This is a genomic window from Rhizobium sp. CECT 9324 (assembly GCF_918741265.1).
Lineage (GTDB): Bacteria > Pseudomonadota > Alphaproteobacteria > Rhizobiales > Rhizobiaceae > Allorhizobium.
Genome location: NZ_CAKKMZ010000001.1, coordinates 1557694 through 1612403, shown reverse-complemented (window position 1 = coordinate 1612403; position 54710 = coordinate 1557694). Strand labels below are relative to the sequence as shown.

The following is a 54710-nucleotide window of genomic DNA, read 5'->3' as shown; positions in this document are numbered from 1 at the left end:
CGCGCCCGCCGCTGCCTGCCTCTCAGGTCGCCGGCCACCCGAGCGACCCCATCAAACAACGATGACCGATACCGTGGATGCCTGAAGCTTCAGGCCCATACCGTGGAGGAAGGACGGATATGACAGCGACCAAGGACAAATTTTTCAAGCCTGAGAAGGTTGCCGCCCAGGACAAGGCGACGACGACTGACAGCGCCGCGCGCGCGATCATCGAGCAGGAAGTCAAGCAGCGCGATCGCAAGACCGAAGCGCTGAGGGCCCTGCGCATGCAGCGCGAAGCCGAGCAGACCGTGACACCGCCGGCACCGAAGAAGACACGCGCGCCGCGCAAGACCGCCGCCACAAAAGCATAATACCGACCGGCCCATTTGCGGTCCTGCCGTCGGACTGCGCCTTTCGCATCGGGCGCGTTTTCCAGATACCCGATCGTGTTCGATCCCGCCAACAGCTGCGTCTCGCCTGTCGGGCAAGCCGTTGTTTGCGCCTTGTTCCTTGCCGCTGTGCCCCTCGTCCGAACGTTGCGCCTTGCCTCTCATCAGGCTGTCTGCGCGGCTGCCCCTCATCCGGCTGCCGCCACCTTCTCCCCGCAGCCGGGGAGAAGGACGGGCTTGGCCGGCGTACCGGCACAAACGTATCTTTCCCCTCTCCCCGCCTGCGGGAAGACGGTCAGGGAGAGGGTCAGGGTGAGGGGCCAAGGCGCGGCGCGCGCGTCAATGTGGCACGAGCGACAAGCTGCCCGGCAAAAGCCGTTAGCGCTTGGGCGCGACGAGGGCGAAATAGGCACCCTGGGGGTCGATGGCCTGGATGATCCAGGCAGGACCGGGGACTTCCATCGGCTCTTGGATCACCGTGCCGCCGGCGTTCGTCACGCGCGCGACGGCCGCGTCGATCGCATCGACATTGATGTAATAACCCCAGCAGGGAAGCGGCACCTCGGCCGGCTTGGTCATCATGCCGCCGATCACCTGATCGTCCTTGCGAAACAGCTGGTAGACGCCCATCGGGCCCATGTCGACGCTGGTATCCTTCTGCCAGCCGAAGATGCCGGCATAAAAATCGAAGGCTTCCGCGCCGTTGCGGGCCAGCAATTCGCGCCAGCCAAAGGTGCCGGGCGTATCGGGGGCCGGTTCGGGGGGCACGCCGCCGGCCGGAATGATCGGTGTCATCACGGCAAGGACGGCACCCTGGGGATCGGCAAGCACGGCAAAGCGGCCGACACCATGGATGTCGATCGGGCCATGCATCACCTTGCCGCCATCGCTGACGAAGTGATCAGCCACCCGGTCGACATTGTCGACGGCGACATAGCCGGTCCAATTCGAGGGAACGCCGCGCGCCTTGACCTCGTCGGTCAGGGCCAGCATGCCGGCGACACCCATTTCGGAACCGGCAATGGACAGGATGGTGTAGTCCATATCCGGCATGCCGCTGTCCTTGGCGGTCCAGCCGGCAACCTCGCCATAGAATTTCGCCGCCCCAGCGGTATCGCTGGTCATCAATTCATACCAGATAAACTTGCCGTGCATGCTGTGCATGGTGTTCTCCCTGTTGGCCGCTTCAGGCGCGGCGCTTGCTTTCGCTGGTCATGAAAACATGGAAACTGCCATCCGGCTTGCGGACGCTGCCGGAGAACGACCGGTGATCGTCATCGTGGAAATGAATGACATCCCGGTAGACCTCCGTCCGTGACGGATCTTCGAACGACGGGCCCTCCGCTTCCAGCACGAGCGTCTGACCATCGTCCTCGACCCAGCCCTTGTAGACCCAGAGCTTGTCCATCATAGACCCGATCCAGGTTCCAACATAGTGCCCGAGACGTGGATCATAGCCAAGTGTCATGATCATCGAAGACCGGCTGCCATCACCCATGCCGCCCTCGCCTTCCGAGAGCACCCAGAGGCCGCCGATCGAGCGTACGGTCTCGGTCCACACCTTGTCCGGATCGTTAACGTCATAATCCTTGTGGCCGGTGGAACTGGTGTAGATCCAGTCGCCAAGCAGCCTGTCGAGAAAGCGATGTTCTTCGCGGGGCTTTGCAAACTCCATGATGATTTCCTCCCATTGCGGAAAGTGCATCACCAATGAAACGCGTTCATCGGTGATGCACTTTGCGTTTGCGGTTGATGGCGGTCGAGATGCAGATGCAGTTTGCAGCCCTACCAGGACGCGTCAGTGGCAGCTGGCAGCGGCGAGCGGTTTCTGTTCGTATTCGTCCTTGCGCTTGACGAAGCTCAGCGTCGAGGTCTCGTTGCGGCCGAGCGGCGCGTGGTCGAGCATCATCAGCGCGCCGAGCGCTTCCTCGCCACCGCGCGCATATTGCGAATAGGTGTGGAAGATCTCGCCCTTTTCATTGCGGTAGAAGCTCGACAGGCCGGGAAGTTCGTCATGGGCATTTTCGCGCGGCGTCTCGCGGAAATTGTAATAGACGCTGCCGGATTCCAGCTGTTGCGGTGTGAACGAGACATGGAAGTCGAAATTGAAATCGCTGCCGAAGGACGAGACCCAGGGGAACTGCCAGTTCATCCGGCGTTTGTAGGCCTCGATCTTGTCGAGCGGCGCGCGCGATACGCAGATCAGCGTGACGTCGTGATTGTTGAGATGCGGCAGCATGCCATCGATATGGTCGGCATAAAACGAGCAGCCGGGGCAGCCGGCATCCCAGTCCGGGCCGAACATGAAGTGATAGACCTCCAGCTGGCTGCGACCGTCAAACAGGTCCGCGAGGCTCTTGCGGCCGGTCGGCGTGTCGAAGACATAATCCTTGTCGACCTTGACCCAGGGCAAAGCGAGGCGCTCGGCATTCACCTTGTCGCGCAGGCGGGTCAGTTCCTTCTCGCTAGCCAACAGCGCCTTTCGTGCCTCGAGCCACTCGTCATGCGATACGATCGAATGTTCCATTTCCTCGTCCTCCTCTTGACTTTTACGTTGATATCAACATATATGACTTATGTCAAATGCCCCCGTGATTCCCTATTCGACCACGCTGCATATTCGTGACGCCTGCCTGTGCCTGCACGCACAGCGCGCCGCCCGGGCGCTGGCGCGGCGATTCGATACCGCGCTGAAGGCACTCGGGCTGACCAACCAGCAGTTTTCCCTGATGATGGCACTGAACCGGCCGGAACCACCGCCGATGGGGCCCGTCGCGCGGCTACTCGCCATGGACCGGACGACGCTGACGGCGGCGCTCAAGCCGCTGGAGCGGCGCGGCTGGATCACGGTCGAGCCGGATCCGAAGGACAAGCGCGGACGGCGGCTGAAGCTGACACCGGACGGCACCGCCGTTCTGTCGGCGGCCGTGCCCATCTGGCGTGCGGTGCATGCCGATATCGAGGCGGCGATGACGGTCGATGCGGATGTGCTGCGGCTGGGCATGCTGGAGGTGAGCGGGTGAAATCAACCGACACGGTTGATTACCGTCGCAGACCGCGTGCATGCTCTACAACAGAAGAGGCCGAACGATGGCAGACCTGATATTGACAACTTACGACTGGGTGCCGGAGTTGCCGCGTGGCTATGTGCGAGACCTCAGAGTTCGCTGGGCCCTGGAAGAGGCCGGCCTTGGCTACCGCGTCGAAAGCACCCCTTTTCGCAGCAGGGAAGCCCGGCACATCGCGCATCAACCCTTCGGACAAGTGCCCTGGCTCACTGACGGCGAGACTTCGATCTTCGAGAGCGGGGCGATTCTTCTCTATATCGGAGAACGGAGCGACCTGCTGCTTGCCTCGGACAGTGCCGGGCGAGCAAAAACACAGGAATGGCTGTTCGCGGCACTCAATTCGGTAGAGATGGCCAGCCTGCCGTGGTCGATCTTCCGCTTTTCCGACCCGGCGAACAGCGTCCCTACGGCAATCAGCAATTTTCTCACGGCACGCCTTGATCGCATGGAAGCGGTTCTGGACAGCCAGGATTGGCTGGCAGGGCGTTTTTCCATCGCCGACATTGCCATGGCAGACGTGTTGCGCCTCGTCCAACGGCTGGATGGATTGACGAATTATCCCGCCTGCAAGGCATATGTGACGCGGTCGACCGATCGCCCCGCCTTTCGCAAGGCGCATGCGGACCAACTTGCCCATTTCGCTGTAGAAAATTGACAGTCTTGCCGCGGCGCGTCGCCGCCCCTCCCCGACACGCAAAAAGGCCGGCAAAGTACCGGCCTTTCGCGGTGGATCGTCGTCTTTGTGTCGAAGGTCAGCGGACTGAGGCCTGCACTTCGGTGGACGTGCGCATGGCATGGCTATAGGGGCAGACGATGTGGGCTGCAGCGACCAGCTTTTCAGCCAGTTCGCGCTCGACGCCGGGGATCTCGGCCGAGATCTTCACCTCGATTTCGAAACCACCGCCGTCGGCGCGCGGACCGATGCCGACTTCCGCATAGACCTTGGTGTCTTCCGAGAGCTTCAGCTTTTCCTTGCCGGCGACGAATTTCAGCGCGCCGAGAAAGCAGGCGGAATAACCGGCGGCAAACAGCTGTTCGGGATTGGTGCCAGTGGCGCCGTCGCCGCCCAGTTCCTTCGGCGTGGTCAGAGCGACATCGAGAACGCCATTGTCGCTGACGGCGTGGCCGGTGCGGCCACCGGTGGCGGATGCATGTGCGGTGTAGAGAATAGCCATGGTGTATGTCCTTGTCCGGGGTTGTCTTGTGAGGCGATAGGCACTATGTACCGTACAATTGATTTGTGCGCAATTGTTTTTTGCGCATTGCATAGAAATAATTATTCCGACAGAATCAGAAATCAGATCCGCAGCGCAGGAGGTTCGATCACACCATGGACGACGAGACATTGGAAAAAGAGCTGACGCTCGACAAGCAGCTCTGCTTTGCACTCTACGGCGCGGCGCACGCGTTCACCCGTGCCTACAAGCCGCTGCTGGCGCCGCTTGGACTGACCTATCCGCAGTATCTGGTGATGATGGCGCTGTGGGAAAAGGATGATGTGCCGGTGAAGGGGCTCGGCGAGATGGTCGGGCTGGATTCCGGCACGCTGTCGCCGCTGTTGAAGCGCCTCGAGCAGGCCGGCTATGTCGGCCGCCGACGCGACGCAGCCGACGAGCGGCAGGTGTTCATCACGGTCACCGACCAGGGTCGGGCGCTGAAGAAACAGGCCGTCGGCGTGTTCCGAGCCATCGGCGAGCAGACCGGCTGTTCGCTCGCCGAAGTCGAGACCCTGCGCGACAGCCTCAAGCGGCTGCAGGCGCAATTGGGAGATGGGTAAAGCTGCCCCTCCCCCTCAAGGGGAGGGTGGTTGCGCTTACTGCCAGACCTGGATCTTCGCCTTGTTGGGCACGCGCTCGTAGAGGTCGATGATGTCCTGGTTCATCAGGCGCACGCAGCCGGACGAGACGGCCTTGCCGATGGAGCTCCAGTCGGGGTTTCCGTGCAGGCGGTAGAGCGTGTCTTCGCCGTTTTGGAAAATGTAGAGCGCGCGGGCACCGAGCGGGTTCTTCAGGCCGGGCGGCATGCCGCCATTGGCGATCGAATACTGGACCAGTTCCGGCTGGCGGGCGACCATTTCATCCGGCGGGGTCCATTTCGGCCATTTCTGCCGCCACTGGATGACGCCGGTGCCCTGCCAGGCAAAACCCTCGCGGCCAATGCCGACACCGTAGCGCATGGCGGTGCCACCCGGTTCAACGAGATAGAGGAAGCGGTTGGGCGTATCGACGACGATCGAGCCGGCCGGCTGGCCGGTCGGGTCGATGACCTGCTGCCGATAGAAGCGCTCGGGGATCTTCCAGTACGGCACGGCCGGGATGACATAACCGCCATCGAAGATTTCGCCATACATGGCATCGAGTTCCGGCGAGCGGCCGGTTGGCGGCGCAGCGACCATCGGCCGCGCGACGGGACCGTCAAGCCGCAGGCTCGGCGAAATGGGGCGGGAAGAGGCGCAACTGGCGAGCAGGCTCGCGGCGCCAAGACCTGTCAGCGACAGAAGGGAGCGTCGGGTCAGGTTATTCGAAGATGACATTGAGATACTGATTTCCTGTAGAATGCAGCGAGACATCTCAAGACGTCTCAGCCGGCGCTTTGTTCCGCCCCAGGGCGATGCAAACAGGAAAGCGGTCACAAAGGCAACCGCGCAGGCCTTTCAACTTTGCGAGAGGGGCCCTCGCGGTCCGAGCCTGTCTCTAAATGACAACAATCGGTGTCTTGTTCGGCACGCGGTCGAAGAGATCGATGACGTCCTGGTTGAACATGCGCACGCAGCCCGACGACGTCGCCTTGCCGACGGATTGCCAGTCGGGCGTGCCGTGGACGCGGTAAAGCGTGTCCTTGCCGTCCTGGTAGATATAGAGCGCCCGGGCGCCGAGCGGGTTCTTCAGGCCGGCGACCATGCCACCCTCGGATGCAGACACGGGCCGGAGATTAGGCTGGCGTGCGACCATTTCGTCTGACGGGGTCCAGTGTGGCCACTTGGCCTTGCGCTCGATCACGCCCCTGCCCGACCAGGCGAAACCGTCACGACCAAGGCCGACGCCGTAGCGCACAGCCTTGCCGCCAGCTTGCACGTGATAGAGATAATGCGCCTTGGTATCGACGACGATGGTGCCGGGCGCCTCGGTGGTCTGGTACTCAACCTCCTGGCGCAGCATGTCACGGTTGACCCGGTCGAGCGGTATGGCCGGCAGCGTGTGATCATTGTCGCGGATCACGCCATACATCGCCCGGTGCAGCGGATTGGTGACCGGCAGGCCATAGGTCTGGTGGAACTGGGTCTGGTAGAGTTCGCGGCGCTGCGGCACCGGCTGGGTGGCCGCGGGCGGTGTGCGGGCCGGATCATGCCAGACGGGCGCGACCTCGTCCTGAAAGACATCGATGTTCATCCGGCTGGTATCGGTGACCAGAATGCAGCTCGAAAGGGCCGGCAGCATCAGACCGGTTGCGGCCAGGCCAAAAACACGGGTGACCATGGACTGGCGCTGGGGCATGCCGGAGAAGAAGACCTTAGATACCATTTTCCACCGATTCAGACTGAGCTCGACGGCGGCACCATGGCAGTCGCGGCTGGCGCGAGGCTGGTGGTTTGGACAGTTTCACAGCGTGCCGGCGTAGATGGTCCCGCCGTCTTCTGCTGCGGTGCGTGCCAGGTCACCCCCCCCGGACCTTCGGTCCGACCCTCCCCCTCAATGGGAGGGTAGACGGCGAGCGGCAACCAGCGACCTCCCCGAGGGGGAGGAGGTCTAAGCACCGCGGTGGGTGGGGGTGACCTCGGCCTGCGCCGACATGATGCGTCGGCTGCACGCCGGTCAGGCGTCCTTGCCCTTGGCAACCGGCAGGCGGACATTGGGCAGCATCACAGCGGCGACAAGGCCGAGCGCCATCATGCCGGATGCGGTGAGGAACAGCGGCAGGAAGGCGTCGGAATAGGCGTTGGCGATGGTGGTCTGGACCGTCTGCGGCAGGTGCGACAGCATCTGCGGCGTCAGATTGCGGAAATCGCCGCCGTCCGGCAGTGCGATCGAGACACGGGCAAGACCGGCGCTGATGATCGCGCCGTAGATCGAGATGGCGATCGCGGCGCCGCCCATGCGGGTCAGCGTCACCGTGCCGGTGGCGGCACCGACATCAGCGCCGGACGCGGCGTTCTGCACGCCGATCACCGGCACCTGCTGGCCGATGCCGATGCCGATGCCCTGCAGCAGCATGACGAGACCGAGCAGGACGATCGGGGTCCCTGCATGCATCTGGCTGAACACGGCAAGGCTCACGATGCCGGTGGCCGTCGAGGCGATGGCGAAGGGCTTGTAGCGGCCATGCTTGGAAATGATCCGGCCGGCAGACAGGGAGCCGATCGCGATGCCGCCGGTGGTGGCGATGAACAGCAGGCCGGCCATCGACGGCGACAGGCCGGTGGTGGTCTGCAGGAAGAGCGCGACATAGTTGACCGAGCCGATGCCGATCGCGCCGGAGACGGCCGAGATGCAGAGCAGCAGATTGACGGTGCGGCTGGAAAACAGCGACAGCGGCACGACCGGTTCGGGCACGCGACGTTCGACGAAGATCCAGCCGGCGAGGCACAGCACACCGAAGGCTACGACGCCGAGGCTCTCGGGCGCAATCAGCGAGCCGAAGATCTGGCCGCTGTCGGCCCAGAACACAATGCTCGCCACCGCACCGGCGAGCAGCACCGCACCGGCATAGTCGATCTTCGGCCGGCGCTGCGGCTTGCGATAGGGCAGCAGAAGGGCAAGACCAGCCAGCACGAGGATGCCGATCGGCAGATTGACCAGGAAGATCGAACGCCAGCCGAAAAGATCGCTGAGCGTGCCACCGAGGACCGGGCCCGTGGCGCCGGACGCCATCAGCACGAGACTGGTATAGCTCTGGTAGCGGGCGCGTTCGCGCGGCTCGAAGAGATCGGCATTGATGGCGAAGATCGACACCATGATGCCGCCGCCGCCGAGCGCCTGCAGCACCCGCGCGGCGATCAGCGTGTTCATCGAGACGGCCAGGCCGCAAACCAGCGAGCCTAGGGTGAAGATGGTGACGGCGGCGATGATGACATATTTGCGGCCGAACAGATCACCGAGCTTGCCATAGAGCGGCATGACCGCGCTGGTGGTCAGGAGATAGGCCGAGCCGACCCAGCCGAAGCGCTCCAGTTCGCCGAACTCGCCGACGATGGTCGGCAGCGCCGTCGAGACGATCTGATTGTCCAGCGTCGCCATGAACATGGCGGTGAGCAGCAGCAGATAGACAACGAGGCGCAGTTTGGGATCGGTGACGAGTGGCGGAAGGGCAACAGGGGAAGGCGGTCCCGGGGAAAGCGATGGCGAAATGGAGACCGGCGGCGGAACCTGTGTTGCACCGGCGGCCGGCACGGGGCGGTTTGAGGCATTCGAAACGGAATTGTCCATGATGGGGCTCCTGTTGCCTCCAAAATGTGCCTCAAGCATTTATATGTCAACAGCATATAAATGCGAAAGTCACTTATTTTGCTTTCGCGGTCCGAATGAAGCTGCTATTCTGCCACGATGACAGAGACACGGAACAAGACCGACACGCGGCCGCAAGCGAGCACCGCAACACCGGAACAGGGCGGTGATCCCGCCCTTGCCGGCATCGGCCAGGCGATGACGCGCATGCGCCTGCTGATCGGCAGGCGGTTCATCGGCCGCATGGCGCTGAAACGCATCGGCACCGGGCTGGAATTGTCCGATATCGATGCAATCGGCGTGATCAAGCGCGTGGCGCCGCATCAGGAGGTGACGGTCGGAGCGATTGCAGAGCAGATGCGGATCGATCCGTCGCGCGGCAGCCGGATCGTGGCCGACCTAGTCCGGCAGGGACTGCTCGAACGGGCAGCCTCGCAGGAGGACGGACGGCGCAGCATCGTGCGCATGACGGCGGCCGGCAAGCAGGTGCTGGAGCAGATCGAGGAGATCAAGCGGGAACTGATCATCGAGGCCACGGCGGGATGGCCGCAGGACGACATCGTGAAATTCGCAACGCTTTACGACCGGTTCACGGCCGGCCTCGAAGCGCAGCTCGACCAGTTCGAGCAAGCCGAATAGGGGCTTGACGGGAGCGGAAAACAGCCCGGCCGGCATTCCCTCCCCCGAGACAATGCCGGCCGGTCGACGCGGGCTGTTCCACCGCGAGTGTCGTGGCTCCGCCAAAAACCGTTGACACCCCCTTCGTCCACGCGTCGAAAGAAAATTCAGATCGCTTTCGGCCCCTGGAGCGCATTGTAGATCCTGCGGCCGAGCAGGATCGCAACCGGCAGCGCAACCAGACAGCCACCCAGGAAGGCACCGGCGATATGCCATCCCTGGACCAGATCCAGCGACAGCACGGTAATCACCGCAGCGCCGCCGAGGGCACTGGCGACGAGGATGTAGAGGACTGCAGTCAGACCAAGCATGTTCGCCCCTCAGGATTGTTGCTTGCGGCCAAACTACGACAGGCCCGAACGAAGTCATTGATCTGGCGCAAACGGTTTCCACCATTCGCAGCGATCAAAACCGCCGGATGAAACGCCACATCTTCACCTGAAATCAACGCCAGGGCAGTCTGATCGGTCGCGGGATTCACCATGATCGCAGCCGATCGCGTGCATGCCTTGCTCCGCCCTTGCCCTGCCCTGGCGCTTCAGCCAGATTTGAAGCGATCCGGCGAAGGCTTGCCGGACGCCGCCGACGCCCGGAAAACCCATGCAGACCAGACGCAGCATCCTATCCGGCCTTGGCGGCCTTGTTGTAACCGGCGCGACCGGGGGCTTTGCCGGCCTGCGCGCACCCGATGCGGCGGCACAATCGCTGAGCCAAATCGAATTGCGCGGCGGATTCGATGCCGCAGAGGCTGGCGTCATGCCGGGGGCAGACGACGACCAGAGCCGCAAGCTGCAGGCGCTGATCAACGCAGCCGCCAAGGTCGGGCAGCCGGTTTTCCTGCCGGCGGGCACCTACGAGGTCTCCAACCTCGACCTTCCGGAGGGGACGCGCCTGTCCGGTGTTGCCGGTGCAACCCGGCTCGCCTATCGCGGCGACGGCCATCTGATCGCGGCGCGCGACGTGCGCCAAATCAGCCTGTCCGGCATCACCTTCGACGGCGCCAATCGCTGGCTTGCCGACTATACGGAAGGGCTCCTCGCCTTCCGCAGCGTCGAGGACGTGGTCATCGACAATTGCGAGATCACCGGCAGCCGCAAATACGGCGTGCAGATGGAACGCTGTGGTGGGCGCATTGCGACAAGCCGGATCACCGGTGCGGCGAAGGCGGCGATCTGGTCGGTCGAAGGCCGGGCGATGAGCATCCGCGACAACGAGATCAGCGACTGCGGCAATGGCGGCATCCTGGTGCATCGCTGGACCAAGGGCGCTGACAACACGATGATTACCGGCAATAGGATCAGCCGGATCGCCGCAACCGATGGCGGCACCGGCCAGCACGGCAACGGCATCAACCTGTTTCGCACCGATGGCGTGATGATCGAAGGCAACCATGTGTCGGACTGCGCCTTTTCCGCGATCCGGGCGAATTCGGCCTCCAATGTCATCATCAGCGGCAACCAGGCTTTGCGCTCCGGCGAAACGGCGATCTATGCCGAATTTGACTTCGAGGGCGCCTTGATCGACGGCAATCTGGTCGACGGGGCCGCCAACGGCATTTCGGTGGTCAATTTCGACCAGGGCGGCCGGCTGTCATCGGTCAGCGGCAATATCGTGCGCAACATCACTGCCAAGGCCCCCTACGTGCATGACGGCGCAGGCTTCGGCTATGGCATCGCCGTCGAAGCCGAGACCACCGTGACCGGCAATGTGATCGAGCAAGCCGCCAAGGCCGGCCTGATGCTGGGTTGGGGCCCCTATCTGCGCAATGTCGTGGTTTCCGACAACATCATCCGCAAGGCGCCTGTCGGCGTGATGATCAGTGTCGTCGAAGGCACCGGCAGTGTCGTGGTCAGCCACAATCTGTTTTCGGAGACACCGACGGGTGCCGTCCTCGGCTATCGATGGGCCGAGAAGGTCACGCAGGATCTCGTCGATGGTGCACATGACACGGAAACACTGACCGTCGAGGGCAACCGGCGGGGCTGAGCCTGGCCCCGTCTCACTGCGTGAACTGGTCAGCCTGTGCGTGCGCTGCTCCATCGCCGGCAATTTCATCAAGTATTAGCAATAGACTTAAGTTTACAGTCACTAATATTAGCGCAAGCGCAAAATCGTAATCCCTGTTTAAGCCCTGCAATGCTTAAGTTGCCGAACGCCTCATTCCAGTGAAGTCGACCATGCTGCTCAAGCTACAGAATATCATTCTCGAAAAGATCGCCACGGGCCTGCCGCTGGCGGAAACCGTCGATTTTCTGTGCCGGGAAGCGGAAAAGACAGCGCCCGACATCGTCTGTTCGGTGCTTCTGCTCGACGAAGAGAACCGCATACGCCATCTCGCCGGTCCCTCCCTGCCAAAGGCCTATGCGGCGGCAATCGACGGAGTATCGATAGGAGCCGGCATCGGCTCCTGCGGCAGCGCCGCCTATACCGGCAAACCCGTCGTCGTCGAGGATATCGAGACCCATCCCTACTGGCAGGACTTCAAGCACCTTGCGCTCGTGCACGGGCTGATGGCGTGCTGGTCGACGCCGATGCTCGTCTCGGGTGAGGTGGTCGGTACCTTCGCCTTCTATTACCGCACGCCACGCGGGCCATCCGCACTGGAGCGCGACCTGGTTGCGGCTTGCGTGCACCTGTGTGCCATTGCGATCGAGCGCGACCGGCGCATTGCCGAACGGCGTCGGCTGGGTGAAACGGACGCCCTGACGCAATTGCCGAACCGCGCCCGCTTCAACGACGTGGTGCAGATCCAGGCAGGCAGCGGTCGCCAATGGGGACTGCTGCTGACGGATGTCGACAACCTCAAGATGGTCAATGACACATTCGGCCATCAGGCCGGCGACGACCTGATCCGCATGGTGGCGCGGCGCCTGACGGAGCACGTCGAGCCGGGCATGGCGTTTCGTCTTGGCGGCGACGAGTTTGCCATCATCATTCCCTGCCTTGAAGACCTTGACCCGAAGACGCTCGCCGCCGACCTGCTTGCCTCGATCAAGATGCCCTGCGAATGCGATGGCCACCTGCTCTATCCGTCGATCACGATCGGCGGCGCGCGCGCGGCCGCCGGAGAAAATCCGGGGCCTGTGCGGCAGAATGCCGACTATGCGCTCTACCATGCCAAGGAGCGTGCCCGCGGGCGCTATATCGAATATGTACCCGGTCTCGGAACGGCCATCGTCAAACGCTTCCGCGCCATTCACGATGTCGATGACGCACTCAGAGAGCAGCGGATCGATGCCTATTACCAGCCGCTGGTCGAGATCGCGACGGGACGGTTGATGGGCTTCGAAGCCTTGTGCCGGATGCGCATGCCGGACGGCGAAGTGGTTGCGGCCGGGCATTTCCAGGAGGCGATGAAGGACGCGCATGTCGCGCTGGAATTGACCGACTGCATGCTGGAAAAGACGGCCGCCGATTGCCGGCGCTGGATCGATGCCGGCCTGAATTTCGGTCGCGTCGGCATCAACCTTTCCGCCGCCGACTTTTATCGGGGTGGATTGACCGAGCGGATCGCCAAGGCTTTCGAGCGGCTCGGCGTTCCCTTGTCCGCCGTGGTCGCTGAGGTGACGGAATCGGTCTATCTGGGGCAGCGCGACCAGATGGTCGCCACCGAAATCCAAGCCATGCGCGCCGCCGGCATGAAAGTCGCGCTGGATGATTTCGGCACCGGTTTTGCCTCGCTCACTCATCTTCTGACCGTTCCGGTCGATATCATCAAGATCGACAAATGTTTCGTGCATCGCATGGTTCACGACCGCGCGGGTGGGGTCATCATCAAGGGGCTGCTCGACATTGCCCATGGGCTCGGAATGGGAGTCGTTGCCGAAGGGATCGAGGATAGCGAACAGGCAGCCAGGCTGACCGCCATGGGCTGCAAGAGCGGCCAGGGCTATCTGTATGCCAAGGCGCTCGACCGCACCGCCGCGTCGAGCCTGATGCGCGCGGGCCGCGGCTACATCACCGAGGACCACGCGCTTCTGGCCGAGGCGGGAAATGACCGCCTCAACCTCGCGGGATAGAATGTACCGCTCAACGGCCGTCACGTCCCGGGCACCGGCCTCTATTCGCACCGGATCGATGCGCGCCCAGTTCTGCCGCCGTGATTACTCAATCCCTGCGGCCATTGGCCGTCACCAGCCGGATCAGCTGCCGCGCATCGGGTGGCGGCTTCTTTTCCACCCTGCGGTAAAGCCGGCAATCGCGGGTGCGGGTCATCAGGCCCATGTTGACCAGTTCCCGACGTAAAAGAACGTGATCGCCGAAACCATTGTGACGCTTCAGAACGTCGTTGATCGATTTTTCCGGCATGTCCCCGCCGGCCGGGATAAACGACCAGAGGACCCATAGCGCCAGTTGCTGCAGGCTGAGCTTGCCCGGCCAGCGGACCAGGCAGTCGGTGCCGGCAAAGCAGCGGGCGGCAAGTTCGACGCGGCGGAAATCGACCGCCGGCTCGGGTTCGGGCAGGACCGGATTGGAGAGACGCTCCTTCGCGGCGCGGCTCGCCTTCAAATGCTGGTAATTGCGAAAACCCGCAGCTTTCGCCAGCATGTTGAGGATCTCGACATGGCCGGGCTTTTCGTCCCGAGCGTCCAGTTCCCGTTTCAGGATGCGAGCCAGCGCCGACAGATCGGGCGCCTCATAGGCTTGAATGATACGCGACATCGTCATTGTCCTCGATATCGTGCCCTGGATATCCAGAATGGCCGGTGGTCACCGACTTCCGACGCGGCACGGAAAAACGAGCTGACGTCGAAGACGAAAATGGACAGGTTTAGCTTCCCTGCGCGGGACGGTGACGCCTGGGTGAACTGCGGACCCTTGTTCTCCTGGATAAGTTGAGCCGGGCTCTCTGTCAATCGGCTGCCGCATCAGCGAAATTCATGGGCGGATCAACACGACACGGCTTTTCTCGGCAGCGGCCAGCAGATAGCGTCCGCTGCGGAACAAGGAGATATCCATGCTGAAGATCTACGGCGTCTACAAGTCGCGCGCGACGCGCATTCTCTGGCTGGCCGAGGAGCTCGGACTTTCGTTCGAACTCGTGCCGGTGCTGCAGGCCTACAAGCTTGCCGATCCGATGGCGCCGGACGCAAAGCTCAACACACGCTCGCCGGATTTCCTCAAGGTCAATCCGATGGGCAGCATTCCGACGATCGACGACGATGGCCTTGTGCTGAACGAATCGCTGGCGCAGACACTTTATCTGGCCAAGAAACATGGCGGGCCGCTGGCACCGAAGGACATCGCCGAAGAGGCGCAGATGCAGCAATGGACGCTGTTCGGCGCGACCTCGATCGAAACCGAGGCACTGAAAATCTCCCAGGCCAACAACGAAGGCCGCCTTTCCTGTGACGCGGGCCAAGCGGAGGCGAAGGTCGTCGCACGCATCCTGGCACGGCCGTTCGGCGTGCTCGAGCAGCATTTTGCCGCACATGACTATGCCGTCGGCGACCGGTTTACCGTGGCCGACATCAATCTTGGCGAAATCGTGCGCTATGCGCAGGCCTACCAGCCTTTGTTCGACGCACATCCGAAGACCGGCGAATGGCTGAAGCGCATCCAGGATCGCCCGGGGTTCAAGGCGATGTGGCAGAAGCGGCTGGCGGAAGTGGAGTGAGGACGTCGTTACTCTGAGGCTTCGCCGGACCTAAAGATCACCCCACCCCGGACCTTTGGTCCGACCCTCCCCCTCAAGGGGAGGGTGGCAGTCAGATCATGCGACGCCCGGCACGTCTTCCAGCCGGTACCAGACCGGGATGCCGCGCTCGGTGGCGATGCGCACATCGTTGTCTGCCCCCTTGGATGCGCCGGGAAGGCGCAGGACGCCGTCGCACAGCTGGAGAAGCCGGTGCGCGACAGGGTGGAAGATCTCTTCATAGAGGTCATCGCCGATCGCCTTGCCGCCGGCTGAATGCCAGACCGGCAGCGCCACCCATTCGCCGATCATCGGCACATGGCCGGCCTTGAACAAAGCATGCGACGGCGCCTCGAGCACCTGCAGATTGGCCGCCATCTTGACCGGGTCGTCACCGGTGCCCGAGCGATAGGGCCCGGCAATCAAAATCAACATCGTCATCTCCTTCATCTCCCGCCTCATGCGGGAATTTGCGTATTTCCGCATGATTCCGCTGGATTGTCGACTCATATTTGTTATTATCGTGCATATTCGTGAACAAACAGGTGAAACCATGCTGACCGAGCAGAGACGCCAGATGATCCTCGACATCCTGAAACGCGAGGGGCGTGCGCTTGCGGGTCAGCTGGCGCGCGACTGGAACGTCTCGGAAGACACGATCCGGCGCGACATGCGGGAGATGGCGGCAGACGGGCTGTTGAAGCGGGTGCATGGCGGGGCGATGCCGATGGCACCGATGCTGCCGGATTTCACCACCCGGCGGGGTGTGGCGACCGAGGAGAAGCAGCGGCTGGCGGCAGCCGCGATCCGGCTGATCTCACCCGGCCAGATGGTGTTTCTCGACGGCGGCACGACGACGGAGGAAATCGCCCGGCAGATCCCGCGGGCCATGGCGCTGACCGTGGTCACCCATGCGCCGACCTTAGCTGCCGAATTCGAGCATCACCCGGAGATCGAGGTGATCCTGATCGGCGGTCGGCTGTACAAACATTCGATGGTCGCGGTGGGAGCCGCGGCAATTGCCGCGATCGACCGCCTTCGGCCGGACATCTTCTTTCTCGGCGTCACCGCCGCCCATCCGGTCGAGGGGCTCACGACGGGAGACTTCGAGGAAGCAGCGATCAAGCGGCGCATCGTCGAGCGCAGCGCCGCCACCTATGTGCCGCTGACGTTGGAGAAGCTGGATACGGTATCGCCGTGCCTGGTGGCACTGATGTCCGAGATCACCGGGCTGATCGTAGTGCAGGAGGATAAGCCGCGCGGGCTCGGCGGTTACCGGGAGGCGGGTGTCGAGATTGTGGTGGCTTAGGCTTGCAGATGGGAAGGCGTCCGAGCAAGATACAGCCATTACGTGCACGCGATATATTTTTCCTTGAAAACAACCCTTACAAGGTATATCTTTTGAGGTAGCCCGGTGGCTCCAGCCAAAATACTACAGGCAGTTTTCTATGTCTCTGCGTCAGGGCGGAGACCTGTCCGAGAGTGGCTTTTGGACCTTTCGCCACAGGATCGGAAGTCAATCGGCGAGGACATTGCGACGCTTGAATTCTGCTGGCCGATCGGAATGCCGAAATGCCGATCGATTGTCGGCGTGAAGGATCTTTACGAGGTCAGGTCTGTGATCGCCTCAGGACAGATCTCGCGAGTGTTTTTTGTTATCCTCGATGGGCAGATGGTTCTCCTGCATGGCTTCGTCAAAAAAACGCAGAAGACACCGGAGAAAGAACTGAAACTTGCAATCAGCCGAATGAAGGAAGTGCAGCGTCATGCGTGATCACGACAATCCCCATATCGGCGAGAGCTTCGAGAGCTTCTTGCGCGACGAAGGCATTTACGAACAGGTTGCGGCGACTGCGATCAAGCGGACGCTTGCCATGCAAATCGAGCAGGAAATGGCTGCGCAGAACATATCCAAGTCCGAAATGGCACGACGGATGAAGACCAGCGCCACGCAACTCGGAAGACTTCTGGATCCAAACAATGACCGGATCCAGCTTGATACATTGGTGAAGGCAGCCTCAGCGGTGGGCAAAAATCTTGCGGTCAGCCTTGTTTGAATGTCCACTCAGCCAAACAGTGCATCGGTGACGCGCACCGTGCCGACCTCGATGCCGTTCCAGTTTTTCACCGTGTGACTGGCCATGGCGCTCAGCGCTTGCTGCTCGGCGCTGTCCTTGTCGAAATGGCGGGCGAGAAGGGCGGCGATCATGGTTTCGGCGGCGCGGGTGGTGCCGTCCTCGCATTTGACCGCAAACGACAGGCCCTTTTCCGGCAGGACGGCGCAGAACACGCCTTCGGCACCGGTCTTGGCAAAGATCCGGCCGGGGGCCGCCTGCATCAGGCGGGTGCAGAAGCGCCTCGTGCCCGCGACATAGAAGGGCTCGGCCATGCAGGCCTCGATCAGGCGCCGTGCCGCCCGCGCGCGGATCGGCTCCAGCCCCCGGCCGGTGGCCATCTTGGCAAATCCAAAAGCAAGGCCTGTCAGCGGAACGGCGTAGGCCGGGATCGAGCAACCGTCGGTGCCGCAATTGTCGGGTCCAAGCGCAGCGCCGGTCAGGCTTTCCATGATGCCACGGATCTGCTGCTGCAAAGGATGGTCATACCCGGAATAGCCTGTCGGATCCTCGCCGGAATGGCAGCAGGCGCAGATAAAGCCCGAATGTTTGCCCGAGCAATTGTTGTGCAGGGCGGTCGGTTTGTCGAGGCTGCGGGCCTGGTTGATGATCGTTGCCTGATCGAAGGACCAATGCGCGCCACACTCCAGTGCGGACAGGTCACGGCCGGCGGCCTTCAGCATGGCGGAAGCGGTCGCGACATGCTCCGGTTCGCCGGAATGCGACGAACAGGCGAGCGCCAGTTCACGGTTGCCGAAGCCATAGGCGTCGGCGGCACCGGTCTCGATCAGGGGCAATGCCTGCATCGCCTTGCAGGCCGAGCGGGGAAATACCGCGGCATCGACATCGCCGGCGGAAAAGACAATTCTGCCATCGCCATCGACCACCACGGCCATGCCGCGATGGCGGCTCTCGACGAGTTGACCGCGCGTGACTTCGACCGTGATCGGATTGTTCATGCCTTGCCTCAAAATTCCCGGATTGTTTCCGGCTCTTAGCGCAATCCACCGCTTTATGCACGAGGTCCAGATTTGAAAATTATCATCCGCCTGCTGACCGTCCTACTGCTGGTCTTCATCCTGCCGACCCTTGTGTCAGCTGGGCTATGGGCAACGGCGGACAGGCCGGGGCGATGGAACGAGGCAAACTGGGGATCGGCCGGCATCCTGCCCAGGGCGGAGGACAGCCCGCCAGCGGCAATCTATGTGTTTTCCGCAATGACCGGTGGATTGAAGGGGGCTGTTGCCAGCCATGCGTGGATTGTGACCAAGGAAAAGGGCGGCGCCTATCAGCGCTATGACAAGGTTGGCTGGGGAACGCCGATCCGCCGCAACCACCGGGCGCCGGACGGTTTCTGGTATTCCAATCCGCCGCGGCTGGTGGTCGAGATCAAGGGAGCAGAGGCAGAGCGGCTGATCCCCCAGGTTGAAGCAGCGATTACCGCCTATGTGCATGGCGAGCCGGGCGGCTATCGGATCTATCCGGGGCCGAATTCCAATACTTTCGTCGCGCATGTGTTGCGCAGCGTGCCGGACCTCGGTGCCGTGCTGCCGCCGGATGCGGTGGGACGCGACTATCTGCCGGATGGCGGATTCTATGCGCTGGATGATGACGGCCGCGATCTGCATCTCAGCCTCGGCGGATTGGCTGGCATGTCGGTCGGTGCGCGCAGCGGTCTCGAGGTGAACTTCCTCGGCCTGGTGGCGGGTCTCGATTTCAACCGCCCTGCCCTCAAGGTTCCGGGTTTCGGCTTGATCGGCTGGTAAGCTGCGCTGGACAACCGACCGGAACAAAACCACCGCCCGGAATCAAAAAGAGCCGCACAAGGCGGCTCTCCATGAGTTTTGGTCCCTAAGCTGGACCCGGACGCTGCCAGGCAGCGGCCGAAGGAAGGTGGTGTCAGGCCGAGGGCTGCCCCGTCAAAACCATCACCTTGCCAAAGCCCCAAACGCAGACCGAAATCTCATTAGACATTGGATCACCTTCCTTTCGTTACGTTGTCGATGACTAAAAGGTAGGTGCGTTGCAGCGTTTCTGCAAGGCACGTTATATGACAGGCGTGGAAAATACTTTATTGGACATTTGCCCCCAGAATCACGATCATTCGCGCGCTGGAGATCGTCAGCTGGTCAACAGACCGGGCAATCCCCTTCCCGTCTCCCGTCAAAATCATCCCAGTGTCAGCACGATCTTGCCGATATGGCTTGAGCTTTCCATCAGGCGATGGGCCTCGGCCACCTCTTCGATCGGCAGCACGCGATGAATGACCGGGGCCACCTCCCCCGCTTCGATCAACGGCCAGACCTGAAGCTGCAAATCGTCGCGGATGGCGCGTTTCTCTTCCGCGGAGCGCGGCCTCATGGTCGAGCCGGTGACCGTCAGGCGCTTGACCATGATCGGCTGCAGGTTGACCTTGTCGGCCACGGCACCGCCGAGAAAGGCAATGATCGACAGGCAGCCATCCTTGGCGAGAACCTGGAGGTTACGGTCGAAGTAGGACGCGCCGATCATGTCGAGCACGACATCGACGCCCTTGCCGGCGGTCTCTTCCCTGACCAGCTCGACGAAATCCTCGACTTTGTAGTTGATCGCGCGCGACGCGCCGAGATCCATGCAGGCGGCGCATTTTTCCGCCGAGCCGGCCGTCGTATAGACTGTCGCGCCAAAGGCCCGAGCCAGCTGGATGGCGGTGGTGCCGATGCCGGACGAGCCGCCATGGATCAGCACGGTTTCGCCTTCCGTCAAGCCGGCCATCTGGAAGAGGTTGGCCCAGACGGTGAAGAAGGTTTCCGGCAGCGCCGCCGCCTTGACCGCATCGTAACCGCGGGGCCAGAACAGGGCCTGGGTCGCGGGAACCGCGCAATAATCGGCGTAGCCGCCGCCATTGGCGAGCGCACAGACCTTGTCGCCAAGGGCAAAGCCGGACACGCCCTCGCCAAGTTCCACGACCTCGCCGGCCACTTCGAGGCCGAGGATCGGGCTTGCGTCCTTGGGGGCCGGATAGCTTCCCTGGCGCTGGGCGACATCCGGCCTGTTGACCCCGGCTGCCTCGACGCGGATGAGGATTTCGCCGGGACGTGGTCTCGGCACAGACCCGGTTGCCAGCCGCATGACCTCGGCTGGACCATGGGTGGGCAGATCGACATAGCGCATGGTGTCGGGAAGTGACATCGGCAGGCTCCCTGGGTTTGATTGCTGACCGGCATAGAGCAGCGCAATTGCGATGAAAAGGAGGCTCTTTGCCACGCGCGACAAATGGCGTGGGCAAAGCGGACGAAACCCTGTCGTTCGCAGCACCGGGTGTCGACCGTCAAAAATTCTGCGTGCAACCCCGAGTATCGGACCGATCGCTACGTTCACATCACCTGCGGCGCGCATCTCTTTGGTTAGAATACGTGAATACTAAGATATATCTTCACGAAATCAACGAGATGAAGGACAGAAAAGTTCCGTGAACACCACGTTCGTCCCGTTTCTTAGCATCCGTCATTAACCGATTGCTAACCATAAAACGATTGTATTGTGCGATAAGACTTCGCCCATGACGGGCTACAAAAAATCAAAACACTTGAGATCTTCATGGCCAGTATTCTGACGAATCTGGGCGCCATCACTGCGCTCCAGACCTTGCGCTCTATTGCCTCCAATCTGCAAATGACACAGGGACAGACCGCGTCGGGTCTGCGTGTCGTGGATGCGAGCGACAATGCGGCATACTGGTCGATTGCCACGACCATGCGCTCCGACAAGATGGCCATTTCGGCCGTCAGCGATGCGCTGGGTCTTGGGGCGGCAACGGTCGATACCGCCTCCACGGGCACGGAAGCGGTCGTGGAGTTGCTTGGCGAATACAAGGCCAAGCTCGTCGCGGCGAAAGAACAGGGCGTCGATCGGGCCAAGATCCAGGAGGAACTCGACCAGTTCAACGCGCAGGCAGAAAGCGTCGTCGCCTCGTCCGGTTTCAGCGGCCAGAACTGGCTGAAGACGAATGCGGCGACGCATCTCAGCGAAACCGCTCAGCTCAACACCTCGCTGGTCTCGTCCTTCGTCCGCGACGCCAACAACAATGTGCAGGTGAAGACGATCAATGTCGATCTGAAGCAGACCAGCATGCTGAACCTTGGCGGCGGCGGTATCCTGCAGAAGCAGTTGCACAGCGTCGGCGACATCGGCGGCTTCCGCGACACCGGCGTCAACTCCGTAGCGCATGAAGGGCATGAAAGTTATGCGTTCACCGGCAGCAGCACATTTACCGCAACCGACTACATCAATTTCACCCTCACCGTCGATGCCGGCACGCATTCGGCAGGCAATTCCTATGCGCTGACGATCGACAAGGCAGAGGTCGATGCGGCGCTCGGCACGACCGATGGCAGGATCAACACAGCCATGCAACTGCGTACCGTGCTGGAGCGGGTGTTCCAGGATAACGGGGTGCCGGCCACTGCGTATGAGAGCATGTTTACCAGCGTGTCATCGACAACCGAATTCGAGATCGGCTCGCTGGAGACATCCGGACATGCCGGGTCGAGCATCTCGATCTCGGCGGTCACATCGGATTTCGGCGGCGCCTATCCGGCGAATTTCGCCATGGGCCTTGAGAATGCCCCGAGCGCCAAGCACGACAACATGTATCCGATGGCTTCGATTGGCTTCACCACGCCGTTCACGGTGTCGGCCCTGGCGGAGGTCTATTTCGACGTCGAGGTCGGCCCGGGCGGACGCCAGACCTATACGATCGATCGCGGCGTGGTCGACGCAGCCCTCGGCACCAGCGACGGCTATATCGGCAGCGCCAACGACCTCGCCGCGGTGATCGCCCAGGCGGCAGGCGGCAGCGCCCTTTCGGTGACCGCCAGCGGCAACAGCATTACGTTTGCCGCCGACCAGACCGTCTATCCCGAGGCCGGCAATCGTGCCGCCCGTGTCTATGTCGGCAATGTGCGCTCCAACCCGCCCTATGCGCCGGACTTCGACCTTGCCGAGGTGGACATCGTCCAGAACCTGCGCACCCTCGACCAATATCTCAAGGGTGTCGACCATATGGAGAAGCTCGCCATCAGCAGTGCAAGCAAACTCGGCTCATTTCAGACGCGGATCGACATGCAGGCTGACTTTGCCGAGAAGCTTTCCGACAGTATCGAGACGGGGATCGGTCGTCTCGTCGATGCCGACCTTAATGAGGTCTCGACGCGGCTGAAAGCCTTGCAAACGCAGGAGCAGCTCGCCATTCAGGCGCTGCAGATCGCCAATACCAGTGCCGACACCATGCTGCAGCTGTTCCGGTCGTAAGCAACGACGGCTGCTGAAACATCGCGTTCGGTGGATCACGCTCAGGCGCCGCCGAACGTGCCCAGGACCAGACCGGCATCACTGTCCTTGGCAGCCTTCTTCAGATCGGCGATTTCGGCACTGATGCGGTTGACGTCATCGATGACGCGGCCCTTTGGCAGTTCGAGCACACCGATCGAGCAGCGCATCAGGGCGAAATCGCGTTCCTGGCCATGCCGGTCCAAGCCCTTGATCAGGCCGGCGTGACGGTCCTTTTCGGAATAGAGCTCGACGACATCGTCATGGAAATCCGACAGCAGCCGGTCGAGGATTTCTGTCAGTTCCTCGCGGCTCCAGTCGCTGACGCCGATGAAAAAATCATCGCCGCCGACATGGCCGAGGAAATCACCGTCGGAGAAGAAATAGCGGCGGAGGAGCGCTGCAAACAGGCTGATCGCATGGTCGCCGAGATGAAAGCCGTAATGGTCGTTGAACGGCTTGAAATTGTCAAAATCGCAGTAGCAGAAGAAGCGTGTCTCATCGCTGTCCAGCGCAATATCGCGCATGTAGTCGCGGATGGCGCGATTGCCCGGCAGGCTGGTCAGCGGGTTCTGGTCCTGGGCGGTCTTCAGGCGCTTCTCGTTCATCACGCGGATCAGCGATGCGGCCGAGACGACACCGGCATACCGCATGTTCTCGGTGAGGATGACGCAGTCGGAGCCTTCCATATTGGCAAAGATGGTCATCAGCCGCTCGGCATCGGCATCCAGGCCGACGATCGGGGCGCGATCGACAAAATGCGAGATCGAGCGTTCATAGACCTTGTTCTTCAACAGGTCGCGGCCGAAGGGCTGGTAGATATATTCCTTCAGGTGGATCTCGTTGATGATGCCCCGCGGCTCGCCATTGGCGTTGAGCACCGGAAAGAAGGTCTGGCCGGGATTGCGGCGGAAGAGATCGAAGACATGGTCGATGTTCTCGTGCTCGTAGACGGTCGGCATCAGTTCGATCTGTTTGCGGATCAGCACTTCGTCCAGCGACTGGGTGCTGCGACGAACCTTGCCGATCTCCTGCAGATGCGGAAAGGCGCTTTTCAGCTCGGTGATCATCGTGGTCGGCCGGGCAATGAACCAGCCCTGGACGAGATCGACGCCGAATTCGCGGCAGGCGATGAATTCAGCCTCCGTCTCGATGCCCTCGGCAATGACGCGCACGCCGAGGACATGGCAGAAATTGACGATGTTCTTGACGAGGTGGCGCTTGCGCGGATTGCTGTCGAGGCCCGAGATGAAATGGCGGTCGATCTTGACGTAGTCGACAGGGTAATCACAGAGCAGCTTCATCTCGCCATGGCCGACGCCGAAATCGTCGATGGCGAGCTTGAAGCCGGAGCGACGGAGACGCGCGACCAGGCCGGCAAATTCCGGCACCTCGGTATTGTCGAAACGTTCCGACAGTTCAAAGCAGACGGAGGACGGCGGGATATTGGCCTTGCGTAGCTGGTCGAGCAGCGTGTCGACCAAGGCGTCGCCATCGCGGATCAGGCGGACATCGAGATTGAGGAACAAGGTGGCAGCGGCGCAATCCGGCAGGGTGGCGAACTTGGCGAGCGCCCGGCTCGAGACCATCTGTTCCAGCGCCAGCAATTCGCCGCTGGCTGAAGCCTGGTCGAGGAGGTCAAGCGGCGAATTGAAACCGATGCGGTCGTGACCGCGCATCAGGCTTTCGTAGCCGAAGACGGCGCCCGTCCCGACTTCGACAATCGGCTGAAGTGCGTTCTCGACCACCAGCTTGGCCAGGGTGAGCAACTGGTCATTGGCGAAGCGACGCAATACGCCGCCATCCTCAACAACGCCCAAAGCCATGACTATCTCCAGTATGCATTTGTTTTTATAGGACGAAACTTGGCCTGCAATTCGTCAAGAAAACCTTTCCGGGATGTGACAGCCGTATGAACATTTGATGACGGCCCTACCTGCGCGCGAAGCGTCTCGGCATTCGGGCACGCGCGTCACAACCTGTCTTGCATCGTGACCGTCCGGCGCAGAAGCGCTTTTGTCGTGTCTGCGGCTTCGGCCGCATTACCCTGCGGCGAACCACCGGTTGCGCCATGACCAGTGCCGGTGTCTGGATTTACCGTAAACGATCCGTTGACAGCGTGGCGAAGTCTGTTGCGATCAACGATGTTGACGGCAAGATTTTCATTGATTGATCAGTCAATCAAAAATATATTACCCCTCGAAAGGATTGCTCGATGCCGAAAATCGGAATGGAACCCGTGCGCCGCAAGGCGCTTGTCGATGCCGCGCTGAAAGCGATCGGCCACCATGGCTCGCTGTCGGTGACGATGTCCGAGATTGCCCGCGAGGCTGGCGTTTCGCCTGCCTTGGCGCATCACTATTTCGGCTCCAAGGAGCAATTGCTGATCGAGACCATCCGCTCACTGCTCCGGCAATTGAAGACGGATGTCGTGGCAGCGCTTGCAACGGCGCAGACGCCGCGCGCGCGCGTCTCCGCGGTGATCCGGGTGAATTTCCAGGCCGGACAGTTTGCCCCGGATGTCGTCGCGGCCTGGCTTGCCTTCTATTCCGAGGCGCAGCGTTCGGAAGAAACGCGGCGATTGCTGGCGCTCTATGCGCGGCGACTGCATTCCAACCTGATGTCGGGCCTTACGCCGCTTTGCGCGCGCGATGACGCAAGCCGCATCGCCGACGGCGCGGCGGCGATGATCGACGGGCTCTATATCCGCCAGAGTCTGCGCTCGGTCCCGCTGGGGATCGAGGCCTCGGTGGCGCTGGTCGAGGATTATGTCACGGGGCAGCTGCACGCAGTGACCCCCGAACAGATTGCCCCTCACCCTGCCCTCTCCCCGCAGGCGGAGAGAGGGAAAGCCGAACGCTAGCCTCGCGCCTCCTTCTCCCCGTTCCAACGGGGAGAAGGTGCCCGGCAGGGTCAGGCGCAACACGTTGCGCCGGGGATGAGGGGCATAGACCCGATGACAAGACTGACACGAACACCCGTCCGGAGAGACATTATGAAAGCCCAACCGAAAGCTTCCCATTTCATCGACGGAGAATATGTCGAAGATACCGCCGGTACCGTCATCGAAAGTATCTATCCGGCGACCGGCGAGGTGATCGCCAAGCTGCATGCGGCGACTCCCGCGATCGTCGAGATGGCGATCGCCTCCGCCAAGCGCGCCCAGAAGGAATGGGGCGCGATGAGCCCTACGGCCCGCGGCCGGATCCTGAAGAAGGCGGCCGAGATCATGCGGGAGCGCAACCGCGAGCTTTCGGAACTCGAGACGCTCGATACCGGCAAGCCGATCCAGGAAACCATCGTCGCCGATGCCACGTCGGGCGCCGACAGCTTCGAATTCTTCGGCGGCATCATTGCTACTGCGCTGAACGGCAGCCAGATCCCGCTGGGGGGTGACTGGGCTTATACCAAGCGCGTGCCGCTCGGTGTGGTCGTCGGCATCGGAGCCTGGAACTATCCGCAGCAAATCGCCTGCTGGAAGGGCGCGCCGGCGCTCGCCGCCGGCAATGCCATGGTGTTCAAGCCCTCGGAAATGACGCCGCTGGGCGCATTGAAGATCGCCGAGATCCTGATCGAGGCGGGTGTGCCGAAGGGCGTCTACAATGTCATCCAGGGCGACCGCGACACCGGTCCGCTTTTGGTCAACCACGCTGATGTCGCCAAGGTGTCGCTGACCGGCTCGGTGCCGACCGGCCGCAAGGTGGCCGCCGCAGCCGCCGGCTCGCTCAAGCACGTCACCATGGAACTCGGCGGCAAGTCGCCGCTGATCGTGTTCGACGATGCCGATATGGAAAGCGCCATTTCCGGCGCCATGCTCGGCAATTTCTATTCCACCGGCCAGGTCTGCTCGAACGGCACGCGCGTCTTCGTGCACAAGGCGATGAAGGACAAATTCCTCGCCCGGCTGAAAGAGCGCACCGAGGCGATCATCATTGGCGACCCGCAGGACGAGGCGACGCAGATGGGGCCGATGGTCTCCTGGGCGCAGCGCGAAAAGGTGCTCGGCTATATCGAAAAGGGCAAGGCCGAGGGCGCCACTCTTCTGACCGGCGGCGGCATTCCCAACAATGTCTCGCCGAGCAAGGGCGCCGGCGAAGGCTATTACATCCAGCCGACGGTGTTTGCCGATGTCACCGACGACATGACCATCGCCCGCGAGGAAATCTTCGGGCCTGTCATGTGCGTGCTCGACTTCGACGACGAGGCCGAGGTGATCGCCCGCGCCAATGCCACCGAATTCGGCCTTTCGGCCGGCGTGTTCACGGCAGATTTTTCCCGCGCACACCGGGTGGTCGACCAGCTCGAGGCAGGTACGCTGTGGATCAACACCTACAATCTCTGCCCGGTCGAAATCCCGTTCGGCGGCTCGAAGCAGTCGGGCTTCGGCCGCGAGAATTCGGCAGCCGCGCTGGAGCATTACAGCGAGCTGAAGACGGTTTATGTCGGCATGGGCAAGTGCGAGGCGCCGTATTGAGATGAACGCGGCTGTCGCGCAAGCTCGCCCCCCTCTGCCCTGCCGGGCATCTCCCCCACACGGGGGGAGATCACGCGCGGCACACGCTTTTGCCTCCAATACCGCTCGACAATTCAGCACAGCGCCCCTGCGGGCAAGGCCGGCGCGCCTTGCCGATCTCCCCCCATGTGGGGGAGATGGCCGGCAGGCCAGAGGGGGGCTGGCCAGAGGGGGGCTGGCCAGAGGGGGGCTGGCGCGGCACTCCATTCAGGCGGCCAGCCTGCGTTTCGGCTCACACGACAATATCGTCGAGATCGACCTTCAGGGCGGCCGCAATGCGCTTCAGCACGTCGACGGAACCGGTCTTCTTGCCACTCTCGATTTCGGACAGGTAAGGCTGGGAAATGCCGGCAGCGGCTGCGAGGTCGGAGACGGTCATCTTGCGGTAGGTGCGGAAAACACGAACAGGGTTTTCACCATTGGCGCGAGCTTCGACGATGTCCAGTGGCCACACCTCCTGGCCGCCCGCAATTTCAGCCAGCACAGCACTGGCTTCGAGACCATCGACAAGGTCCTCGTAGTCTTCTTCGCTCAGCAGGACATAGGCCTTGCCCTCGATTTCGATCCTCTGGATCCGTCCCATAGCTTCCTATTCCTTGTAGATGCTGCCACGCGGTCCGGCCGCCACGATCAAAATAATCCGGCCCTGATCATCGATGATGACCCGGTCGTCGCCAACTCTGATACGCCAGAGTTCCATGCCCTTCATCTTCTTGATGTCAACCCTCTCGCCGCGAGCATAGGCTTTCACCTTTGCGATGATCGCGAGACGGCGCTTCAGTTGCATGCTCTGCAGCACCTTGTCGGCGCGCTGGGAAACCACGACTTCCTTCATCCCGCCACCGTCGCCCTCAGCGATACCGATGCACCAGATTATAGCGCAGCGCGATGATCCTGTCACCCTTTCCACTAATCCGTTGGACCTCTCCATGACCCATCAAGCAGACTTCATCATCATCGGCTCGGGCTCGGCCGGTTCGGCCATGGCCTATCGCCTCTCCGAAGACGGCAAGCATAGCGTCATGGTGCTCGAATATGGCGGTTCGGATATCGGGCCGTTCATCCAGATGCCGGCGGCACTCGCCTGGCCGATGAGCATGAAGCGCTACAACTGGGGTTATCTGTCGGAACCGGAGCCGAACCTCAACAATCGCCGGATCACCGCGCCGCGGGGAAAAGTGATCGGCGGGTCGTCGTCGATCAACGGCATGGTCTATGTGCGCGGTTCGGCGGACGATTTCGACAGGTGGCAGGAACTCGGGGCCACCGGCTGGTCATACGCGGATGTGCTGCCCTATTTCAAGCGCATGGAAAACTCGCATGGCGGCCAGGAGGGCTGGCGCGGCACGGATGGGCCGCTGCATGTCCAGCGTGGACCGGCGAAGAACCCCCTGGTGCGCGCCTTCGTCGAGGCCGGCCGCGAGGCGGGTTTCGAGACCACCCAAGACTATAACGGCGAAAAGCAGGAGGGCTTCGGCCTGATGGAGCAGACGATCTGGCGCTCGCGCCGCTGGTCTGCCGCCAATGCCTATCTGAAGCCCGCGATGAAGCGGCCGAATGTCGAGCTGGTGCGCTGCTTTGCCCGGAAGATCGTCATCGAAAACGGCCGGGCCGTGGGCGTCGAGATCGAGCGCAACGGCAGAATAGAGGTGGTGAAGGCCAATCGCGAGGTGATCGTCTCGGCGTCGTCGTTCAACTCGCCGAAGCTTCTGATGCTGTCGGGCATCGGGCCAGCGGCGCATCTGAAGGACAAGGGCATCGAGGTCAAGGTCGACCGGCCGGGCGTCGGCGCCAATCTGATGGACCATATGGAATTCTATTTCCAGCAGGTCTCGACCAAGCCTGTGTCGCTCTATTCCTGGCTGCCCTGGTTCTGGCAGGGGGTCGCCGGCGCGCAGTGGCTGTTTTCCGGCACGGGGCTGGGCGGCTCGAACCAGTTCGAGAGTTGCGCCTTCGTGCGCTCGGCGCCGGGCGTCAAGCAGCCGGATATCCAGTTTCACTTCCTGCCGGTGGCGATTTCCTATGACGGCAAGGCGGCGGCGAAAAGCCACGGCTTCCAGGTGCATGTCGGCTACAACCATTCGAAGTCGCGCGGTGCGGTGACGCTCGCCTCGGCCGACCCGATGGCCGACCCGCTGATCAACTTCAACTATATGAGCCATGAGGAAGACTGGGTGAAATTCCGCCACTGCGTGCGCCTCACCCGCGAGATCTTCGGCCAGAAGGCTTTCGACGCGTTTCGCGGACCGGAAATCCAGCCGGGCGAAGGCGTGCAGAGCGACGATCAGATCGACGCTTTCCTGCGTGAACACCTGGAAAGCGCCTATCACCCGAGCGGCACCTGCAAGATGGGCTCAAAGGACGACCCGATGGCCGTCGTCGATCCGGAATGCCGGGTGATCGGCGTCGAGGGCCTGCGCGTCGCCGATAGCTCGATCTTCCCGCGCCTGACCTATGGCAATCTCAACGGCCCGTCGATCATGACCGGCGAAAAGGCTGCCGACCATATTCTCGGCAAGCAGCCCCTGCCCCGCAGCAACCAGGAACCGTGGATCAATCCGCGGTGGGAGACGAGTGACCGGTGAGGCCGAAAGGTCAACGGTAGTCATCCTCGCGCTGGTGGCGGATCGCAAGAATGACGACGGTGTTTCCCGTTTGAAGATGGTACAGAGCCAGATAGCCGGAGCGTCCAAATGGAATGACCAACTGGCGCAGATTTTCATCTGAACCGGACGATTTCCGGCCCGCAAGCGGAAAATCTGCCAGCGTATTTACGGTCTTGATAATTGACGCCAGAGCATGCTCTGCGGCAACCAGATCTTTATCCAGCAGAAACCGATAGAGTCGCGTCAAGTCCGCACGCGCATTCGGGGTGTAGTGGATCCGCCACCTCACTTCGCCAGCTCGGCCTTCTTGGCGTCAAGCATGGCACGCAACTCGGCATGCACCTCCTCAGCGGTATAATATACGCCGGTCTCTTCCATCTCTTTCAGCGACGCCAGCCCTCTTGCGATGAAAGCGGCCTGGGCCTTGCGATATTCGACCTCGGCGCGGGCGGATCGGTCGATTAGGTCAGAGACGGTTTCTCCCTCGCGCAGCACGCTTTTGGCAGCGGCCTGGAATTCCTCGTCCTGCAACACGCTCGGCTTGGCTTGGGGTTTGGCATTCGAGGTCATCGGCGATGGTCCGGTTGGAACTGCCCGTCAATATAGCGCAGAATGCAAGAGCTGATAAGGCATGAGGTTTGCTACCGCGGGCAAAGGTTTTCCGGCGCTACCCCCAACGTCTCTGCTCAGGTCGAGCCGAGACGCTTCAGGACCAGATCGCTGAGCAGCTTGTAATTGCCGTCGAAATGATGGCCGCCGGGGCGGGCTATCACCTGGGCGCCGCTGATGGCAGCGACAGCCGGACAGGCGCTCGCCGTCTCGGCAAGGCCGTAGATGCACTGGATCTTGGCCGCTTCGACCGTCTTCAGGTGCTCGACCGGATCGCCGTGCTTGCCGGTGCCACTCATGCCGAGCCAGCCAGTGACGGCGATCTCGAAATCGGCCTTGTGCGACAGCGCCAGCAGGGAGAGCTGGGTGACCACGGCCTTGTCGGCCGGCGGCAGGCGGTTGTAGGTGGCGGGCAGGATGTCGGCGCCGAAGGAATAGCCGATCAACACGACATTCCGGACGCCGAAGCGATCGCGATAGGTTGCGATGATGCGCGACAGGTCTTCGGCAGTCTGCTCCGGGCTGCGTTCCTGCCAGAAATAGCGCAGCGCGTCGATGCCGATGACCGGGACGCCTTCGGCCTGGAGAAAACCGCCGAGTTTCTGGTCGATGTCGCGCCAGCCGCCGTCGCCGGAATAGATGATGGCCAGCGTGTCGAAACGCGGCTCGGCCGGCAATTCGACGATCGGCAGGTCGAGCGGCGCGCGGCTTGCCGCACCTCGCTCCAACGCGGCCAGGATCTCGCGCTCCAACAGGACAGCGGCCGTGTCTGCGTTGTCTTCCAGCCGGATGTCCGGCTTGAAGGCTTTCAGTGCCAATGCGTGGCTGCGCCCGCTTTCACTCACCCGCGGCGAGAGGATGAGGCTGAGCGGATCGGGCAGCGGCGCGGGTTTCAGGCCATAGACGATGCCATTGCCCTCCGGTTTCTTCTCGGCCGGCGTGCAGAGCGGCTTTGCCAGCGGCAGGACGGCTTCGGGGTCGACCGCGACCGTCTCGGCAATGGTCGAGTTGGGCGTCTGGGCGAGGATCGCCAGCGCCAGCGTTGCGCCCTCGCCCCAGCCGGCAACGATCGGCGGATGGAACGTCTCGATGCCATGGGCGCGATGGATCTGGCGGCCGAGCTTTTCGATATCGGAGACCAAATAGAGGCAATCGCGCGTTTCGCGCCTGAGCGCCGCCACATAGGCAGGCAGATCGACGCCGACAACGATGGCGCCTTTGTCGACCAGCCTGCGTTGGATGCGGTCCTCGTCTTCGGCCCAGCCATCGGCATCGGACAACAGGATGAGAAGGCCGGAAGGCTCGCCTTCGGGCATGACGATCCGGTCGGTTGGCAGGCTGACGGTGGCAAAATCGGCGGCCCGGGCCGGAACCGAAAATGACGCTGCAAGGGCAAACACCACGACAAGCGCCATCGGCCCGAGGCTCGCAAGCGCCGGCGTCACGACCATCGACATTGCGATCGCCTTCAGGCGTCTCATCGGCGCAACACGCCCTTGAGGCCGCCGCCGATCAGCATGGTGACATCGACCAGCGAGGCGATCGGGAAGCCGGCGCCGGCCACGGCGAGATAGCGCGGCTGCCAGTCGGGGTCGAATTTCGACTTGAACGCGTGCACGCCGCGGAAATTGTAGAAGCGCTCGCCGTTTTCATAGAGCTGGCGGCCGACATGGTTCCAGATCGGCGCGCGCTTGTGGGTCGACAGGCCGGCGAGCGGTGCCATGCCGAGATTGAGGCTGCGGAAACCCTCGGCCTTCAGGTGTTCCATGATCCGGACAAACAGCAGGTCCATCATGCCGCGATGCGCGCCGGGCAGATGGCGCATCAGGTCGATGAAGGCATCGCCGCCGGTAGCTGTCGTCAGGATATTGGCGAAGGCGACGATGCGGCCTTCGAGGCGGATGACGGCGACCGGCTCGGACATGACATAATGCGGTTTGAACGTGCCGAGCGAAAAACCCTTCTCGCCGGCCTTGTGTGCTGAAAGCCAGGCATCGGAGACGGCCGACAGTTCGTCGAATACCGCAGGCACGTCGGCCGGCGACAGCAGTTGGAATTCAAGGCCGTCGCGTTCGGCGCGGTTGATCGAGCGGCGCAGCTTCAGCCAGTCGCCGCCGGCCAGGCTGAAACGCGACAGATCGACCACCGCCTGCTCGCCGAGCTTCAGTGCGTTGAGCCGGGCCTCGACTGTGACCGGGAGAAAGTCGGCCGAGACCTGGTAGAAGACCGGACGGCAGCGGCGGCTCTTCGCCTCGGCAATGAATTTCAGCGTCAGCGGCACCCAGAGAGCTTTAGGGCCGACCGGGTCGAACAGCGCCACCATCGAACGACCGCGGCGGGCATACATGATGAAAGCACCGCCGCACTCCGAAAACAACAGTTTCTTGTCGCCGAGACGCACAAGACCGGCGCTGGCATTGGGCTGATTGGCGAGGATCCCGACCGCACGGGCGACGTCCTCCGGCGACGGCTGGTCGGCAAGGCGGCGCGGCAGGCGGACGAGCCCGCGCGAGGCAATGGCGCCGATCACCATGGAGACGCCGAGCGTGCTTTCCGCCGGATCGACGACATGACGCGACAACCAGAGCCGCCAGGCGATCTGCACCAGGCTTTCCTCAAAGAACAGCGGCACGGCCATGGCGAGGGAGACGCCGGCCAGAACAAGCGCACTGATTGGCCTGGAGCGCGCCAATGCGGGCAACAATGCCGTCATCAGCGAGACAAGAACAGGCTTCGCGCGAGCGGCCGGAACGGCAGGCGCTGTTATCTCGGTTTCAAGGGCGAATTGCGCCATGCGGGAGACCACTAATTCGTTGAGATAGAACGCCCATTAGCGTCCATGCATGGAGCGGAGCTTGCGTCACGCCGTTTGGCGAACGGACATCCACCCTTTGCCTTGCGCAAGACACCGGATCCCGTCGCCGGTCAACCCTGGAGGTGAGCAAATCCGAAATGGCCGGCCCCTATCCCCAATGTGTCGTGGGCGCATTGTGACGCAGCACGATGGTGCGCGTAGGCCAGATGCCGGTTGGTCGGCTGGCGGTTTGCGGTTGGCGGGGCTCAGTTGCCCCGCAGGACTGTGGCCGCCAACGAAAAGGGACTGGAAATGGTCTGGGCGGCGGCATCGAAGATGAAGGCACCGGCATCGCCAAGACCGGCATTGGCCGTCGGCCTGCTCAACGTCTTTGCCAGGGCCACCGCCTCGACATAACGATTGTGATTGGAGGGATCGAGCGATTCCAGCGACGATATATCGATAATGTTGACGCCGGCCGCCTTTGCCGCGTCGGCGACCCTGGGATCGGTGACATCGACCGCCCCGACACGCGGCGAGCCGGCGCCGAGAATGCTGGACACCTTCAGTGCGCGATCGTCCGGCGAGACAAGAATGGTGATCGGACGGCGCATCGGGCCGATGACATCCAGCTGGGAGACGAAGACGTCCCGATCGATATCGGGGGCCGCCAGGATGACCCGCAGCCGGTCCAAGACGTCGCTGCGTCCCTGCAGCTTCAATTGGCGCAGAGCCTCGACCGTCAGCCAGCCGCCCATGGAATGGGCAAAGACCTCGACATCCGTGCCCTTTGTCCGGGCGGTGAGATCGACGAGCAATTGCACCAGCGCGTCACGCGAATAGGTGGCCGATTCCTTGTCGGCGACATAGGCTGGGATGGCGGCATGCGAAGGCCAGGAGAAGAGGATCGGCGACCCGTCGATGTCGCTGTCGGTCTTCAACTGGGCCAGACGATACAGCGCTTCCTGGAAATTGTAGTTGTAACCATGCACGAAGACGGTCGGGGCAGCGCCCTTTGCGGTGCGTCGCGCCACGGCATCGAGCAATTGCTCGCGCTGCAGCACCGATTGATCGATGACGGCGAAATCCTTTTCGGGATCCACCTTGGAACCCTTCGGCCATTCGATGTTGGCAGCCTTGTGGGTTGGCGGGATCGACACGTCGAAGCTGGCATAGTTGACGGTGCGCGCCTTGCCGGCGGTGAAGACATTCTTGCCTCGTTCTGCCCGGTCTCGCGTGGTGACGGCAAAAAGGGTTTCCACCTTGGCAGGTTTGAAATCAAGATCGCCGATCGTCGCCAGTGTTTCGGGACCGGGTCGGCCAGCGCAGGATGACAAACCGATAGCCAGACAGACCGCCAGCGCCATGGTTGGTCGCACATTGCGCATCGTCACGCGGAAAACACTCATGCCAAACCTGTCCTTGACCTTCGCCGCCCGCATCGAACCATCATGGTCGGGCCGGCGGCACCTATACTGTGCCGCCTATCATTCGCCAAGCCGAACCCTGTGGCGAGCGAGCGAAAGATAGACCGGAAGCGCTTTTACCCGGAGAGCGCCGGGCAGAAACATATCCGTACCGTTATGGATTATGCCGAGATTATTATTTGCGGGCGTCCGGCACTTCTGCAAACATAACCATATTAGGGGAGGCGTTGCGATCATGGAGGATCGTCATCTCCGGAGGCGAAATGACCGGAATTGCACCCGTCCTTTCATCCGGCGTTGCGGCATGGCTGCGCAACCGATCTCCCCGATCTATGTCACGCGCACGTCTGGAGGAGATCATGTTGCGTAAATTCCTTTTTGCCGGAATGTCCGGAGCCGCATTGGCGGCCATGTCCACATCGGCCGTTGCGGCCGAGGTGACGCTAAAGCTGCACCAGTTCCTGCCACCGCAGGCGACAATCCCCGCCAAGGTGCTGGCGCCCTGGGCCGAGAAAATCAAGGCCGATTCCGGCGGACGCATCGAGGTCGAGCTTTATCCGGCCATGCAGCTCGGCGGCAAGCCTGCCGATCTGGTCGATCAGGTCAAGGACGGTGTCGTCGATATCACCTGGACGCTGTTCGGCTATACGCCGGGGCGCTTCCCGAAGTCCGAAGCCTTCGAGCTGCCCTTCGTGATGACCAGCGGCGAAGCGACATCGCAGGCGTTTTACGACTATTATGAAAAGCACCTGACCGACGAGCTGAAGGACTACCACGTGCTCGCCGTGCACACCCATGGCCCGGGGCTGATCCACACGATCGCGTCCAAGCCGGTCAAGGCGCTGGAAGACATGAACGGCCTGAAGCTGCGCGGCACGTCGAAAGTGGTCAACCAGATGCTGGAAGCCATGGGCGCTGCCCCTGTCGGCATGCCGGTGACGGCGGTGCCGGAAAGCCTGTCGAAAAGCGTGATCGACGGAACGGTCGTGCCCTGGGAAGTGACGCCGGCGATCAAGATCGCAGAGCTCGCGCCGAACCACACCGCGTTCTCCGGCAAGAACGGTCTCTATACCGGCACGTTCCTGTTTGCGATGAACAAGGACAGCTATGACGCCCTGCCCGACGACCTGAAAAAGGTCATCGACGCCAATTCCGGCAAGGAGCTGGCACGGCAGTTCGGCGTGGCGATGGATGAAGGCGACGTGCGCGGCAAGGATATTGCCGACAAGGCCGGCAATACCACGATCACGCTCGACGAGACCGAAACGGCCCGATGGAAAACCGCCGGCGAAACGGTGACCAAGGCGTGGATCGCCGACATGGACGGCAAGGGCCTGGACGGCACCACGCTGCACAAGGATGCTGTCGCGCTGATCGAGCAGTATAGCAAGTAATTCCCACAACCGATTTCCGGGCGCTGTCTGCACGGCGCCCGGATTTTCACATCATGTCGAGGATGCCGTATGGCCACCTTCTCCCAAAACAGCTTTGAACGCCTGCAACGGGCCTGCGAGCGGCTTGCCAGCCTTCTGGTTGCCTTCGGTGGCTTCTGCCTGGTTGCCGCCTGCATCCTGACCGGTCTGTCGATCCTGGGCGGCCTCACCTTCAAGCCGCTGCCCGGCGAGATCGAACTGGTCGAGGCGCTGTGTGGTCTCGCCGTGTTTGCCTTCCTGCCGTTCTGCCAGCTGAAGCGTGGGCATGTCGGCGTCGACATCCTGATTTCTGCCTTCGGCGCGAAGGCGATGAACTGGACCCAGCTGATCGGCGACGTCATCATCGCAGCGCTGATCGGCCTTTTGACATGGCGTCATGCGATCGGCACCTTCGACAAATTCGAAAACGGCGAGACGACGGCGCTGCTGCTGCTGCCGGTCTGGTGGGGCTTTGCGATCGCGCTTGTCCTGATGATCGCAAACCTTTTCGTCTGCCTCTTCATCATCCTGTCCGACATCCGCGAGATCAGAAGCGGACGGACCATCGTCGCATCGCTTGGAGCCCATTGATGAGCAGTGTTGAAATCGGGCTCTGGTCCTTTCCTGTCCTCATTCTGCTGATTTTCCTGCGCATTCCGATTGCCGCCGCCATGCTCGGCACCGGCGTGATCGGCACCTATCTGGTGCTCGGCAAGTGGACGCCGATCCTGTCACAGCTGAAAGCCCTGCCCTGGTCGACCAATGCCAATTATTCGCTGTCGATCATCCCGCTTTTCCTGCTGATGGGGCAGTTTGCGGCGCGCGGCGGCATGAGTCAGGCGCTGTTCAACGCGGCCGCTGCCTTTCTCGGCCATCGCAAGGGTGGCGTGGCCATGGCCGCCGTCGGGGCCTGTGCCGGGTTCGGTTCGATCTGCGGCTCGTCGCTGGCAACGGCTGCCACGATGGCGCAGGTCGCCCTGCCCGAACTGAAACGCAACGGCTATGCCGGCGGACTAGCCACAGCGACGCTTGCCGCCGGCGGCACGCTCGGCATCCTGATCCCGCCCTCGGTCGTACTGGTCATCTATGCGATCCTTGCCGAGCAGAACATCGCCAAGCTGTTTCTCGCGGCCTTCGTGCCGGGCCTGATCGCAGCCGCATCCTATCTGCTGGTGATCGCCATCTATGTACGCCTCAAGCCGGAAAGTGCCGGTCAGGCAAAGCGCATCCCCTGGGCCGAAAGGGTGCCGGCGCTGATCGCAGTCTGGCCGGTCGTGGCTATCTTCTTCCTCGTCGTCGGCGGCATCTATCTCGGCTGGTTCACCCCCACACAGGCAGCAGCGATCGGGGCTGCCGGTGCCGGACTGGTGGCCTGGCAGGCCGGAGGGCTAAGCAAAGGCGCGCTGTTCGACTGCTTCAAGGAAACCGCAGTCTCGACCGGCATGATCTTCTTCATCGTGCTCGGCGCCTCGGTGTTCAACTCGTTCCTCGCCTTCTCGCGGCTGCCGCAACTGGGCGCGGAATGGGTAACGGCGCAGGGATACGCCCCGATGACCGTGCTGATCATCATCTTGGTCCTCTACATCATCTTCGGCTGCATCATGGATTCGCTGTCGATGATCATCCTGACCATCCCGATCTTCTTCCCGATCGTGACTGCCATGGATTTTGGCCTCAGCCCCGAACACTTCGCCATCTGGTTCGGCATCCTGGTGCTGATGGTGGCAGAGATCGGCATGATCACGCCACCCGTCGGGCTCAACCTGTTCATCATATCGGCGATGGCGCGCGATGTGCCGATGCGCGAGACCTACAAGGGCATAACGCCCTTCGTCACCGCCGACCTGCTGCGCATCATTCTTCTGACGGCCTTTCCGATCATCTCGATCTTCCTGGTCTGAGCGCATGACGATGGGCCGGCGCGTCACCAACGCGCCGGCCCATCGTCCCAGCGATCGCGATTGCGTCAGGCTCGTCGGGTAAACAGGATGAAGGCAAACAGAAGGACGCCGGAGAAGGTCACCAGCGACGAGATCGCCACCAGCGGCTCCATCGCCGTGTTGCCAGTGAGAAACAGAAACAGCGACGGCGCCATGACCAGAATGCCGAGCGTGTAGACGAAATACTGGAGCCGCGCTATCCGGCTTGTGGCCTGGACGGGATTGAGTGCGTAGTAGATCCCGAAGATCGCCATCGTCACCCAGCCGAGCAGGTTGATATGCGCATGCGCGCCGGTCGCCGCGAATTCATGGGTGATCGACATATAGAGGCCGAGACAGATCCCGGCGATCAGAAACAGGATTGCGGTGCGGAAATACCAGATGGAAAGCATAGGCATGTGCGTGTTCCCCCTTTTGAACAGGGGAACTATACCACCGCGTGTATTTGCTGAAAAGGAACTGACGTTCGTCAGTATCTGATCATTTGATACTTACGCAGCATCACGAAAGATCTTCCAGCTGGTCGGTCGGAAGCTGAGTTCGCCGCCGACGACGACATTGGCTTCGAGCGGGACCTCAATCTCGATGTGATGGGCCTCGCCGCTGCCGGAAATGTCGATCTCGGCAATGCGGGTACCGGCGAGGCGGCGGCTGGCGGTGACCTTGCCGGACAGCGCGTTGGAATGATCGGTGAGGACAACGTCCTGCGGGCGGAAGAACAGGGTGCCATCGCAGTCACCACCCTGTTCGGACAGGCCGATGCTTTCGCCCTGAAAGAGGATCTCGCCCGCTTTCAGCGTGACCGGCACATGCGAGCTCTCGCCGATGAAGGAGAAGACGAAGGGCGAGTTCGGACGGTCGTAGACATCGTCTGCGGTGCCGATCTGCTCGACCTTGCCCTGGCTCATGACGACGACGCGATCGGCAAGCTCCAGCGCCTCGTCCTGGTCGTGGGTGACGAAAAAGGTGGTGTGGCCGGTGCGATCGTGGAATTCGCGCAGCCAGCGGCGCAGGTCCTTGCGGACCTTGGCGTCGAGCGCGCCGAACGGTTCGTCAAGCAGAAGCACGGAGGGTTCGATCGCCATGGCGCGGGCCAGTGCGACGCGCTGACGCTGACCGCCGGAGAGCTGGGCCGGATAGCGCTTTTCGAGGCCATTCAGCTGGACCATGTCGATCAGGTCGGCCACGCGCGTCTTGATCTCATGGGCCGGCGGGCGCGTGGCCTTGGGGCGCACTTTGAGGCCAAACGCAATGTTGTCGGCCACGGTCATGTGGCGAAACAGGGCGTAGTGCTGGAAGACGAAGCCGACATGGCGCTCCTGCACGCTCTTGTGCGAGGCATCCTCGCCGCCGAAGAAGATCCGGCCTTCGGTCGGCTGTTCGAGGCCGGCAATCAGCCGCAACAGCGTGGTCTTGCCGGAGCCGGAGGGCCCGAGCAGCGCGATCAGCTCGCCGGTGCCGACCGAGAGCGAGACATCGTGCAGCGCCGGAAACTGGCCGAAATCCTTGCGGATATTGTTGATCGTGACATCCATCGGGACTGACCTTTCAATGTTTACGGCTTGCCGACAGCTGTTCGCCGTAACGGATCTCGAGGATCGTCTTCAGCGCGAGCGTGACCAGGGCAAGGAGAGCGAGCAGTGTCGAGACCGCGAAGGCGGCGACGAAATTGTATTCGTTGTAGAGGACCTCGACATGCAGCGGCATGGTTTCGGTCAGGCCACGGATATGGCCGGAGACGACCGAGACGGCGCCGAACTCACCCATGGCGCGAGCGTTGCAGAGCAGGACGCCGTAGAGCAGGCCCCATTTGATATTGGGTAGCGTCACATACCAGAAGGTCTGCCAGCCACTGGCACCGAGCGACAGGGCCGCTTCCTCGTCGCCGGTGCCCTGTTCCTGCATCAGCGGGATGAGTTCGCGGGCGACAAAGGGAAAGGTCACGAAGACCGTGGCAAGCACGATGCCGGGCACGGCAAACAGGATCTCGACGCCCCAGCCTTTCAGGATCGGGCCGAGCCAGCTATTGGCACCGAAAAGCAGCACATAGACCAGGCCGGATATGACCGGCGAGATCGAGAACGGCAGGTCGATCAGGGTGGTGAGGAAGGTCTTGCCCTTGAATTCGAACTTGGCGATCGCCCAGGCGGCCGAGACGCCGAAGACCAGATTGAGCGGCACGGCAATGGCGGCCACCAACAGCGTCAGGCGAATGGCGGCCAGCGCATCGACGTCGCCAAGCGCTTCGAAGAATGCCGGAATCCCCTGGCGGAACGCCTCGATGAAGACCAGCAGCAGCGGCATCAGCAGGATCAGCGCCATGAAGGCAACGGCGACGGCGATCAACACGAAACGGGCGAGCGGCGCTTCCGTCGCCGCATCGCGGAAACGGTGGGCTGTGCTTGTGTCAGCGGACATTGGCATATCTCCGACGGCTCCACATCTGCAGCAGGTTGATGAACAGCAGCATGGCAAACGAGATGAGCAACATGATCGAGGCAATCGCCGTCGCACCGGCATAATTGAACTCCTCCAGCCGGATGACGATGAGGAGCGGCGCGATTTCCGAGACATAGGGGATGTTGCCGGCGATGAAGATGACCGAGCCGTATTCGCCGACGGCGCGGGCAAAGGCGAGCGCGAAACCGGTGAGGATGGCGGGCGTCAGGCTGGGCAGCACGACCCGGCGGATCGTCTGGAAACGACTGGCGCCCAGCGTCGCTGCCGCCTCCTCGACCTCGCGGTCGAGCTCCTCCATCACCGGCTGCACCGTGCGCACGACAAAGGGCAGGCCGATGAAGATCAGCGCAAAGACAATGCCGAGCGGCGTGAAGGCGACCTTGATGCCGAGCGGATCGAGCAGGCCGCCGATCCAGCCGTTCTTGGCATAGAGAGCGGCGAGCGCGATACCGGCAACGGCGGTCGGCAAGGCAAACGGCAGGTCGACCACCGCATCGAGCAGTCGACGGCCGGGAAACTGATAGCGGACCAGAACCCAGGCGACGATGACGCCGAAGACGACATTGACCAGCGCTGCAATCAGGGCGGCGCCAAAGGAGATGCGCAGCGCAAGCTGGGTGCGCTCATCCATGACGACTGCGAAGAAATCGGTCCAGCCGAGGGATGCCGTGCGGAGCACCAGGGCCGCCAGCGGGATCAGGATGATCAGGGTAAGATAGGTGATCGTATAGCCAAGCGTCAGGCCAAACCCTGGCAAGATGCTCGGCTGGCGCCAGTTCTTCATGAGCTGTCCCGTCATTCCATATTCCGCATTGATGATGCCTTATCCCGTGCCGCATTCAAGTCCCGGCAAGCCCCGGCCTCGCAAACGAGGTCGGGGCTTGTTGTCCCTGGGAGGACGTCTTGTTCAGCGTGCCGGCTTGTAGATCTGGTCGAAGATGCCGCCGTCGCCGAAATGGGTCGGCTGTGCCTTGGCCCAACCGCCGAAGATCGGGTCGTCGATGGTGACCAGATCGATCTTGGGAAGGGCCGTCAATGCATCGGCAGGCACAAGCTCGGGCTTGGACGGGCGATAGAAGTGCTTCGCAGCAAGGCGCTGGCCTTCTTCGGAGTAGAGATAGGCGAGATAGGCTTCCGCCTGCCTGCGCGTGCCCTTGGCATCGACATTCGCATCGACGACGGCCACCGGCGGTTCGGCGAGGATCGACTGCGACGGGGTGATGATCTCGAAGGCATCGGCGCCGAATTCCTGGCCGGCGAGATGCGCCTCGTTTTCCCACGACAGCAGCACGTCGCCGATCTCGCGCTGGGCAAAGCTGGTCAGCGAGCCGCGGGCGCCGGTGTCAAGCACGGGGGCGCGGCGGAAGATCTCGGTGATGTATTCCTTGATCTTCGTCTCGTCGCCGCCGAACTCCTTGTGCGCCCAGGCCCAGGCGGCGAGATAGTTCCAGCGCGCACCGCCGGAGGTTTTCGGATTCGGCGTGACGATCTGCACGTCACCCTTCACCAGATCGCCCCAATCCTTGATGCCCTTCGGATTGCCCTTGCGCACGAGGAAGACGATGGTCGAGGTATAAGGAGAAGAGTTGTTTTCCAGGCGGCCGCGCCAATCCTTGGCGATCTTGCCGGTGTTTTCGACAATGGCATCGATGTCGCCCTGAAGCGCCAGCGTCACCACGTCGGCGTCGAGACCATCGATCACGGCGCGGGCCTGCTTGCCGGAGCCGCCATGCGACTGGCGGATCGTCACCGCTTCGCCCGCTGTCTCCTGCCAATGCTTGGCGAAGGCCTCGTTATATTCCTTGTAGAATTCCCGCGTCGGATCGTAGGAGACATTGAGCAACTGGGCATCGGCAAATGCCGGAGCGATCGAACCCGCTGTCAGCCCAAGGCCAATCACGAGAGCACTGACCTGTTTCAGGATGCTTTTCATGCGTCTTCCTCCTCATCTCGTTTCGATGAAATTAAGACTACCGGACGAGTAGTGTTAGTCAACGCAAGGCGAAAAATAACAAAACCGTACCCCGGTCGAGGCGCCTTGGCAGAACAGGCTTGCGCCGGGAGCCGTCGATAGGGGTGGAAAATACTGCGAAAAAGCTTCGCTGCAAAATGCTGTCGGGCCAATGGGAGGGGAGAAGGGCCGACCCGGATACCGGTGCAGGCGGTCAAATCCGATGCTGGGCTCAGGCCAATTCCGGGTGGCGCGTGGAGACCGCATCGGCGAGACTGGTCGAAAAGAGCACGGCACGCGTTTCGTCGGCAACACGGGAAAAGACGTGACGGACTTCGCAATCCTGTTCGCCGGCGCAATCCTCGCAGCGGCGATAGGCCGAGAGCGACAGGCAGGGCAAGGGCGCGACAGGACCGTCAATCAGGCGCAGGACCTCGCCATATGTGACGTCGGTAGCAGCCCGCAGCAGGAGATAACCGCCCTGCTTGCCGCGCCTGCTTTCGACGATCCCGGCGCGCTTCAGTTCGAGGAGAATCTGCTCGAGGAACTTCTTCGGGATGCGCTGCTGTTCGGCAATGTCGGGAATCTGCACCGGCTCGCCCGGCGTGGCGCGTGCCAGGACATTCAGCGCCCGCAGCGCATATTTGGCTCGTTGGGAAATCATCAGGAAACACCGGCTCATGCGGACCGGCGTCCGCACGATGTCGCAATAGCCGAAATCCGCCATGGGTTCAAATGTCGATTTGCGGCCTGCGGTGTTTCCATGTGCAAACCTGGTTTTTTTGCCGTCGCAAAGACGGGAAAGGCGCTGGAATTTGCGGCGCCTCGGGAAACGACAGCGCGGGTTGGGCGGGACGAAATCCCGAGTTTGCATCACTGGGGAGAGATATTTGCTCATTCTGTGCACTGGCTTGAAAGGCAATTCCTGTCCGCGCCCGCCCGTTTGCGGGATAATGCGCACCTGTAGCAGGGACAAACAGATGAACCTTCCAAGCAACACCGAACTTGCCAGCCTCCTGAATACAACTCTGGAACATGCAGATCTGACCGAGCGTCTTCGCATTGTCGCAGCGCATGAGGGTCGCGCCGTGTTCACCACCAGCCTCGGCATCGAGGATCAGGTGATCACGGCTGCGATCGGCCTTGCCCGACTGCCGATCGATGTGTCGACGCTCGAGACCGGCCGCCTGTTCAAGGAGACCGTGGACCTGATCGCCGAGACCGAGGAACGCTTCGGCATCTCGATCCAGCGCTTCACCCCGAAGCAGGACGATGTCGATGCCTATGCGGCGAAATTCGGCCTGAACGGCTTCTACGAGAGCGTCGAAGCGCGCCATGCCTGCTGTCATGTGCGCAAGCTGGTTCCCTTGGCCGAGGCGCTTGACGGCGCCCGCTACTGGGTGACGGGCTTGCGCCGCGGACAGTCCGGCAACCGCGCCACCACGCCGTTCGCCGAATATGATGCCGAGCGCGACCTGATCAAGATCAACCCGCTGGCCGACTGGTCCATCGAGGCCATCAACGCCTATGTCGAGGCGGAAAGCGTGCCGATCAATCCGCTGCATGCCCGCGGTTATCCATCGATCGGCTGCGAGCCGTGCACCCGCGCCATCAAGCCGGGCGAACCGGAACGGGCCGGCCGCTGGTGGTGGGAAAACGACGAAAAGCGCGAATGCGGCCTGCATGTGCCGGAGGCTGCGGCCTCGGCGATACCGACGCCGGCCTGAACATTGTTTGCCCTTTGAGCTTGCCCCTCATCCCCCTGCCGGGACCTTCTCCCCGCAAGCGGGGAGAAGGCGGACGAAGCGCTGACGGTGCCCCAAGTGTCTTCTCCCCGTTTACGGGGAGAAGGTGGCGGCAGCCGGATGAGGGGCAAAGCCAAAGAGAGACTTCGGGGCAGCTGCCCAAGGAAAGAAAAGAAGACCATGCACGTACACACATCCGAATTCGATCCGCATTCCAAGGATGCCGCAAGCAAGCCGCCGCTTGATCCACATCTGAAGGCGCTGGAAAACGAAGCGATCCATATTTTCCGCGAGGTGGCCGCCGAGTTCGAAAAGCCGGTCATGCTCTATTCGATCGGCAAGGATTCCTCCGTGTTGCTTCACTTAGCGCGCAAGGCCTTCTTCCCCGGCCGCGTGCCCTTCCCGCTGCTGCATGTCGATACCGGCTGGAAGTTTCCGGAAATGATCGCGTTTCGCGACGAGATGGCGGAAAAGTTCGATCTCGACCTGATCGTGCACACCAATCCGCGCGGTGCGGCCGAGAATATCTCGCCGTTCACCCACGGCTCGTCCTACCACACCGACGTGATGAAGACGGAATCGCTGCGCCAGGCGCTCGATGCCGGCAAATACGATGCGGCTTTCGGCGGCGCACGGCGCGACGAAGAAGCGTCCCGCGCCAAGGAACGGATCTATTCGTTCCGCACGCCGGACCACAAATGGGACCCGCGCAACCAGCGCCCGGAACTGTGGAACATCTATAACGGCATGGTGCGCCGTGGCGAAAGCGTGCGCGCCTTCCCGCTGTCGAACTGGACCGAAGTCGATATCTGGCGCTACATCCAGGCAGAGAACATCCCGCTGCCGCCGCTCTACTACGCCAAGAACCGCAAGTTCGTCGAACGCGACGGAATGCTGCTCTGGGCCGAGGATCCGCGCTTCGAAGCGCTGCCAGACGAAAAGGTGCAGGAGGGCATGATCCGCTTCCGCACGCTCGGTTGCTGGCCGCTGACCGGCGCGATCAAGTCCGACGCCACCACGCTCGACGCGGTGATCGCCGAGCTCGAGATTGCCACTGTGTCCGAGCGTCAGGGCCGGGCCATCGACCGCGACCAGGCCGGGTCGATGGAAAAGAAGAAACGCGAAGGATATTTCTGAGATGACCGCTCAAGCCAACACCGCCCTCGCCGCCGCAGCACCGCAGGCAGATCCGGCCGTCATCAGTCGCGATTCGCGTCCGCTGCGCCTGATCACCTGCGGCTCCGTGGATGACGGCAAGTCGACGCTGATCGGCCGGCTGCTGTGGGACACCAAGGCCGTCAAGGAAGACCAGGCCGCAGCCCTCAACCGTGACTCAGGCAAGCAGAACGATCTCGGCCTGCCGGACTTCGCGCTGTTGCTGGACGGTCTGCAGGCGGAGCGCGAACAAGGCATCACCATCGATGTCGCCTATCGCTATTTCGCCACCGACCGGCGCTCGTTCATCGTGGCCGACACACCCGGCCACGAACAGTATACCCGCAACATGGCAACCGGCGCATCGACCGCCGATCTCGCCGTGCTGCTCGTCGATGCGCGCACCGGCCTGCTCGAACAGACCCGCCGCCACGCAACCATCGCCTCGCTGATGGGCATCAAGCAGTTCGTGCTGGCGGTCAACAAGTTCGACCTGGTCGGCTACGACAAGGCTGTGTTCGAACAGATCCACCACGACTTCAAGGCGCTGGCGCTTTCGCTCGGCGTGCGCCAGGTGACGGCAATCCCGATGTCGGCGCTGAAGGGCGAAAACGTCGTCTATGCCGCCGACGCCGTGATGCCCTGGTACGAAGGGCCGACGCTGGTCGAAACGCTGGAGCTGGCCACCCTGCGCTCCGGTCAGTCGACCGGTTTCCGCCTGCCGGTGCAGCGCGTGTCGCGGCCGGGCGAAAGCTTCCGCGGCTATCAGGGCACGGTTGCCGGCGGCGCCGTGAAGCCGGGCGACAGCGTGGCGATCCTGCCGTCGGGCCAGTTGGCCAATGTCAAGCAGATCGTCACGTTCGACCTGGTGCGCAATGCGGCCGTTGCCGGCGATGCGATCACGCTGGTGCTCGACCGCCAGGTGGACGTGGCGCGTGGCGACATGATCGTTTCGCTCGATGCCCAGCCGCAGACCGGCCTTGCCTTCGACGCGCAGATGGTGGCGCTGCAGCCGGACGGCATCGTGCCCGGCAAGCGCTACTGGCTGAAGGCCGGTTCACGCCGCCAGCGCGTGCAGGTCGAACCGGTGTCGCAGCTCGATCTGAAAAGCGGCAAATGGGTTGCCAGCGACATGTTGCAGATGAATGCCATCGGCAAGGTGCATCTGTCCTTCGACGAAATGGCGATCTTCGACCCCTATGAGTTGAACCGGGCCACCGGCGCCTTCATCCTGATCGATCCCGACACCAACAACACGGTGGCCGGCGGCATGATCACGGGCAAGCGCACCGAACTCGGCGGGCTGCACGCCCATGAAGGCCGGGTGATCCTGTCGCTGCCGGCCGATCTGGCCGAACAGCTGCTGGCGACCGAGCTGCTCTCCAATCGCCGCGACGAAGTGGAAACCCGCCGGTTGACCACGGCAGAGGCGCGCGACCTGTTCGACGATATCGACGGATGAGCGCGGCAACAGGCACAGGCGCTTCAACCTGAAGCTACCGGCTATGACAATCGCCGCAGACATGCACCCGACAGGGCGATGTTTGCGGCGATTGCCGTTGCGCATGGCATGACCAGGAGGACTGTGGTCGGCGCTCGGCCGCATTCAGGCGAAATCGCCGGGCGAATGCGGTCGCGTGGTCAACCGGCGATCACTGAACGGGCCGTCGACTGGCGCTCGATCAGATTGAAACCGAGATCGACGAGGCTCGGCGGCGGGGCGCCCTCACCCGTGGCTCTGAGCAGCATATCGACGGCGCGGTAGCCGATCTCGTAGCGCGGGATGCGGACCGAGGTGATCGACGGGCAGGCAATGCCGGCATAATCCAGGTCGTTGAAGCCACAGAGACCAAAGGCATCCGGAACAACGATGCCGCGCCGCTGACATTCGAACAGGACGCCGAGCGCCACGTCGTCGTTGTGGCACAGCGCAGCATCGGCATCGGCATGTTCGTTGACAAGGCGTTCGAGCAGATGCGCGCCAAGGGCGACGCTGGTATGTCCATCGACCGAGAGACTGAGTGAGGCATCATAGATGCCGGCCTCTTCCAGCACCGCGCGGTAACCATCCAGGCGGCGGCGCGACCGCAGGTCCCAACGCCCGCCCAGCAGGGCGATGCGCCGATAGCCCTTATGAAGCAGATGCCGGGTGGCGACTTCGGCTGCGGCGCGATGATCGACGCCGATGGCCATTTCGAGCGGGTCACCGCTGACATCCATGATCTCGACGACGGGACAGGGTGCTGCGCGCAGCATCTCGTTCAACTCGTCGTTTTTCGACAGGCCGGCATAGATGATGCCCGCCGGGTTCTGCGTCAGGAAGAGCCGCAGCTGCTGCACTTCATCCTGCTTGTCATAATTGGGATTGGCATACTGGATACGCAGATCGGTGGAGCGGACCCGGTCCTCGATGCCGCGCATGACCGCGATGAAGGCGTAATTGGTCAGCGACGGCGACATGACGCCAATGATGCCGCTGTTCTTGCTGGCCAGAGCGCGGGCGGCAAGATCCGGCACATAACCCATGTCTTCCACGGTCTTGAGGATCATGTCGCGCAAGGTGGGTGACACCTTGTCGGGATCGCGCAAGGCCCGCGACACCGTGATTGCGCTCACGCCCGCCGCCTGAGCGACATCGGACAGGGTCACTTTCTCGCTTCGCTGCCGCCGTCTTCGTTTACCAAAATTCATCGGCTTTCACCCGGCTCGAATTCGCAGCCTCACACCGCATGCGCCGTATCGGGTCACATCCCGACACGCATAGTGCGTATCCAAGAGTGCCCGAACATAACAGCGGTTGCAATTGGTTAGCGCATTATACACGCAAAGCCACATCTTTGCAGTGCATGCGATATGATGCGCCCTCTGCGGACGACAACCCAGTTTCAGGCACATTCGGGAGGGCCGCGTAGCGCGCGCCCTGCACTGCAATCTACATGAAACCGTCGCACGCAACGAATGGTTGACATCAAACGACCATGGTGGATTTTGCGCATCTCGGGCGAGCGACAGGTTCGGCTGGTCGGAGTGGCAAGATTCGAACTTGCGACCCCCACGTCCCGAACGTGGTGCGCTACCAGACTGCGCTACACTCCGTGACCAGCGGCGCCTCTATAGACCAGCGAATTTTGTTGCACAAGTCGGGGGAACCAAAAAACCCGCAGGAAAGATGGAAATTTCACTAACGAGGGCAGCAAACATCTGAAACACAACGCTTTTCCTGGAGGTTTGCTAGACTGGCGTCCGCCGCCTGCCGCGCATGCGGGGTGGAAATGTGCAACCCGGAATGCAAAAGTCGGGCCGCATCGGGATCGTTGTGCCGGGCGGCACGAGTGTTTGCCTTGGGCCGCGTTGCAACCTCGCATCATCATGGCAAAATAGCGTGTTCAGCGGGCCAAGACCGATTTCCCAAGCGGCAATTTGAGGATAAAGCCTACAGCGGGGATCAATGCCTTTTGAGGAGCCAGCAGGGGCTGGGCACCGGGCGTTACCGGAAGACATGGGCTTGAAGACATGGGCTTGAGGGACACAAGAATGAATTTCCGCGGTATGATCAAGGCTTGCGCCACACTCGGCCTTGCGGTCGCATTGGCCGGCTGCACGACGACGGGTATCGCTAAAAATGATGTCGAGACGCGCTGGAACGGCCAGCAGGCCGGCATGTTCTTCGCCAAGTTCGGCCCACCGGTGAGCGATACCGCGGCCGGAAGATCGACGATCTATACTTGGCGCGGCGGTCACAAAACCCGTGTCGTGCCGGCGGTCTACGAACAGGTTGACGGCAAGAAGGGAAAGATCATCAGCAAGGCGCGCACGGAATACCTGCGCTGTGAAGTCCAGCTCACGGTATCGCCCGACTATATCATCCGCAGCGTGCGCACCGTGGTCGACCGTCCCGGCATCAATGGCGGCCAGAGCTATTGCGAGGAATTCCTCGGCGGCGCGTAAGGGCTGCGTCCACACGGGTCGAGAATATGCCTCCGGTCGCTCGCGCGCCGGGGGTATTTTTTTCGATGCATGGCGGAGAAAGGAACCCTTGGTGCCTGCACACCTGCCCGGATCGAGGCTGCCCAAACGGCGGCGGGAGGGCACCGTGGATGACGCCCTCCCCTACGCAGAACAAAAAAACCGAAAACTTCGCAACGCGTGACCTTGTGGAAGCGCATTTTTATAGGCGAAACAGGGTTAACGATTGCCTTATAAAAACGCAATTTATAATTAATTTTCAATTACCTAGCGCGCCATATCTTTACAGTACCTCAACAGTCTGAAATAAAGGACAGCCTATAGGCAGGTTGATGTGATGCCTGCCCGCCTCGCCAAAACACCGGCACATGCGATGCGTGCACGATGGCCGTCGAGCGCCTGATCCCGGCACCTGCGCCTCACGGCGCGAATGCTTTTGCTTCCATATGGACAAAAGAGGAAATGGCTGGGGCGCCAGGATTCGAACCTGGGAATGCCGGTACCAAAAACCGGTGCCTTACCGCTTGGCGACGCCCCAATAGGATCCGGAAGATAGTCCTCCCAAATCGCGGTGGCGCCTGATTAGCAAAGCGCAGGGCCAGCGGCAACACCCCTTGCCCGCATCCGGGCTGTTTTTTACCGGAACGATCCCCTGCCTCCCGGGTTTCTTATAGATCCCAAGCAAAAAGAACCGAAAGGACAGATCCATGCCTTCCATTCAATCCGCCCATATCCTGATCCTCGCCACCGACGGTTATGAGCGCTCGGAATTGCGCAAACCGCTGGAACAGCTCAAGGCCCGGGGGGCCAAGGTTTCGATCGCCTCGCTATCGCCCGCGCCGATCAAGAGCTGGGACGAAAAGAACTGGGGCGACACGGTCGATGTCGATCTGACGGTCGATGCCGTCAAGATCGAGGATTACGATGCGCTGATGATCCCGGGCGGCCAGATCAATCCGGATATCCTGCGCAATGACCAGACGGCAGTCGAACTGGTGCGCGGCTTCGTCAAGTCCGGCCGGACGATCGCCGCCGTCTGCCACGGCCCGTGGCTGCTGGTCGAAGCGGATGCGCTTCGCGGTCGCAACGCAACCTCCTATGCGTCGATCAAGACCGACCTGAAAAATGCCGGGGCCAACTGGCGCGACGAGGCCGTCGTGGTCGATCATGGTATCATCACCTCGCGCCAGCCCGGCGATCTCGATGCCTTTGTCGCCAAGATCATCGAAGAGATCGAAGAAGGGCCACACCAGCGCCGCGCCGCGTGATGCACCGGTCTTCCGGAGATTGATGCGCCCCGTTTTAAGGAAAGGGGCGAGCCGGATAGACCGAGCCAAAGAAGCCGGATGGCCCATCGTAGCCCCTTTTTTTTCGTGGCCCCGCCTTTTCGCGGTCTCGGCTTTTTCGTGGTATCGGCATCGACCTGCGGCCAGTGTCCGCCCCTCGCCTCGCAGGTGTTCTCCTCTGCGGGGCGGCTTCCGTCTTGGTCTTCCGTCTTGGCCTTGCGTCTTGGCCTTCTTTCTTGGCGGTGACAAAATGGGCCGATTGTGAAATAGCCGGAAGATCACGGACCCCGAGCGGCGGAATACAGCATGAGCCAGCGACGTCTTCAGCAGAGGGCAAACCAAAAGAACCGGCAGAAGCGCACGGAGGCGTCGTCCGGCGGAGCACAGTCTGGCGCGGCAAACGCCGGATCCACGGGAGCCAGCAATCTTGGCAAATCCGGTGCGACCGGCCCGTTGACCGCCGCCCATGATCAAGCGGGCACAGATCATACCGAGGACCTGACGGCGCGGGCACATTTTACCCGTATTGCCGCAACCGCAAGCTTCCGCTGGTCGCTGGCGCTGTTTCTCGCTGGCGTGGTGACCGTGGCGCTGGCACTATCGATCCCGCACGAGTTTGCCTTTTTCGAACTGGGTTTCCTGTTCACCCTGTCGATCTACGATCTGGTTCTCGCGATGCTGGGCATTTCGGTTGCCATCGGCATGGCGGTCCATCGCGCCGAGATCTATACGATCGTCGCCTGCTTTCTTGCCGTCATGGCGCCGATGCTGCTGGCATTCGACCCGATCTTCCATTCCATCCTGCAAAGCCCGCTCGGCGGCGAACTGTTCCTGATCGCCCCGATTGCGGTGATGCTGGCCGGTGTCGTGCTCTGGCTGCCAACCAAGATACGACGCATCGGCGCACCGGTTGCTGCCGGCGTGATCGGCTTTTCGCTGTCGCTGTTCATCGGGCTGGACGACTTCGGCATCGGTATCAAGGAGTTCACCCTGACAGCAGTCATCGGGGCCTTGTGGATCCTGCTCGCACCGGGACTGCTGTTGCGCAATTTCCGCGGGCCCTGGCTGACGATCCCGGCGCGCATCGTCGGCTCCTGGCTGGTGGTGATCGGCATCATCGTTCTGGTCTCGCTTTACGTTCCGCTCGGCAATGATGCGCCAGCGCTTGCCGATCCGAGCACGCCCGACAATGGTCAGATGGATGCGCCGGCCTTGCCGCCGCTCGATCCGGCCGTCGAAGAAGGGCTTGAGGATGCACCCGACAGCGGCTTCGAGCTGACGATCCCCGAGGACGGCTCCAATCCGCTGCTCAACGGCACGCGGCTGGATGCGCTGCCCGATCTGCAGCCGGAGCCTGGGGCAGACATCCTGCCTGATCTGGCGCCGGAATCCGGGCCGGCGCCGTGATACGCTTTGCGGTCGACGCCCCCGAAGCGAGCGGCTACACAGGACAGACCAACCGCTTTTGATTCCGGTGTTTCCGCATGATCGTCCGTTATGACCGTCCCGTCTCCCGCTCGGCCTTCCTGGCGCGCCGTCTCGGGCTGTTTGCGCTGGGCATGCTGGTGCTGGTGCTGCTGGCACATCGGTTCGGGCCGCTGAAGACGCCGGATTTCGTGGCGCTGGTGCTGATTGCAGCCATCCCGGCCACGCTTGCGGTGCCTTTGGCGCTGCTCGGTCTTGTCCGCCTGTGGCATATCGGGGCGCTGGGTGGGGTCGCTGCGACCTGGGCGCTGATCTACGCCGCCCTGCCGCTGGCGCTGCCGGGTTACGGCGTCTATCGTTATCTCACCCGGCCCGTACTTTACGACGTATCGAGCGACCTGACGGAACGGCCGGAATGGCTGTCGGTCCCAGATGCGCCGCAGCATTTGCTGCCGCGGCCTTCCCTTCCCTCCGATGCGATGACCGCGCAGAGTTTTGCCTATCCGGGCCTCACCGGCCGGCGCTACGAAGGCGCGCTCGACCGCGTCTATGAAGCGGTGCGCAAGGTGGCCGAAGCCAACCGGCTGGTGGTGACGGCGAGCCGCGGCCAGGAATATGCGATGCCGGATTTCGCCCTGCGGCCAACGACGGAAGAGATCATCAACCCCAATCAACCGGTCCAGTCTGGTCTGCCGGCCGCCGACGAAGCCTTGCCGGAGACAGGGCCCCTGCCCGCATCACGGCCGAGCGACGTGGTGGTCAGCATGCCGCCGGAACCGAGCGAACCGCCGGGCACGGTGCGGCTGCAGCTGACAACGCGCACGCTCATTCTCGGCCTGCCTTTCGATGCGATCATCCGGCTGCGCGAAGAGGCGGAAATGACGCTGGTCGACATGCGTGTCGCCAGCCGCTTCGGGCCGCATGATCTCGGCATCGGCGATCAGATCGCCGAGGATTTCCTGCATGCGCTGGATGCGGAACTGCTGGGTATTGCCGGCAACTGAGGCATTCGATGCCTGATGTTCAGGCGATCCGGTAGGCCCCGAGAAGCCGGGCCGGGCCGTCGGTCGCGACAAGGCCTTTTTCCACCAGTTCCTCCAGATGGGCGAGCACGGAGAGGGCGGCTGCCCCATGCAGCCTTGGATCGGTGCTGGCATAGATCACCTTGACCATGTCCGGGATCAGCCGGTCGCCCAGGCGGATGCGTTCCAGCACGGCGCGCTCGCGCATGCGGCGATGGGTGCGCAGGCCGCGCAGGAAGGCGGGCGGATCGGTGACCGGGCCGCCATGGCCGGGGAAATAGATCCGGTCCCTTCGTTCGAGCAGCATATCCAGCGAGGCCATGTAATCGGCCATGGCACCATCGGGCGGGGCAACGATCGAGGTCGCCCAGGCCATGACATGATCGGCGGAAAAGACGATGCCGCGATCGTCGAGCGCAAAGGCGCAGTGATTGGCGGTGTGGCCGGGTGTGTGCAGGGCAGTCATGCGCCAGCCGTCGCCTTCGAAGGCTTCGCCATGGGCAAGCGCGATATCGGGGCGAAAATCGGCATCGGCGCTTTCGGCAAACGGATTGGCCTCGCCCTCATGCAGCAGCCGCGACGGGCGATGCGGGCCTTCGGCGACGATGATTGCGCCGGTCTCTGCCTTCAGGCGGGCCGCCAGCGGCGAGTGGTCGCGGTGGGTGTGGCTGACGGCGATATGGGTCACCTCCCTGCCCGCAAGGGCGGACTTCAACGCCTGGAAATGCGCCTCGTCGTCCGGGCCCGGATCGATGACGCAGACCGAGCGGTCGCCGACGATATAGGTATTGGTGCCGTGAAAGGTAAACGGGCTCGGATTGTTGACGGTGATGCGCGCAACGCCCTCTGCCAGCGGCACCAGCATTCCATGCGCCGGCTCAAAAGCCGTGACAAATTCGGGCGGCATGTCCGGTGCGGCTTCGTCGCTGTCGCCGCTCATTTGTACTCGATCTCGATGAAACTCATCGGACCGTCGCCGCCATTGATGACATTGTGCTCGACGCCGGCATCGCGGCGATAGGCTTCGCCGGCGCGGCTGGTCACCCGGCGCTCGCCGGCCTCGTCCTCGATGAGGAAATGGCAATCGGTGATCGGCACGACGACATAACCGAGGCCATGCGTGTGGTGACCGGTCGCGGCACCCGGCTCGAAATCCCAGCGGGTGATGCGGGCGACGGCATCGTCGAGCACTGTTGTCGGGATGGCAGGCGGGCGGGCGGAATAGCCGGGCATGAAAGTCTCCAAGGATGGCATCCGGGCGGATCACGATGAGACGCGGTTCCGCCAAGGGTTGGGGTCGAGGTTATCGCGGGCGTGCGGGGGCCGCAATCAGCAATTGAAGCGACACAGCGGTCCGTGAAGGGCGGTGGCCGGCACAGATCGCCAAAACAACTTGACTAGGAAACCAATTCGATATAGTTTCCTAGTCAATCAAAATGGAACCCCGCGATGACGACCGTTTCCGACCTTACCACCCATACCGGCTACTGGATGCGCATGGTGTCGAATGCCGTGTCGCAGGAATTTGCCCGCAAGGTGGCCGGCGAAGGCGTCACGGTTGCGGAATGGGCCTTCATGCGCGCGCTCTACGACCAGGACGACATGGCGCCATCGGCGCTGGCCGAGAAAATGGGCATGACCAAGGGCGCGATCAGTAAGCTGGCCGACCGGCTGACGGAAAAGCGGCTGGTCGGACGCGCCGAAAACGAGCGTGACGGGCGGGCCCACCGCCTGTTCCTGACCGAAGACGGGCGGGCGAAAGTGCCGGTTCTCGCGGCGCTG

Annotated in this window: 56 protein-coding genes and 2 tRNA genes (1 of these 58 running past the window's edge); 27 read left to right on the top strand and 31 right to left on the bottom strand. The window is 62.3% G+C overall.

Annotated elements, in window-relative coordinates; genetic code table 11:
• The first annotated feature begins 119 nt into the window (after nucleotides 1-119).
• Complete coding sequence (locus LQ231_RS07915) at nucleotides 120-353, top strand: hypothetical protein (RefSeq protein WP_113140633.1); 234 nt, start codon at nucleotides 120-122, stop codon at nucleotides 351-353.
• A gap of 396 nt (nucleotides 354-749) precedes the next feature.
• On the opposite strand, the gene LQ231_RS07910 is transcribed toward LQ231_RS07915, so the two are convergent.
• The 3 genes from LQ231_RS07910 to LQ231_RS07900 form a co-directional block, all read right to left on the bottom strand.
• Nucleotides 750-1535 carry a VOC family protein gene (locus tag LQ231_RS07910; RefSeq protein WP_230170936.1) on the bottom strand — a complete coding sequence of 262 codons (786 nt, stop codon included), beginning with the start codon at nucleotides 1533-1535 and terminating at the stop codon, nucleotides 750-752.
• A gap of 22 nt (nucleotides 1536-1557) precedes the next feature.
• A complete protein-coding gene (locus tag LQ231_RS07905; RefSeq protein WP_113140630.1) occupies nucleotides 1558-2046 on the bottom strand; it encodes a DUF1579 domain-containing protein in 489 nt (162 codons plus the stop codon).
• Nucleotides 2047-2169: 123 nt separating this feature from the next.
• Nucleotides 2170-2898, bottom strand: coding sequence for a thioredoxin family protein (locus tag LQ231_RS07900; protein ID WP_230170935.1), 729 nt, complete (start codon nucleotides 2896-2898; stop codon nucleotides 2170-2172).
• 49 nt (nucleotides 2899-2947) lie between these two features.
• Between LQ231_RS07900 and LQ231_RS07895 the strand changes: the two genes are divergently transcribed.
• Nucleotides 2948-3394, top strand: a complete 447-nt coding sequence (locus LQ231_RS07895) for a MarR family transcriptional regulator (protein ID WP_230170934.1) — start codon at nucleotides 2948-2950, stop codon at nucleotides 3392-3394.
• Nucleotides 3395-3461: 67 nt separating this feature from the next.
• Nucleotides 3462-4094 (top strand): glutathione S-transferase family protein, encoded by a 633-nt coding sequence (locus LQ231_RS07890; protein ID WP_230170933.1) that lies wholly within the window; start codon nucleotides 3462-3464, stop codon nucleotides 4092-4094.
• Between the two features lie 97 nt (nucleotides 4095-4191).
• Here LQ231_RS07890 and LQ231_RS07885 read toward each other — a convergent pair whose 3' ends face one another.
• Nucleotides 4192-4614: an organic hydroperoxide resistance protein gene (locus LQ231_RS07885; RefSeq protein WP_230170932.1), complete on the bottom strand. Its 423-nt coding sequence runs from the start codon at nucleotides 4612-4614 to the stop codon at nucleotides 4192-4194.
• 155 nt (nucleotides 4615-4769) lie between these two features.
• On the opposite strand from LQ231_RS07885, the gene LQ231_RS07880 reads away from it, so the two are divergent.
• Entirely contained in the window at nucleotides 4770-5216 is a 447-nt protein-coding gene (locus LQ231_RS07880; RefSeq protein ID WP_113140625.1) for a MarR family transcriptional regulator, read from the top strand.
• Between the two features lie 36 nt (nucleotides 5217-5252).
• Here the strand turns inward: LQ231_RS07880 and LQ231_RS07875 are convergent, their stop codons facing one another.
• From LQ231_RS07875 to LQ231_RS07865, 3 genes are all read right to left on the bottom strand, one after another.
• A complete protein-coding gene (locus LQ231_RS07875) occupies nucleotides 5253-5972 on the bottom strand; it encodes a L,D-transpeptidase (protein WP_113140624.1) in 720 nt (239 codons plus the stop codon).
• A gap of 160 nt (nucleotides 5973-6132) precedes the next feature.
• Nucleotides 6133-6915, bottom strand: a complete 783-nt coding sequence (locus tag LQ231_RS07870; protein ID WP_230173274.1) for a L,D-transpeptidase — start codon at nucleotides 6913-6915, stop codon at nucleotides 6133-6135.
• A gap of 336 nt (nucleotides 6916-7251) precedes the next feature.
• Nucleotides 7252-8862 carry an MDR family MFS transporter gene (locus tag LQ231_RS07865; RefSeq protein ID WP_230170931.1) on the bottom strand — a complete coding sequence of 537 codons (1611 nt, stop codon included), beginning with the start codon at nucleotides 8860-8862 and terminating at the stop codon, nucleotides 7252-7254.
• A 117-nt stretch (nucleotides 8863-8979) separates the two neighbouring features.
• Between LQ231_RS07865 and LQ231_RS07860 the strand changes: the two genes are divergently transcribed.
• Complete coding sequence (locus tag LQ231_RS07860) at nucleotides 8980-9519, top strand: MarR family winged helix-turn-helix transcriptional regulator (RefSeq protein ID WP_113140623.1); 540 nt, start codon at nucleotides 8980-8982, stop codon at nucleotides 9517-9519.
• Between the two features lie 146 nt (nucleotides 9520-9665).
• Here LQ231_RS07860 and LQ231_RS07855 read toward each other — a convergent pair whose 3' ends face one another.
• Nucleotides 9666-9869, bottom strand: coding sequence for a hypothetical protein (locus tag LQ231_RS07855; RefSeq protein ID WP_113140622.1), 204 nt, complete (start codon nucleotides 9867-9869; stop codon nucleotides 9666-9668).
• 289 nt (nucleotides 9870-10158) lie between these two features.
• Between LQ231_RS07855 and LQ231_RS07850 the strand changes: the two genes are divergently transcribed.
• Together LQ231_RS07850 and LQ231_RS07845 are read left to right on the top strand one after the other, a co-directional pair.
• Nucleotides 10159-11544 carry a TIGR03808 family TAT-translocated repetitive protein gene (locus LQ231_RS07850; protein ID WP_230170930.1) on the top strand — a complete coding sequence of 462 codons (1386 nt, stop codon included), beginning with the start codon at nucleotides 10159-10161 and terminating at the stop codon, nucleotides 11542-11544.
• Nucleotides 11545-11735: 191 nt separating this feature from the next.
• The gene (locus LQ231_RS07845; protein WP_230170929.1) at nucleotides 11736-13577 is read left to right on the top strand and encodes an EAL domain-containing protein; all 1842 of its coding nucleotides are present in this window, start codon (nucleotides 11736-11738) and stop codon (nucleotides 13575-13577) included.
• A gap of 88 nt (nucleotides 13578-13665) precedes the next feature.
• Here the strand turns inward: LQ231_RS07845 and LQ231_RS07840 are convergent, their stop codons facing one another.
• A complete protein-coding gene (locus LQ231_RS07840) occupies nucleotides 13666-14220 on the bottom strand; it encodes a DUF2087 domain-containing protein (RefSeq protein ID WP_230170928.1) in 555 nt (184 codons plus the stop codon).
• Nucleotides 14221-14515: 295 nt separating this feature from the next.
• Between LQ231_RS07840 and LQ231_RS07835 the strand changes: the two genes are divergently transcribed.
• Nucleotides 14516-15175: a glutathione S-transferase family protein gene (locus LQ231_RS07835; protein WP_230170927.1), complete on the top strand. Its 660-nt coding sequence runs from the start codon at nucleotides 14516-14518 to the stop codon at nucleotides 15173-15175.
• A gap of 96 nt (nucleotides 15176-15271) precedes the next feature.
• Here LQ231_RS07835 and LQ231_RS07830 read toward each other — a convergent pair whose 3' ends face one another.
• The gene (locus LQ231_RS07830) at nucleotides 15272-15628 is read right to left on the bottom strand and encodes a DUF4406 domain-containing protein (protein WP_230170926.1); all 357 of its coding nucleotides are present in this window, start codon (nucleotides 15626-15628) and stop codon (nucleotides 15272-15274) included.
• A 118-nt stretch (nucleotides 15629-15746) separates the two neighbouring features.
• Here LQ231_RS07830 and LQ231_RS07825 point away from each other — a divergent pair, with 118 nt between their 5' ends.
• From LQ231_RS07825 to LQ231_RS07815, 3 genes are all read left to right on the top strand, one after another.
• On the top strand, nucleotides 15747-16502 hold the full coding sequence (locus tag LQ231_RS07825; RefSeq protein WP_230170925.1) for a DeoR/GlpR family DNA-binding transcription regulator: 756 nt from the start codon (nucleotides 15747-15749) through the stop codon (nucleotides 16500-16502).
• 105 nt (nucleotides 16503-16607) lie between these two features.
• The gene (locus LQ231_RS07820) at nucleotides 16608-16967 is read left to right on the top strand and encodes a type II toxin-antitoxin system RelE/ParE family toxin (protein WP_230170924.1); all 360 of its coding nucleotides are present in this window, start codon (nucleotides 16608-16610) and stop codon (nucleotides 16965-16967) included.
• Nucleotides 16960-17250 carry a helix-turn-helix transcriptional regulator gene (locus LQ231_RS07815; protein WP_230170923.1) on the top strand — a complete coding sequence of 97 codons (291 nt, stop codon included), beginning with the start codon at nucleotides 16960-16962 and terminating at the stop codon, nucleotides 17248-17250. Before LQ231_RS07820 ends, LQ231_RS07815 begins: the two co-directional genes overlap by 8 nt.
• Nucleotides 17251-17258: 8 nt before the next feature.
• On the opposite strand, the gene LQ231_RS07810 is transcribed toward LQ231_RS07815, so the two are convergent.
• Nucleotides 17259-18266 (bottom strand): asparaginase, encoded by a 1008-nt coding sequence (locus tag LQ231_RS07810; protein ID WP_230170922.1) that lies wholly within the window; start codon nucleotides 18264-18266, stop codon nucleotides 17259-17261.
• A 72-nt stretch (nucleotides 18267-18338) separates the two neighbouring features.
• On the opposite strand from LQ231_RS07810, the gene LQ231_RS07805 reads away from it, so the two are divergent.
• The gene (locus tag LQ231_RS07805; RefSeq protein WP_230170921.1) at nucleotides 18339-19073 is read left to right on the top strand and encodes a DUF3750 domain-containing protein; all 735 of its coding nucleotides are present in this window, start codon (nucleotides 18339-18341) and stop codon (nucleotides 19071-19073) included.
• A 403-nt stretch (nucleotides 19074-19476) separates the two neighbouring features.
• On the opposite strand, the gene LQ231_RS07800 is transcribed toward LQ231_RS07805, so the two are convergent.
• On the bottom strand, nucleotides 19477-20478 hold the full coding sequence (locus tag LQ231_RS07800) for an NAD(P)H-quinone oxidoreductase (protein WP_230170920.1): 1002 nt from the start codon (nucleotides 20476-20478) through the stop codon (nucleotides 19477-19479).
• A 408-nt stretch (nucleotides 20479-20886) separates the two neighbouring features.
• Between LQ231_RS07800 and LQ231_RS07795 the strand changes: the two genes are divergently transcribed.
• A complete protein-coding gene (locus LQ231_RS07795; RefSeq protein ID WP_230170919.1) occupies nucleotides 20887-22599 on the top strand; it encodes a flagellin in 1713 nt (570 codons plus the stop codon).
• A gap of 41 nt (nucleotides 22600-22640) precedes the next feature.
• Here LQ231_RS07795 and LQ231_RS07790 read toward each other — a convergent pair whose 3' ends face one another.
• On the bottom strand, nucleotides 22641-24443 hold the full coding sequence (locus LQ231_RS07790) for a GGDEF domain-containing protein (RefSeq protein WP_113140615.1): 1803 nt from the start codon (nucleotides 24441-24443) through the stop codon (nucleotides 22641-22643).
• A 389-nt stretch (nucleotides 24444-24832) separates the two neighbouring features.
• Here LQ231_RS07790 and betI point away from each other — a divergent pair, with 389 nt between their 5' ends.
• On the top strand, nucleotides 24833-25480 hold the full coding sequence (gene betI / locus LQ231_RS07785; protein ID WP_230170918.1) for a transcriptional regulator BetI: 648 nt from the start codon (nucleotides 24833-24835) through the stop codon (nucleotides 25478-25480).
• 132 nt (nucleotides 25481-25612) lie between these two features.
• Nucleotides 25613-27091, top strand: coding sequence for a betaine-aldehyde dehydrogenase (gene betB, locus LQ231_RS07780; protein ID WP_230170917.1), 1479 nt, complete (start codon nucleotides 25613-25615; stop codon nucleotides 27089-27091).
• A gap of 271 nt (nucleotides 27092-27362) precedes the next feature.
• Here the strand turns inward: betB and LQ231_RS07775 are convergent, their stop codons facing one another.
• Together LQ231_RS07775 and LQ231_RS07770 are read right to left on the bottom strand one after the other, a co-directional pair.
• Entirely contained in the window at nucleotides 27363-27713 is a 351-nt protein-coding gene (locus LQ231_RS07775) for a helix-turn-helix transcriptional regulator (RefSeq protein ID WP_230170916.1), read from the bottom strand.
• 6 nt (nucleotides 27714-27719) lie between these two features.
• Nucleotides 27720-27965, bottom strand: coding sequence for a cytotoxic translational repressor of toxin-antitoxin stability system (locus LQ231_RS07770; protein WP_230170915.1), 246 nt, complete (start codon nucleotides 27963-27965; stop codon nucleotides 27720-27722).
• Nucleotides 27966-28059: 94 nt separating this feature from the next.
• Between LQ231_RS07770 and betA the strand changes: the two genes are divergently transcribed.
• Nucleotides 28060-29715 carry a choline dehydrogenase gene (gene betA / locus LQ231_RS07765; RefSeq protein WP_230170914.1) on the top strand — a complete coding sequence of 552 codons (1656 nt, stop codon included), beginning with the start codon at nucleotides 28060-28062 and terminating at the stop codon, nucleotides 29713-29715.
• A gap of 10 nt (nucleotides 29716-29725) precedes the next feature.
• On the opposite strand, the gene LQ231_RS07760 is transcribed toward betA, so the two are convergent.
• From LQ231_RS07760 to LQ231_RS07740, 5 genes are all read right to left on the bottom strand, one after another.
• Entirely contained in the window at nucleotides 29726-30025 is a 300-nt protein-coding gene (locus LQ231_RS07760; RefSeq protein WP_113140611.1) for a type II toxin-antitoxin system RelE/ParE family toxin, read from the bottom strand.
• On the bottom strand, nucleotides 30022-30306 hold the full coding sequence (locus LQ231_RS07755) for a prevent-host-death protein (protein WP_113140610.1): 285 nt from the start codon (nucleotides 30304-30306) through the stop codon (nucleotides 30022-30024). Before LQ231_RS07755 ends, LQ231_RS07760 begins: the two co-directional genes overlap by 4 nt.
• 116 nt (nucleotides 30307-30422) lie before the next feature.
• Complete coding sequence (locus tag LQ231_RS07750; RefSeq protein ID WP_230170912.1) at nucleotides 30423-31826, bottom strand: AcvB/VirJ family lysyl-phosphatidylglycerol hydrolase; 1404 nt, start codon at nucleotides 31824-31826, stop codon at nucleotides 30423-30425.
• Nucleotides 31823-33139 (bottom strand): phosphatidylglycerol lysyltransferase domain-containing protein, encoded by a 1317-nt coding sequence (locus LQ231_RS07745; protein ID WP_230170911.1) that lies wholly within the window; start codon nucleotides 33137-33139, stop codon nucleotides 31823-31825. Before LQ231_RS07745 ends, LQ231_RS07750 begins: the two co-directional genes overlap by 4 nt.
• Before the next feature lie 266 nt (nucleotides 33140-33405).
• Nucleotides 33406-34548 (bottom strand): alpha/beta fold hydrolase, encoded by a 1143-nt coding sequence (locus tag LQ231_RS07740; protein ID WP_230170910.1) that lies wholly within the window; start codon nucleotides 34546-34548, stop codon nucleotides 33406-33408.
• A 377-nt stretch (nucleotides 34549-34925) separates the two neighbouring features.
• Between LQ231_RS07740 and LQ231_RS07735 the strand changes: the two genes are divergently transcribed.
• The 3 genes from LQ231_RS07735 (at nucleotide 34926) to LQ231_RS07725 (ending at nucleotide 37879) form a co-directional block, all read left to right on the top strand.
• Nucleotides 34926-35960, top strand: coding sequence for a TRAP transporter substrate-binding protein (locus tag LQ231_RS07735; protein WP_230170909.1), 1035 nt, complete (start codon nucleotides 34926-34928; stop codon nucleotides 35958-35960).
• A gap of 69 nt (nucleotides 35961-36029) precedes the next feature.
• A complete protein-coding gene (locus tag LQ231_RS07730) occupies nucleotides 36030-36569 on the top strand; it encodes a TRAP transporter small permease (RefSeq protein ID WP_230170908.1) in 540 nt (179 codons plus the stop codon).
• Entirely contained in the window at nucleotides 36569-37879 is a 1311-nt protein-coding gene (locus tag LQ231_RS07725; protein WP_230170907.1) for a TRAP transporter large permease, read from the top strand. The genes LQ231_RS07730 and LQ231_RS07725 overlap by 1 nt, the downstream gene beginning before the upstream one ends.
• A gap of 65 nt (nucleotides 37880-37944) precedes the next feature.
• Here LQ231_RS07725 and LQ231_RS07720 read toward each other — a convergent pair whose 3' ends face one another.
• From LQ231_RS07720 to LQ231_RS07695, 6 genes are all read right to left on the bottom strand, one after another.
• Nucleotides 37945-38316, bottom strand: coding sequence for a hypothetical protein (locus LQ231_RS07720; protein ID WP_230170906.1), 372 nt, complete (start codon nucleotides 38314-38316; stop codon nucleotides 37945-37947).
• Between the two features lie 93 nt (nucleotides 38317-38409).
• Nucleotides 38410-39453 (bottom strand): sulfate/molybdate ABC transporter ATP-binding protein, encoded by a 1044-nt coding sequence (locus LQ231_RS07715; RefSeq protein ID WP_230170905.1) that lies wholly within the window; start codon nucleotides 39451-39453, stop codon nucleotides 38410-38412.
• Nucleotides 39454-39466: 13 nt separating this feature from the next.
• The gene (cysW, locus tag LQ231_RS07710; RefSeq protein WP_230170904.1) at nucleotides 39467-40336 is read right to left on the bottom strand and encodes a sulfate ABC transporter permease subunit CysW; all 870 of its coding nucleotides are present in this window, start codon (nucleotides 40334-40336) and stop codon (nucleotides 39467-39469) included.
• Entirely contained in the window at nucleotides 40326-41177 is an 852-nt protein-coding gene (cysT, locus tag LQ231_RS07705) for a sulfate ABC transporter permease subunit CysT (protein WP_230170903.1), read from the bottom strand. The genes cysW and cysT overlap by 11 nt, the downstream gene beginning before the upstream one ends.
• 108 nt (nucleotides 41178-41285) lie before the next feature.
• Nucleotides 41286-42311, bottom strand: coding sequence for a sulfate ABC transporter substrate-binding protein (locus tag LQ231_RS07700; RefSeq protein WP_230170902.1), 1026 nt, complete (start codon nucleotides 42309-42311; stop codon nucleotides 41286-41288).
• 250 nt (nucleotides 42312-42561) lie between these two features.
• Nucleotides 42562-42993 carry an Rrf2 family transcriptional regulator gene (locus tag LQ231_RS07695; RefSeq protein ID WP_230170901.1) on the bottom strand — a complete coding sequence of 144 codons (432 nt, stop codon included), beginning with the start codon at nucleotides 42991-42993 and terminating at the stop codon, nucleotides 42562-42564.
• 316 nt (nucleotides 42994-43309) lie between these two features.
• Here LQ231_RS07695 and LQ231_RS07690 point away from each other — a divergent pair, with 316 nt between their 5' ends.
• From LQ231_RS07690 to cysN, 3 genes are all read left to right on the top strand, one after another.
• Nucleotides 43310-44056 carry a phosphoadenylyl-sulfate reductase gene (locus tag LQ231_RS07690; protein WP_230170900.1) on the top strand — a complete coding sequence of 249 codons (747 nt, stop codon included), beginning with the start codon at nucleotides 43310-43312 and terminating at the stop codon, nucleotides 44054-44056.
• Between the two features lie 198 nt (nucleotides 44057-44254).
• Nucleotides 44255-45211, top strand: a complete 957-nt coding sequence (gene cysD / locus LQ231_RS07685; RefSeq protein ID WP_230170899.1) for a sulfate adenylyltransferase subunit CysD — start codon at nucleotides 44255-44257, stop codon at nucleotides 45209-45211.
• A 1-nt stretch (nucleotide 45212) separates the two neighbouring features.
• Nucleotides 45213-46691, top strand: a complete 1479-nt coding sequence (cysN, locus tag LQ231_RS07680; RefSeq protein WP_230170898.1) for a sulfate adenylyltransferase subunit CysN — start codon at nucleotides 45213-45215, stop codon at nucleotides 46689-46691.
• A 179-nt stretch (nucleotides 46692-46870) separates the two neighbouring features.
• On the opposite strand, the gene LQ231_RS07675 is transcribed toward cysN, so the two are convergent.
• Together LQ231_RS07675 and LQ231_RS07670 are read right to left on the bottom strand one after the other, a co-directional pair.
• On the bottom strand, nucleotides 46871-47920 hold the full coding sequence (locus tag LQ231_RS07675; protein ID WP_290371347.1) for a LacI family DNA-binding transcriptional regulator: 1050 nt from the start codon (nucleotides 47918-47920) through the stop codon (nucleotides 46871-46873).
• Nucleotides 47921-48248: 328 nt separating this feature from the next.
• A tRNA-Pro gene (locus LQ231_RS07670) sits at nucleotides 48249-48325 on the bottom strand.
• A 438-nt stretch (nucleotides 48326-48763) separates the two neighbouring features.
• Between LQ231_RS07670 and LQ231_RS07665 the strand changes: the two genes are divergently transcribed.
• Nucleotides 48764-49177, top strand: coding sequence for a hypothetical protein (locus LQ231_RS07665; protein WP_230170896.1), 414 nt, complete (start codon nucleotides 48764-48766; stop codon nucleotides 49175-49177).
• A 481-nt stretch (nucleotides 49178-49658) separates the two neighbouring features.
• Here LQ231_RS07665 and LQ231_RS07660 read toward each other — a convergent pair.
• Nucleotides 49659-49733, bottom strand: a tRNA-Gln gene (locus LQ231_RS07660).
• Between the two features lie 169 nt (nucleotides 49734-49902).
• Here LQ231_RS07660 and LQ231_RS07655 point away from each other — a divergent pair.
• From LQ231_RS07655 to LQ231_RS07645, 3 genes are all read left to right on the top strand, one after another.
• Nucleotides 49903-50463: a type 1 glutamine amidotransferase domain-containing protein gene (locus LQ231_RS07655; RefSeq protein WP_230170895.1), complete on the top strand. Its 561-nt coding sequence runs from the start codon at nucleotides 49903-49905 to the stop codon at nucleotides 50461-50463.
• A gap of 324 nt (nucleotides 50464-50787) precedes the next feature.
• Entirely contained in the window at nucleotides 50788-51888 is a 1101-nt protein-coding gene (locus tag LQ231_RS07650) for a hypothetical protein (protein ID WP_230170894.1), read from the top strand.
• Nucleotides 51889-51965: 77 nt separating this feature from the next.
• Nucleotides 51966-52910 (top strand): DUF1499 domain-containing protein, encoded by a 945-nt coding sequence (locus tag LQ231_RS07645; protein WP_230170893.1) that lies wholly within the window; start codon nucleotides 51966-51968, stop codon nucleotides 52908-52910.
• 19 nt (nucleotides 52911-52929) lie between these two features.
• Here LQ231_RS07645 and LQ231_RS07640 read toward each other — a convergent pair whose 3' ends face one another.
• Together LQ231_RS07640 and LQ231_RS07635 are read right to left on the bottom strand one after the other, a co-directional pair.
• Complete coding sequence (locus LQ231_RS07640; RefSeq protein ID WP_230170892.1) at nucleotides 52930-53868, bottom strand: MBL fold metallo-hydrolase; 939 nt, start codon at nucleotides 53866-53868, stop codon at nucleotides 52930-52932.
• Nucleotides 53865-54161 (bottom strand): cupin domain-containing protein, encoded by a 297-nt coding sequence (locus LQ231_RS07635; protein ID WP_230170891.1) that lies wholly within the window; start codon nucleotides 54159-54161, stop codon nucleotides 53865-53867. The genes LQ231_RS07640 and LQ231_RS07635 overlap by 4 nt, the downstream gene beginning before the upstream one ends.
• A 216-nt stretch (nucleotides 54162-54377) precedes the next feature.
• Between LQ231_RS07635 and LQ231_RS07630 the strand changes: the two genes are divergently transcribed.
• Nucleotides 54378-54710, top strand: the 5' portion of a protein-coding gene (locus tag LQ231_RS07630) for a MarR family transcriptional regulator (RefSeq protein ID WP_230170890.1). The gene runs 120 nt beyond the window's last position; the window shows 333 of its 453 coding nt (coding positions 1-333); the start codon lies at nucleotides 54378-54380; the stop codon falls past the right edge of the window.

Excerpts from the sequence above, each read along its gene's own strand:
- LQ231_RS07715 (WP_230170905.1), bottom strand. The coding sequence starts at position 39,453 with ATGGATGTCACGATCAACAATATCCGCAAGGATTTCGGCCAGTTTCCG.
- LQ231_RS07665 (WP_230170896.1), top strand. The coding sequence starts at position 48,764 with ATGAATTTCCGCGGTATGATCAAGGCTTGCGCCACACTCGGCCTTGCG.
- LQ231_RS07835 (WP_230170927.1), top strand. The coding sequence starts at position 14,516 with ATGCTGAAGATCTACGGCGTCTACAAGTCGCGCGCGACGCGCATTCTC.
- LQ231_RS07750 (WP_230170912.1), bottom strand. The coding sequence starts at position 31,826 with ATGAGACGCCTGAAGGCGATCGCAATGTCGATGGTCGTGACGCCGGCG.
- LQ231_RS07885 (WP_230170932.1), bottom strand. The coding sequence starts at position 4,614 with ATGGCTATTCTCTACACCGCACATGCATCCGCCACCGGTGGCCGCACC.
- betB (WP_230170917.1), top strand. The coding sequence starts at position 25,613 with ATGAAAGCCCAACCGAAAGCTTCCCATTTCATCGACGGAGAATATGTC.
- LQ231_RS07790 (WP_113140615.1), bottom strand. The coding sequence starts at position 24,443 with ATGGCTTTGGGCGTTGTTGAGGATGGCGGCGTATTGCGTCGCTTCGCC.
- LQ231_RS07655 (WP_230170895.1), top strand. The coding sequence starts at position 49,903 with ATGCCTTCCATTCAATCCGCCCATATCCTGATCCTCGCCACCGACGGT.
- LQ231_RS07725 (WP_230170907.1), top strand. The coding sequence starts at position 36,569 with ATGAGCAGTGTTGAAATCGGGCTCTGGTCCTTTCCTGTCCTCATTCTG.
- LQ231_RS07880 (WP_113140625.1), top strand. The coding sequence starts at position 4,770 with ATGGACGACGAGACATTGGAAAAAGAGCTGACGCTCGACAAGCAGCTC.
- LQ231_RS07860 (WP_113140623.1), top strand. The coding sequence starts at position 8,980 with ATGACAGAGACACGGAACAAGACCGACACGCGGCCGCAAGCGAGCACC.
- LQ231_RS07845 (WP_230170929.1), top strand. The coding sequence starts at position 11,736 with ATGCTGCTCAAGCTACAGAATATCATTCTCGAAAAGATCGCCACGGGC.
- LQ231_RS07840 (WP_230170928.1), bottom strand. The coding sequence starts at position 14,220 with ATGTCGCGTATCATTCAAGCCTATGAGGCGCCCGATCTGTCGGCGCTG.
- cysN (WP_230170898.1), top strand. The coding sequence starts at position 45,213 with ATGACCGCTCAAGCCAACACCGCCCTCGCCGCCGCAGCACCGCAGGCA.
- LQ231_RS07865 (WP_230170931.1), bottom strand. The coding sequence starts at position 8,862 with ATGGACAATTCCGTTTCGAATGCCTCAAACCGCCCCGTGCCGGCCGCC.
- LQ231_RS07795 (WP_230170919.1), top strand. The coding sequence starts at position 20,887 with ATGGCCAGTATTCTGACGAATCTGGGCGCCATCACTGCGCTCCAGACC.
- LQ231_RS07900 (WP_230170935.1), bottom strand. The coding sequence starts at position 2,898 with ATGGAACATTCGATCGTATCGCATGACGAGTGGCTCGAGGCACGAAAG.
- LQ231_RS07895 (WP_230170934.1), top strand. The coding sequence starts at position 2,948 with ATGTCAAATGCCCCCGTGATTCCCTATTCGACCACGCTGCATATTCGT.
- LQ231_RS07825 (WP_230170925.1), top strand. The coding sequence starts at position 15,747 with ATGCTGACCGAGCAGAGACGCCAGATGATCCTCGACATCCTGAAACGC.
- LQ231_RS07695 (WP_230170901.1), bottom strand. The coding sequence starts at position 42,993 with ATGATTTCCCAACGAGCCAAATATGCGCTGCGGGCGCTGAATGTCCTG.
- LQ231_RS07635 (WP_230170891.1), bottom strand. The coding sequence starts at position 54,161 with ATGCCCGGCTATTCCGCCCGCCCGCCTGCCATCCCGACAACAGTGCTC.
- LQ231_RS07690 (WP_230170900.1), top strand. The coding sequence starts at position 43,310 with ATGAACCTTCCAAGCAACACCGAACTTGCCAGCCTCCTGAATACAACT.
- LQ231_RS07735 (WP_230170909.1), top strand. The coding sequence starts at position 34,926 with ATGTTGCGTAAATTCCTTTTTGCCGGAATGTCCGGAGCCGCATTGGCG.
- LQ231_RS07810 (WP_230170922.1), bottom strand. The coding sequence starts at position 18,266 with ATGAACAATCCGATCACGGTCGAAGTCACGCGCGGTCAACTCGTCGAG.
- LQ231_RS07720 (WP_230170906.1), bottom strand. The coding sequence starts at position 38,316 with ATGCCTATGCTTTCCATCTGGTATTTCCGCACCGCAATCCTGTTTCTG.
- LQ231_RS07650 (WP_230170894.1), top strand. The coding sequence starts at position 50,788 with ATGAGCCAGCGACGTCTTCAGCAGAGGGCAAACCAAAAGAACCGGCAG.
- LQ231_RS07745 (WP_230170911.1), bottom strand. The coding sequence starts at position 33,139 with ATGGCGCAATTCGCCCTTGAAACCGAGATAACAGCGCCTGCCGTTCCG.
- LQ231_RS07870 (WP_230173274.1), bottom strand. The coding sequence starts at position 6,915 with ATGGTCACCCGTGTTTTTGGCCTGGCCGCAACCGGTCTGATGCTGCCG.
- LQ231_RS07770 (WP_230170915.1), bottom strand. The coding sequence starts at position 27,965 with ATGAAGGAAGTCGTGGTTTCCCAGCGCGCCGACAAGGTGCTGCAGAGC.
- LQ231_RS07700 (WP_230170902.1), bottom strand. The coding sequence starts at position 42,311 with ATGAAAAGCATCCTGAAACAGGTCAGTGCTCTCGTGATTGGCCTTGGG.
- betI (WP_230170918.1), top strand. The coding sequence starts at position 24,833 with ATGCCGAAAATCGGAATGGAACCCGTGCGCCGCAAGGCGCTTGTCGAT.
- LQ231_RS07675 (WP_290371347.1), bottom strand. The coding sequence starts at position 47,920 with ATGAATTTTGGTAAACGAAGACGGCGGCAGCGAAGCGAGAAAGTGACC.
- betA (WP_230170914.1), top strand. The coding sequence starts at position 28,060 with ATGACCCATCAAGCAGACTTCATCATCATCGGCTCGGGCTCGGCCGGT.
- cysW (WP_230170904.1), bottom strand. The coding sequence starts at position 40,336 with ATGTCCGCTGACACAAGCACAGCCCACCGTTTCCGCGATGCGGCGACG.
- LQ231_RS07875 (WP_113140624.1), bottom strand. The coding sequence starts at position 5,972 with ATGTCATCTTCGAATAACCTGACCCGACGCTCCCTTCTGTCGCTGACA.
- LQ231_RS07910 (WP_230170936.1), bottom strand. The coding sequence starts at position 1,535 with ATGCACAGCATGCACGGCAAGTTTATCTGGTATGAATTGATGACCAGC.
- LQ231_RS07830 (WP_230170926.1), bottom strand. The coding sequence starts at position 15,628 with ATGTTGATTTTGATTGCCGGGCCCTATCGCTCGGGCACCGGTGACGAC.
- LQ231_RS07905 (WP_113140630.1), bottom strand. The coding sequence starts at position 2,046 with ATGGAGTTTGCAAAGCCCCGCGAAGAACATCGCTTTCTCGACAGGCTG.
- LQ231_RS07815 (WP_230170923.1), top strand. The coding sequence starts at position 16,960 with ATGCGTGATCACGACAATCCCCATATCGGCGAGAGCTTCGAGAGCTTC.
- LQ231_RS07730 (WP_230170908.1), top strand. The coding sequence starts at position 36,030 with ATGGCCACCTTCTCCCAAAACAGCTTTGAACGCCTGCAACGGGCCTGC.
- cysD (WP_230170899.1), top strand. The coding sequence starts at position 44,255 with ATGCACGTACACACATCCGAATTCGATCCGCATTCCAAGGATGCCGCA.
- LQ231_RS07645 (WP_230170893.1), top strand. The coding sequence starts at position 51,966 with ATGATCGTCCGTTATGACCGTCCCGTCTCCCGCTCGGCCTTCCTGGCG.
- LQ231_RS07740 (WP_230170910.1), bottom strand. The coding sequence starts at position 34,548 with ATGAGTGTTTTCCGCGTGACGATGCGCAATGTGCGACCAACCATGGCG.
- LQ231_RS07890 (WP_230170933.1), top strand. The coding sequence starts at position 3,462 with ATGGCAGACCTGATATTGACAACTTACGACTGGGTGCCGGAGTTGCCG.
- LQ231_RS07850 (WP_230170930.1), top strand. The coding sequence starts at position 10,159 with ATGCAGACCAGACGCAGCATCCTATCCGGCCTTGGCGGCCTTGTTGTA.
- LQ231_RS07855 (WP_113140622.1), bottom strand. The coding sequence starts at position 9,869 with ATGCTTGGTCTGACTGCAGTCCTCTACATCCTCGTCGCCAGTGCCCTC.
- cysT (WP_230170903.1), bottom strand. The coding sequence starts at position 41,177 with ATGACGGGACAGCTCATGAAGAACTGGCGCCAGCCGAGCATCTTGCCA.
- LQ231_RS07915 (WP_113140633.1), top strand. The coding sequence starts at position 120 with ATGACAGCGACCAAGGACAAATTTTTCAAGCCTGAGAAGGTTGCCGCC.
- LQ231_RS07640 (WP_230170892.1), bottom strand. The coding sequence starts at position 53,868 with ATGAGCGGCGACAGCGACGAAGCCGCACCGGACATGCCGCCCGAATTT.
- LQ231_RS07775 (WP_230170916.1), bottom strand. The coding sequence starts at position 27,713 with ATGGGACGGATCCAGAGGATCGAAATCGAGGGCAAGGCCTATGTCCTG.
- LQ231_RS07800 (WP_230170920.1), bottom strand. The coding sequence starts at position 20,478 with ATGTCACTTCCCGACACCATGCGCTATGTCGATCTGCCCACCCATGGT.
- LQ231_RS07755 (WP_113140610.1), bottom strand. The coding sequence starts at position 30,306 with ATGACCTCGAATGCCAAACCCCAAGCCAAGCCGAGCGTGTTGCAGGAC.